The organism is Streptomyces sp. NPDC017890 (genome assembly GCF_044328675.1).
Taxonomy (GTDB): Bacteria; Actinomycetota; Actinomycetes; order Streptomycetales; family Streptomycetaceae; genus Streptomyces.
Genome location: NZ_JBIRHU010000004.1, coordinates 1 through 57,671 on the forward strand (window position 1 = coordinate 1; position 57,671 = coordinate 57,671).

At 70.3% G+C, this 57,671-nt stretch carries 36 protein-coding genes (1 of these 36 running past the window's edge); 13 read left to right on the plus strand and 23 right to left on the minus strand.

The genetic code is table 11. The annotated features are described in order from the left end of the window. Positions 1-132: 132 nt before the first annotated feature. From ACH4F2_RS06675 to ACH4F2_RS06685, 3 genes are all read left to right on the plus strand, one after another. Positions 133-1,419 carry an HRDC domain-containing protein gene (locus ACH4F2_RS06675; RefSeq protein WP_398131599.1) on the plus strand — a complete coding sequence of 429 codons (1,287 nt, stop codon included), beginning with the start codon at positions 133-135 and terminating at the stop codon, positions 1,417-1,419. 183 nt (positions 1,420-1,602) lie between these two features. Then, the gene (locus ACH4F2_RS06680; protein WP_398131600.1) at positions 1,603-2,820 is read left to right on the plus strand and encodes a thiolase family protein; all 1,218 of its coding nucleotides are present in this window, start codon (positions 1,603-1,605) and stop codon (positions 2,818-2,820) included. Next, positions 2,817-4,949, plus strand: coding sequence for a 3-hydroxyacyl-CoA dehydrogenase NAD-binding domain-containing protein (locus ACH4F2_RS06685; protein WP_398131601.1), 2,133 nt, complete (start codon positions 2,817-2,819; stop codon positions 4,947-4,949). The genes ACH4F2_RS06680 and ACH4F2_RS06685 overlap by 4 nt, the downstream gene beginning before the upstream one ends. A 99-nt stretch (positions 4,950-5,048) precedes the next feature. Here the strand turns inward: ACH4F2_RS06685 and ACH4F2_RS06690 are convergent, their stop codons facing one another. After that, the gene (locus tag ACH4F2_RS06690; protein WP_398131602.1) at positions 5,049-6,065 is read right to left on the minus strand and encodes a hypothetical protein; all 1,017 of its coding nucleotides are present in this window, start codon (positions 6,063-6,065) and stop codon (positions 5,049-5,051) included. 67 nt (positions 6,066-6,132) lie between these two features. Between ACH4F2_RS06690 and ACH4F2_RS06695 the strand changes: the two genes are divergently transcribed. Next, positions 6,133-6,510 (plus strand): NTP pyrophosphohydrolase, encoded by a 378-nt coding sequence (locus ACH4F2_RS06695; protein WP_398131603.1) that lies wholly within the window; start codon positions 6,133-6,135, stop codon positions 6,508-6,510. Positions 6,511-6,589: 79 nt separating this feature from the next. Here the strand turns inward: ACH4F2_RS06695 and ACH4F2_RS06700 are convergent, their stop codons facing one another. The 9 genes from ACH4F2_RS06700 to ngcE all read right to left on the minus strand — a co-directional run bounded on the left by ACH4F2_RS06700 (position 6,590) and on the right by ngcE (position 18,935). Further along, a complete protein-coding gene (locus ACH4F2_RS06700; RefSeq protein ID WP_398131604.1) occupies positions 6,590-8,113 on the minus strand; it encodes an amino acid permease in 1,524 nt (507 codons plus the stop codon). Between the two features lie 151 nt (positions 8,114-8,264). Beyond that, on the minus strand, positions 8,265-10,187 hold the full coding sequence (dxs, locus tag ACH4F2_RS06705) for a 1-deoxy-D-xylulose-5-phosphate synthase (protein ID WP_398131605.1): 1,923 nt from the start codon (positions 10,185-10,187) through the stop codon (positions 8,265-8,267). Positions 10,188-10,694: 507 nt separating this feature from the next. After that, on the minus strand, positions 10,695-11,987 hold the full coding sequence (locus ACH4F2_RS06710; RefSeq protein ID WP_398131606.1) for a sugar ABC transporter permease: 1,293 nt from the start codon (positions 11,985-11,987) through the stop codon (positions 10,695-10,697). Then, entirely contained in the window at positions 11,984-12,775 is a 792-nt protein-coding gene (locus tag ACH4F2_RS06715; protein WP_398131607.1) for an ATP-binding cassette domain-containing protein, read from the minus strand. The genes ACH4F2_RS06710 and ACH4F2_RS06715 overlap by 4 nt, the downstream gene beginning before the upstream one ends. A 161-nt stretch (positions 12,776-12,936) precedes the next feature. Further along, positions 12,937-14,040 carry a sugar ABC transporter substrate-binding protein gene (locus tag ACH4F2_RS06720; RefSeq protein ID WP_398131825.1) on the minus strand — a complete coding sequence of 368 codons (1,104 nt, stop codon included), beginning with the start codon at positions 14,038-14,040 and terminating at the stop codon, positions 12,937-12,939. Positions 14,041-14,173: 133 nt separating this feature from the next. Continuing rightward, positions 14,174-15,385: an ROK family protein gene (locus tag ACH4F2_RS06725; RefSeq protein WP_398131608.1), complete on the minus strand. Its 1,212-nt coding sequence runs from the start codon at positions 15,383-15,385 to the stop codon at positions 14,174-14,176. Positions 15,386-15,617: 232 nt separating this feature from the next. Further along, positions 15,618-16,526, minus strand: a complete 909-nt coding sequence (locus ACH4F2_RS06730) for a carbohydrate ABC transporter permease (RefSeq protein WP_398131609.1) — start codon at positions 16,524-16,526, stop codon at positions 15,618-15,620. Further along, positions 16,523-17,584 (minus strand): carbohydrate ABC transporter permease, encoded by a 1,062-nt coding sequence (locus ACH4F2_RS06735; protein WP_398131610.1) that lies wholly within the window; start codon positions 17,582-17,584, stop codon positions 16,523-16,525. Before ACH4F2_RS06735 ends, ACH4F2_RS06730 begins: the two co-directional genes overlap by 4 nt. Before the next feature lie 7 nt (positions 17,585-17,591). After that, complete coding sequence (gene ngcE / locus ACH4F2_RS06740; protein WP_398131826.1) at positions 17,592-18,935, minus strand: N-acetylglucosamine/diacetylchitobiose ABC transporter substrate-binding protein; 1,344 nt, start codon at positions 18,933-18,935, stop codon at positions 17,592-17,594. A 686-nt stretch (positions 18,936-19,621) separates the two neighbouring features. On the opposite strand from ngcE, the gene ACH4F2_RS06745 reads away from it, so the two are divergent. The 3 genes from ACH4F2_RS06745 (at position 19,622) to ACH4F2_RS06755 (ending at position 26,070) form a co-directional block, all read left to right on the plus strand. Then, positions 19,622-23,428: a GH92 family glycosyl hydrolase gene (locus ACH4F2_RS06745; RefSeq protein ID WP_398131611.1), complete on the plus strand. Its 3,807-nt coding sequence runs from the start codon at positions 19,622-19,624 to the stop codon at positions 23,426-23,428. 158 nt (positions 23,429-23,586) lie between these two features. Continuing rightward, positions 23,587-24,117: a hypothetical protein gene (locus tag ACH4F2_RS06750; RefSeq protein WP_398131612.1), complete on the plus strand. Its 531-nt coding sequence runs from the start codon at positions 23,587-23,589 to the stop codon at positions 24,115-24,117. 3 nt (positions 24,118-24,120) lie between these two features. Beyond that, positions 24,121-26,070 (plus strand): alpha-glucuronidase, encoded by a 1,950-nt coding sequence (locus tag ACH4F2_RS06755; protein WP_398131613.1) that lies wholly within the window; start codon positions 24,121-24,123, stop codon positions 26,068-26,070. On the opposite strand, the gene ACH4F2_RS06760 is transcribed toward ACH4F2_RS06755, so the two are convergent. The 6 genes from ACH4F2_RS06760 to ACH4F2_RS06785 are packed head-to-tail and all read right to left on the minus strand — an operon-like array spanning position 26,064 to position 33,822. Continuing rightward, positions 26,064-28,082 carry a beta-galactosidase gene (locus tag ACH4F2_RS06760; RefSeq protein ID WP_398131614.1) on the minus strand — a complete coding sequence of 673 codons (2,019 nt, stop codon included), beginning with the start codon at positions 28,080-28,082 and terminating at the stop codon, positions 26,064-26,066. The two genes, ACH4F2_RS06755 and ACH4F2_RS06760, sit on opposite strands and share 7 nt — an antisense overlap. Then, positions 28,079-28,771, minus strand: a complete 693-nt coding sequence (locus tag ACH4F2_RS06765; RefSeq protein ID WP_398131615.1) for a hypothetical protein — start codon at positions 28,769-28,771, stop codon at positions 28,079-28,081. The genes ACH4F2_RS06760 and ACH4F2_RS06765 overlap by 4 nt, the downstream gene beginning before the upstream one ends. After that, positions 28,768-30,282, minus strand: a complete 1,515-nt coding sequence (locus tag ACH4F2_RS06770; RefSeq protein ID WP_398131616.1) for a xylan 1,4-beta-xylosidase — start codon at positions 30,280-30,282, stop codon at positions 28,768-28,770. The genes ACH4F2_RS06765 and ACH4F2_RS06770 overlap by 4 nt, the downstream gene beginning before the upstream one ends. Continuing rightward, on the minus strand, positions 30,279-31,928 hold the full coding sequence (locus ACH4F2_RS06775; RefSeq protein ID WP_398131617.1) for an extracellular solute-binding protein: 1,650 nt from the start codon (positions 31,926-31,928) through the stop codon (positions 30,279-30,281). Before ACH4F2_RS06775 ends, ACH4F2_RS06770 begins: the two co-directional genes overlap by 4 nt. A 26-nt stretch (positions 31,929-31,954) precedes the next feature. Beyond that, on the minus strand, positions 31,955-32,836 hold the full coding sequence (locus ACH4F2_RS06780; RefSeq protein ID WP_398131618.1) for a carbohydrate ABC transporter permease: 882 nt from the start codon (positions 32,834-32,836) through the stop codon (positions 31,955-31,957). Continuing rightward, positions 32,830-33,822, minus strand: a complete 993-nt coding sequence (locus tag ACH4F2_RS06785) for an ABC transporter permease (RefSeq protein ID WP_398131619.1) — start codon at positions 33,820-33,822, stop codon at positions 32,830-32,832. The genes ACH4F2_RS06780 and ACH4F2_RS06785 overlap by 7 nt, the downstream gene beginning before the upstream one ends. Before the next feature lie 267 nt (positions 33,823-34,089). Between ACH4F2_RS06785 and ACH4F2_RS06790 the strand changes: the two genes are divergently transcribed. Then, the gene (locus tag ACH4F2_RS06790; RefSeq protein WP_398131620.1) at positions 34,090-35,085 is read left to right on the plus strand and encodes an acetylxylan esterase; all 996 of its coding nucleotides are present in this window, start codon (positions 34,090-34,092) and stop codon (positions 35,083-35,085) included. A 67-nt stretch (positions 35,086-35,152) separates the two neighbouring features. Here the strand turns inward: ACH4F2_RS06790 and acnA are convergent, their stop codons facing one another. Continuing rightward, the gene (gene acnA / locus ACH4F2_RS06795; protein WP_398131621.1) at positions 35,153-37,870 is read right to left on the minus strand and encodes an aconitate hydratase AcnA; all 2,718 of its coding nucleotides are present in this window, start codon (positions 37,868-37,870) and stop codon (positions 35,153-35,155) included. 310 nt (positions 37,871-38,180) lie between these two features. Here acnA and ACH4F2_RS06800 point away from each other — a divergent pair, with 310 nt between their 5' ends. The 4 genes from ACH4F2_RS06800 to ACH4F2_RS06815 all read left to right on the plus strand — a co-directional run bounded on the left by ACH4F2_RS06800 (position 38,181) and on the right by ACH4F2_RS06815 (position 41,239). Beyond that, positions 38,181-38,378 carry a DUF4236 domain-containing protein gene (locus tag ACH4F2_RS06800; protein WP_079160105.1) on the plus strand — a complete coding sequence of 66 codons (198 nt, stop codon included), beginning with the start codon at positions 38,181-38,183 and terminating at the stop codon, positions 38,376-38,378. Between the two features lie 75 nt (positions 38,379-38,453). Beyond that, positions 38,454-39,983, plus strand: coding sequence for a UDP-N-acetylglucosamine 1-carboxyvinyltransferase (locus tag ACH4F2_RS06805; protein ID WP_345596944.1), 1,530 nt, complete (start codon positions 38,454-38,456; stop codon positions 39,981-39,983). A 189-nt stretch (positions 39,984-40,172) separates the two neighbouring features. Continuing rightward, positions 40,173-40,565 (plus strand): hypothetical protein, encoded by a 393-nt coding sequence (locus tag ACH4F2_RS06810; protein ID WP_386005956.1) that lies wholly within the window; start codon positions 40,173-40,175, stop codon positions 40,563-40,565. Between the two features lie 5 nt (positions 40,566-40,570). After that, entirely contained in the window at positions 40,571-41,239 is a 669-nt protein-coding gene (locus ACH4F2_RS06815) for a nucleotidyl transferase AbiEii/AbiGii toxin family protein (protein ID WP_398131622.1), read from the plus strand. A 569-nt stretch (positions 41,240-41,808) separates the two neighbouring features. On the opposite strand, the gene ACH4F2_RS06820 is transcribed toward ACH4F2_RS06815, so the two are convergent. The 4 genes from ACH4F2_RS06820 to ACH4F2_RS06835 are packed head-to-tail and all read right to left on the minus strand — an operon-like array spanning position 41,809 to position 52,065. Further along, on the minus strand, positions 41,809-43,965 hold the full coding sequence (locus tag ACH4F2_RS06820) for a DEAD/DEAH box helicase (protein ID WP_398131623.1): 2,157 nt from the start codon (positions 43,963-43,965) through the stop codon (positions 41,809-41,811). Then, positions 43,962-45,296: a BREX system ATP-binding protein BrxD gene (brxD, locus tag ACH4F2_RS06825; RefSeq protein ID WP_398131624.1), complete on the minus strand. Its 1,335-nt coding sequence runs from the start codon at positions 45,294-45,296 to the stop codon at positions 43,962-43,964. The genes ACH4F2_RS06820 and brxD overlap by 4 nt, the downstream gene beginning before the upstream one ends. Continuing rightward, positions 45,293-48,094, minus strand: coding sequence for a BREX-2 system phosphatase PglZ (gene pglZ / locus ACH4F2_RS06830; protein WP_398131625.1), 2,802 nt, complete (start codon positions 48,092-48,094; stop codon positions 45,293-45,295). The genes brxD and pglZ overlap by 4 nt, the downstream gene beginning before the upstream one ends. Beyond that, positions 48,094-52,065: a PglY protein gene (locus tag ACH4F2_RS06835; RefSeq protein ID WP_398131626.1), complete on the minus strand. Its 3,972-nt coding sequence runs from the start codon at positions 52,063-52,065 to the stop codon at positions 48,094-48,096. Before ACH4F2_RS06835 ends, pglZ begins: the two co-directional genes overlap by 1 nt. Positions 52,066-52,304: 239 nt before the next feature. Here ACH4F2_RS06835 and ACH4F2_RS06840 point away from each other — a divergent pair, with 239 nt between their 5' ends. After that, positions 52,305-55,565 carry an AAA domain-containing protein gene (locus ACH4F2_RS06840; protein ID WP_398131627.1) on the plus strand — a complete coding sequence of 1,087 codons (3,261 nt, stop codon included), beginning with the start codon at positions 52,305-52,307 and terminating at the stop codon, positions 55,563-55,565. A gap of 65 nt (positions 55,566-55,630) precedes the next feature. On the opposite strand, the gene ACH4F2_RS06845 is transcribed toward ACH4F2_RS06840, so the two are convergent. Together ACH4F2_RS06845 and ACH4F2_RS06850 are read right to left on the minus strand one after the other, a co-directional pair. After that, a complete protein-coding gene (locus ACH4F2_RS06845; RefSeq protein WP_398131628.1) occupies positions 55,631-57,229 on the minus strand; it encodes a hypothetical protein in 1,599 nt (532 codons plus the stop codon). Positions 57,230-57,428: 199 nt separating this feature from the next. Further along, positions 57,429-57,671, minus strand: the 3' portion of a protein-coding gene (locus ACH4F2_RS06850; RefSeq protein ID WP_398131629.1) for an ATP-binding protein. 198 nt of this gene lie beyond the right edge of the window; only the last 243 of its 441 coding nucleotides appear in the window; the start codon falls outside the window, past its right edge; the stop codon is at positions 57,429-57,431.

The window sequence follows — 57,671 nt, forward strand, 5'->3', positions numbered from 1 at the left end:
CCCCTCTCCCCCCCCCCCCCCCCCCCCCCCGAACCACCACTAACCCCCACCGGCCGGTTTACCCCCCCCCGGCCGCCCCCCGAGGCAAGTGACGGGGGGGGGGCGCCGTCGATCCACCGATACCCTTGACAGGTGACCGACGCCCACGAAACCGCAGCAGACCGTTCACTGCGAACCACCGGAGGCGCCCCTCCGGACGACGCCGGATCTTCTGCGAGTCAGGCGCCGATCCCCTTGCTCGAACCACGCGAGGGCATTCCGCCGGTGATCACCGACGCGGCCGCCCTCGCCGAGGTGACCGCCGCCTTCGCCGCCGGACGCGGACCCGTCGCCGTCGATGCCGAGCGCGCCTCGGGTTACCGCTACGGCCAGCGCGCGTACCTGGTGCAGCTGCGCCGCGAGGGGGCCGGGAGCGCGCTGATCGACCCGGTGGCCTGTCCCGACATGTCCGGGCTGGGCGCCGCGCTCTCCGGAGCGGAGTGGGTGCTGCACGCGGCCACCCAGGACCTGCCGTGCCTGAGGGAAATAGGGATGGTGCCCACCCGCCTCTTCGACACCGAGCTGGCCGGGCGGCTCGCCGGGTTCCCGAGGGTCGGCCTCGGCGCGATGGTGGAGAACGTCCTGGGCTTCGTCCTGGAGAAGGGCCACTCGGCCGTCGACTGGTCGACCCGCCCGCTGCCCGAACCGTGGCTGCGCTACGCCGCGCTCGACGTCGAGCTCCTCGTCGACCTGCGAGACGCCCTGGAGAAGGAGCTGGACCGGCAGGGCAAGCTGGAATGGGCCCGGCAGGAGTTCGACGCGATCGCGTCGGCCCCGCCGCCCGAGCCCCGCAAGGATCCGTGGCGCCGTACGTCCGGCATGCACAAGGTGCGCCGGCGCCGTCAGCTCGCCGTCGTGCGGGAGCTGTGGCAGACCCGGGACCGCATCGCTCAGCGCCGGGACGTGTCCCCGGGCAAGGTGCTCGGGGACGCGGCCATCGTCGAGGCGGCGCTCGCGCTGCCGGTCAACGCGCACGCGCTGGCCGCGCTGAACGGGTTCGGGCGGGTCAACCGCCGGCAGGTGGAGCAGTGGCAGGTGGCGGTCGACCGCGCCAGGGCCCTGTCCGAGTCGCAGCTGCCGCAGCCCGGCCAGCCGGTGACCGGTCCCCCGCCGCCGCGGGCCTGGGCCGACAAGGACCCGGACGCCGCTGCCCGGCTGTCCGCCGCGCGGGCGGCGGTGACGGCGCTGGCCGAGCGGCTGAACATGCCGCAGGAGAACCTGATCACGCCGGACACGGTCCGCAGGGTCTGCTGGGAGCCGCCCGCAGCGGTCGACGCGGAGTCGGTGGGCGCGGCCCTCGCCGGGCACGGGGCCCGGCCGTGGCAGGTGGAACAGGTGACGCCGGCGCTGGTGACTGCGCTGACCGAGGGCGTGTCGTAGGAGGAGCGGCGGCGAGTTCCGGCCAAGATCCGGGTTCGGCGCGGCGACCCGGCGGTGTGACGTTCGCCGCTCCAGCCGGGGGGACTGGGCAGCTACGTTACCCACAAGTAGCATGGGGCTGAGCGCGCGCTCAGTGCATGCGCGCCGCAGCAGTGCCACCCCGCACCCTGGAGGAGAGCCATCGTGCCTCGTACCGTCAGGGACGTCGTCTTCGTAGACGGCGTCCGCACCCCGTTCGGCAAGGCGGGCCCGAAGGGCGTCTACCACGAGACCCGCGCCGACGACCTGGTCGTGAAGGCGATCCGGGAGCTGCTGCGCCGCAATCCCGGCCTCGACCCCAAGAAGATCGACGAGGTCGCCGTCGCCGCGACCACGCAGATCGGTGACCAGGGTCTGACCATCGGCCGCACCGCCGGCATCCTGGCGGGCCTGCCCACCTCGGTCCCGGGCTACTCGATCGACCGCATGTGCGCGGGCGCCCTGACCGCCGTCACCTCGGTGGCCGGCTCCGTCGCCTTCGGGGCGTACGACGTCGCCATCGCGGGCGGTGTCGAGCACATGGGCCGCCACCCGATGGGCGAGGGCGTCGACCCCAACCCGCGGTTCGTCAGCGAGAAGCTGGTCGACGAGTCCGCCCTGTTCATGGGCATGACGGCGGAGAACCTGCACGACCGCTACCCGAGCATCACCAAGCAGCGCGCCGACGAGTACGCCGTGCGCTCGCAGGAGAAGGCCGCCAAGGCGTACGCCGACGGCAAGATCCAGGCCGACCTGGTGCCGGTCTCGGTGCGCCGCACCAGCGAAGAGGCAGGTGAGACCGGCTGGGGCCTGGTCACCGCCGACGAGCCGATGCGTCCGGGCACCACGCTGGAGAACCTGGCGGGCCTGAAGACGCCGTTCCGTGTGCACGGCCGGGTCACCGCGGGCAACGCGGCCGGTCTGAACGACGGCGCGACCGCCTCCCTCATCGCGAGCGAGGACTTCGCCCGCGAGAACAACCTCCCGGTGAAGATGCGTCTCGTCTCGTACTCCTTCGCGGGTGTCGAGCCGGAGGTCATGGGTTACGGCCCGATCCCGGCGACGGAGAAGGCCCTGGCCCAGGCCGGCCTGTCCATCGACGACATCGGTCTGTTCGAGATCAACGAGGCCTTCGCCGTCCAGGTCCTCGCGTTCCTGGAGCACTACGGCATCGCCGACGACGACGCGCGCGTCAACCAGTACGGCGGCGCCATCGCCTTCGGCCACCCGCTCGCCTCCTCCGGCGTCCGCCTGATGACGCAGCTGGCCCGCCAGTTCGAGGAGCAGCCGCACGTCCGCTACGGCCTGACCACCATGTGCGTCGGCTTCGGCATGGGCGCGACGGTCGTCTGGGAGAACCCGCACTTCGAGGGGGACAAGTGAGCACCACCACCGCAGAGCTTCTGAAGGGTGCGGCCGAGCTGTTCCCGGGCGAGGTCGTCACCCAGGCGCACGTACGCCACTTCGACCTCCCCCTCGGTGCCGGGCGCTTCGCCCTGATCACCCTGGACAACGGCCACGACCACACCAAGCCGACCACGCTCGGCCCGCAGTCGCTGGCGAACATCGACGCCGCGATCGACCGGGTCGAGAAGGAGGCCGCGGACGGCGACATCGTCGGCGTCGGCGTCACCGGCAAGCCGTTCATCTTCGCGGTCGGCGCCGACCTCAAGGGTGTCGAGCTGCTGGAGCGGCACGAGGACGCGCTCGCCATCGGCAAGGGCGGCCACGACGTCTTCAAGCGGCTGTCGAAGCTGGCCGTGCCGACCTTCGCGTACTACAACGGTGCCGCGATGGGCGGCGGCGTGGAGATCGGCCTGCACTGCGCGTACCGCACGGTGTCGGCCGCGCTCCCGGCGTTCTCGCTCCCTGAGGTCTTCCTCGGCCTCGTCCCCGGCTGGGGCGGATGCACGCTGCTGCCGAACCTGATCGGCGCCGACAAGGCCGTCTCGGTGATCATCGAGAACAGTCTGAACCAGAACAAGCAGCTCAAGGGCGTACAGGTCTACGAGCTCGGCATCGCGGACGCGATCTTCGAGGGCGCGGACTTCCTGGAGCAGTCGCTGATCTGGACCGCGTCCGTCCTCAAGGGCGAGATCGCCGTCGAGCGTCCGGTGATCGACCGCGGCGAGGCCTGGGACCAGGCCGTCGCCAAGGGCCGCTTCATCGCCGACGGCAAGGTGCACGGCGCCGCCCCGGCCGCCTACCGCGCCCTGGACATCATCGCCGCCGCCAAGAACGGTGACCTCCAGCAGGGCTACGACGCCGAGGACCAGGCCCTCGCCGACCTGATCATGGGCGGCGAACTGCGGTCCGGCATCTACGCCTTCAACCTGGTGCAGAAGCGCGGCAAGCGTCCGGCCGGTGCGCCCGACAAGTCGCTGGCCCGCCCGGTCACCAAGGTGGGCGTCGTCGGCGCCGGCCTGATGGCGTCGCAGCTGGCCCTGCTCTTCCTGCGCCGCCTGGAGGTGCCGGTCGTCCTGACCGACATCGACCAGGAGCGCGTCGACAAGGGTGTGGGCTACGTCCACGCCGAGATCGACAAGCTGCTCGGCAAGGGCCGGATCAACCAGGACAAGGCGAACAGGCTGAAGGCCCTGGTCTCCGGCGTCCTGGACAAGGCCGAGGGCTTCGCGGACGCGGACTTCGTCATCGAGGCCGTGTTCGAGGAGATGGGCGTCAAGCAGAAGGTGTTCGCCGAGGTCGAGGCGGTGGCGCCCGCGCACGCGATCCTCGCCACCAACACCTCGTCCCTGTCCGTGTCGGAGATGGCGTCGAAGCTGAAGCACCCCGAGCGGGTCGTCGGCTTCCACTTCTTCAACCCGGTCGCGATCCTCCCGCTCCTGGAGATCGTCCGCGGCGAGCAGACCGACGAGGCCTCGCTGGCCACGGCGTTCGGCGTCGCCAAGAAGCTGAAGAAGACCGCGGTCCTCGTGAAGGACGCCCCGGCGTTCGTCGTGAACCGCATCCTGACCCGCTTCATGGGCGAGATCCAGAACGTCATCGACGAGGGCACCCCCGTCGAGGTCGCCGAGAAGGCCGTCGAGCCGCTCGGTCTGCCGATGTCGCCGCTGGTGCTGCTGGAGCTGGTCGGCCCGGCGATCGGCCTGCACGTCTCCGAGACGCTCAACCGGGCCTTCCCGGAGCGCTTCACGGTCTCCCCGAACCTCAAGGCGGTCGTCGAGGCGGGCAAGCGCGGCTTCTACGTCTACGACAGCGGCAAGCCGGAGCTGGACCCGGAGGTCGCCGCACTGCTGAAGCAGGGCGACACCGTCCTGACCGAGGAGCAGGTCCGCGACCGCGTCCTGGACGCGGTGGCCCAGGAGATCGGCCTGATGCTCGACGAGGGCGTCGTCGCCGAGGCCCAGGACATCGACCTCTGCCTCATCACCGGCGCCGGGTGGCCCTTCCACCTGGGCGGCATCACGCCGTACCTGGACCGTGAGGGCGTCGCCGAGCGGGTGAACGGGAAGCGGTTCCTGGAGCCCGGGGTGGCGAGCGTTCCGGCATAACCGGTCTGCCCGAAAAAAGGGGGCGGGCCGCACGGTGACGATCCGTGCGGCCCGCCCCCTTCTGCCTCGTGCGGTCCGGGGCAGCCCGGGTGCCTTCCCTCAGACCTCCTGCCACGCCGTGAGCGCCAGCCCCGGCTCGTCCTTGCGGCGGGCCAGCAGCAGCTGTCCCGTCGAGGGCGACAGGACCGCCGCGACCAGCCGGTCATCGGCGTCCAGGGCGAGGGAGACCTCGGCGTCCGCGGCCAGCGGCGGCCCGGACTCGGTCCACCAGGCGCCCGCCGACTCCCGCTCGCTGGGGTAGGCCGCGAAGGCGACGCGGCCGGAGGAGGAGCGCTGGGCCAGCACAGTGCAGTCGTGGCCGTCGAGTTCGCAGCGGACGGCCGCGACCGGCCCGGGCCCCGCCGCGGGGAGCAGGGCCACGGGGTCGGCACCGGGGCGCCAGGCGGACAGGTGGCCCGACGCGTCGGTGAAGAACAGGGTGGTGTCCTCGTCGGAGGTGGCCAGGGCGCGCAGGGTGCCCGGGCGGGCCTCGGCCTCCACCGACACCAGCTCCTGGAAGCGGGCGCCGGCCGCCTCCTGACGCCAGTGCAGGAGACGGCCGGGGGCGGTCGCGTACACCGCGACGCGGCCGGCCTTGTCCACCGCGGTCGCGAGGTCGTCCTGGAGGTCCGCGCCCTTCATGTCACGCCACGGGCCCCAGCCGCCCTTCTGCTTCTGGGGGCGCAGGCCGAGCCCCCCGTCGCCGTTGCGCACGAAGATGTGCGCGCGTCCCTGGTCGTCGACCGAGACGACGGGCGTTCCGGTCCGGTCGCCCTTGCCTCCCGGACGGCCGACGGAGTCCCAGTCCAGGGCGGCCAGCAGGGGCCGGAAGTGGACGGAGTGCACCACGTCCGACTCGCCGGTCGCCGTGGGCCGCCAGGAGACCAGGTGCACGTACTCATCGGTCCCCTGGCCGACCGCCAGGACGGAGTGCAGCCGCTGGTCCCCGCCCATCCTGCGCGGGGCGTCCCAAGGACCGCCCGGTACCCGCTCCGCGCGGCACAGGACCGCGTCGTGGGACACCTGATAGACGCTGAGTCGACCATCCCGGCCGCGTATGAGCCACTCGCCGTTCACTGGATCACCTTAAGCTGCCGGTCATGGCCTCACTCGGGGTGGGTCGGGAAAGTGCGACCCTTCCTCCATGGACGACAACGCACCGGTGCTCGTGATCGTCGACGCCGCGAACGTCGTCGGGTCCGTGCCCGACGGATGGTGGCGGGACCGGCGCGGGGCGGCGGAGCGGTTGCGGGACCGGCTGGCGGCGGACGGGGTGCCGGGGCGAGGCGGGCCGGTGGAGATCGTTCTCGTCGTCGAGGGCGCGGCCCGCGGGGTGGAGCCGGTCCCCGGCGTCCGCGTGGAGTCGGCGCCCGGCAGTGGGGACGATCACATGGTCGAGCTGGCCGCCCGGGCCTGCGGTGACCGTCCTGTCCTGGTCGTGACGGCCGACCGGGAACTGCGCCGCCGGGTGACGGAGCTGGGCGCCGAGGTGGCGGGGCCGCGGACGGTGCGGCCCGTGTGACGGCGTCCCCGCACCGGTGTACGGCGTCCGGCCCCGCGCTTCCCCCGGGAGGGGGACATACGGGGCCGGCGGACGGTGGTCAGGGAGTGTCTCCACCGGACGGCTTCGACGGACCTCCGGCCGGCGCCTCCTCGCCGTGGGCCAGGCGGCTGTTGTTGCGGCTGTAGAGGAAGTACACGAGGACGCCGATCGCCATCCAGACGCCGAACCGCACCCATGTCTCGGCGGGCAGGTTCAGCATCAGCCACAGCGAGGCGGCCACCGACACGGCCGGCAGCAGCGGCACCAGCGGGGTGCGGAACGCACGCGGCAGATCGGGGCGGGTCCGGCGCAGGATGATCACACTGATCGCGACGATGACGAACGCGAACAGCGTGCCGATGTTCACCAGCTCGGCGAGTTCGCTCAGGCTGGTGAAGCCGGCGACGATCGCGATGATCACGCCGAGCAGGATGGTCGGCCGGTACGGCGTCCGGAACTTCGGGTGGACATGGGAGAAGAAGCGCGGCAGCAGCCCGTCGCGGCTCATCGCGAAGAACACCCGGGTCTGGCCGAGCAGCAGGATCATGCACACCGTGGTCAGACCGACGGCGGCGCCGAAGCTGATCACACCGGCGAAGAAGGGGTGCCCGGTGGACTTGAAGGCGTCGGCGAGCGGGGCGTCCACGGACAACTCGCTGTAGTGCTGCATGCCGGTGACGACGATCGACACGGCGACGTACAGCGCGGTGCAGATGAACAGGGAGCCGAGGATGCCGCGCGGCATGTCGCGCTGCGGGTTCTTGGTCTCCTCTGCGGCCGTGGCGACGATGTCGAAGCCGATGAAGGCGAAGAAGACGACCGAGGCCGCGGTGAAGATGCCCATCACACCGAAGTTGGCCGGGGCCCAGCCGAACATCAGCTGGACCAGCGGTGAGTGGAGGCCCCCTCCCGCCTCCACCGGCTGCGCCTCGGGGATGAAGGGGTCGTAGTTGGAGCCCTTGACGAAGAAGGCACCCGCGATGATCACGATGAGGACGACGGCCACCTTGATGGCGACGACGACCGAGGTGACCCGTGCCGACAGCTTCATGCCGAGGACGAGGATGCCGGTGAGCACCAGCACCAGGACGGCGGCGAGGATGTCGAAGCCGAATCCCTCGGCGCCGTCCCGGCCGCCGAGCGCCGCGGGCATCTGCCAGCCCGCGTTGTCCAGCAGCGAACGGATGTAGCCGGACCAGCCGACGGCCACCACCGCCGTTCCGAGCGCGAACTCCAGGACCAGGTCCCAGCCGATGATCCAGGCGGGCAGTTCGCCGAGCGAGGCGTAGGAGAAGGTGTACGCGGAGCCGGCCACCGGGACCGTGGAGGCGAACTCCGCGTAGCAGAGCGCGGCGAGTCCGCAGACGACGCCGGCGACGACGAAGGCCAGGGCCACGGAGGGCCCGGCGTTGTTCTTGGCGACCGTGCCGGTCAGTACGAAGATGCCGGTGCCGATGATGACACCGACGCCGAAGACGGTCAGGTCCAGCGCGGACAGGGACTTCTTGAGCGCGTGCTCCGGTTCCTCGGTGTCCCGGATGGACTGCTCGATCTTCTTGGTCCTGAAGAGACTGCTGCTCACGGGTACCTCCGACGCTTGTCGTCCCCGACATGATCGAGAGGGGGGCGTACTGCGTATGCCCCGGTGTGAGTCGATTCACGCGGATGGGCCGGTTTCGCCACTGCAACGAGTGGAGAGACCGGCCCATCGGCGCAACAGCGGTCGCGCCGCGTCAGTCGCGCGCGGCCTCCACCGAGTCCGCCTCGGAGCGCTCGTACCGTCCGTCGAGCTTGGCGACCAGGCCGGTGACCTGGCGGGCGATGTCCGGCGCGGTGAGTCCGATCTCGGCCAGGACCTCGGCGCGGGAGGCGTGGTCGAGGAAGCGCGGCGGGATGCCGAAGTCGCGCAGCGGTACGTCTACGCCCGCGTCGCGCAGGGCCTGGGCGACGGCGGAGCCGACGCCGCCGACGCGCGAGTTGTCCTCGACGGTGACGACGACGCGGTGCCGCTCGGCGAGCGGGGCCATGGCCTCGTCGACGGGCTTGACCCAGCGCGGGTCGACCACGGTGGTGGAAATGCCCTGCTTGTCGAGCAGGTCCGCCACCTCCAGGCACATCGGCGCGAGGGCGCCGACGGAGACCAGCAGGACGTCCGGGTCGTCGGTGCCGGGGGCGCGCAGCACGTCCATGCCGCCGACGCGGCCGACGGCGGGCACCGCGGGGCCGACGGCGCCCTTGGAGAAGCGCACCACGGTCGGCGCGTCGTCCACCTCGACGGCCTCGCGCAGCTGGGCGCGGACCTGGTCGGCGTCGCGCGGGGCGGCGAGGCGCAGGCCGGGGACGACCTGGAGGATCGACATGTCCCACATGCCGTTGTGGGAGGCGCCGTCGGTGCCGGTGACACCGGCGCGGTCCAGCACGAAGGTGACGCCGCACTTGTGCAGGGCCACGTCCATCAGCACCTGGTCGAAGGCGCGGTTGAGGAAGGTGGCGTACACGGCGAAGACCGGGTGGACCCCGCCGTGGGCGAGGCCGGCGGCGGAGACCGCGCCGTGCTGCTCGGCGATGCCGACGTCGTAGACGCGGTCCGGGAAGGCCTTGGCGAACTTGTCGAGGCCGACCGGCTGGAGCATGGCGGCGGTGATGGCGACGATGTCCTCGCGCTCCCGGCCGAGCTCCAGCATCTCGTCACCGAAGACGGAGGTCCAGTCGGCGCCGGAGGTGGAGATGGGCAGGCCGGTGTCGGGGTGGATCTTGCCGACGGCGTGGAAGCGGTCGGCCTCGTCCGCCAGGGCCGGCTGGTAGCCGCGGCCCTTCTCGGTGAGGCAGTGCACGATGACCGGGCCGCCGAAGCGCTTGGCGCGGGTCAGGGCGGACTCCAGGGCCTCGAGGTCGTGGCCGTCGATCGGGCCGACGTACTTCAGGCCGAGGTCCTCGAACATGCCCTGCGGGGCGATGAAGTCCTTCAGGCCCTTCTTGGCTCCGTGCAGGGTGTCGTAGAGCGGGCGGCCGACGACCGGGGTGCGTTCCAGGAGGTCCTTGGTGCGGGCCAGGAAGCGCTCGTAGCCGTCGGTGGTGCGCAGGGTCGCCAGGTGGTTGGCGAGGCCGCCGATGGTGGGGGCGTAGGAGCGCTCGTTGTCGTTGACGACGATGACGAGGGGGCGGTCCTTGGCGGCGGCGATGTTGTTCAGCGCCTCCCAGGCCATGCCGCCGGTGAGCGCGCCGTCGCCGATCACGGCGACGACGTGGTCGTCGCGGTCGAGGACCTGGTTGGCCTTGGCGATGCCGTCGGCCCAGCCGAGGACGGTGGAGGCGTGGCTGTTCTCGATGACGTCGTGCTCGGACTCTCCTTGCGAGGGGTAGCCGGACAGGCCGCCCTTCATCTTCAGCTTCGAGAAGTCCTGGCGTCCGGTGAGCAGCTTGTGCACGTAGGACTGGTGGCCGGTGTCCCAGAGCACCTTGTCCTTCGGCGAGTCGAAGACGCGGTGCAGGGCGAGGGTGAGCTCCACCACGCCGAGGTTGGGGCCGAGGTGGCCGCCGGTCTTGGAGACGGCGTCGACGAGGAAGGTGCGGATCTCCTCTGCCAGGCCGCTCAGCTCTTCCAGGCTGAGCCGGTCCAGATCGCGCGGTCCCGTGATGCGGGTCAGCAGCGGCACCCGTGCCTCCTTGCAGTAGAGCTGTTGCCGGGCTTGACGAGTCTAATGTTCCGCCGTGGCGGAACGTGTCCGGGCGGTGCGTCGTACGTCACGCGTTCGGCCTTACCCATCGGCGGCCCGTTCTACGGCTTCCGTCCCGTCGGCGAGAACCGGTCCGGCCGGCCCTCGTCCTCGCCGATCCTGACGTACGGCGTCGTCCCGGCCCCCGGGAGCCCTCGTACGCGGCGCCGAGGAGCTCTCGTACGAACACGTTCGCCCAGGTGTTCAGCGTCCCCGCGGCCCCGGACCGGTACGTCTGCTCCTTCGGCGGCGGGCGGGCAGCACAGCGCCCGCCCGAGGGCTCAGCTCGGGCGGGCGGTGGTGCGGCCGCGACGTGCGCGGTGTCTGTCAGGGCCGGCCCCGGCGGGTCACGCCGCGGACGAGGGGTCCGGCACGTCCCCTCCCCACTTCCCGAAGGACGCGGGCGGTGTCGTCGCCTTCCCACGACCCCGGTCCGCCGGGCGGGCCCTACGCGCGGCCGGCCGTCTTCTGCGTCTTGCGGGTGATCGCGTCGATGACGACGGTCGCCAGCAGGACGCCACCGGTGATCATGTACTGGACCGGCGAGGCGATGCCCTGCAGGGCGAGGCCGTACTGGATCGAGACGATGACCATCACGCCGAGCAGCGCGTCCCAGGTGCGGCCGCGGCCGCCGAAGAGGGACGTGCCGCCGATCACGGCCGCGGCGATGACGTTCATCAGGAACTCACCGGTGCCCGCGCCCTGGTTGGCGGCGGCGATCTTCGAGGCGACGAAGAGGCCGCCCATCGCGGCGAAGGTGCCGGCGATCGCGAAGACCGAGATCCGGACCAGCTCGACGTTGATACCGGCGCGGCGGGACGCCTCGACGCTGCCGCCGAGGGCGAAGACCTTGCGGCCGTAGGACGTGCGGCGCAGCACGAAGTCCGTGAGCAGCAGGAACGCGAGGAAGATCACCACGGCCAGCGGCAGGCCCTTGTACTGGTTGAAGACGATCGCCACGGTGAAGGCCAGGGCGGCCAGCAGCACCGTGCGCACGATGATCTCGTTCAGCGGCCGGGACGGCACGCCCGCGGCCTCGCGGCGGCGGTTGTCGAAGAAGGCCGAGAGGAAGTACCCCGCGGTCACGACGATCGCCAGGCCGTAGGCGGCGGCCACGTCGCTGAAGTAGTAGCTGGTCAGCTTGACGACGATGCCGTCGGGGTTCAGGTTGATGGTGCCGTTGCTGCCGAGTATCTGCAGCATGAAGCCCTGCCAGAACAGGAGTCCGGCCAGCGTCACGGCGAAGGCCGGCACACCGATGCGGGCGAAGACGAAGCCGTGGACGGCTCCGGCCACGGTGCCGGTGAGGATGGCCAGCACCAGGGCCAGCACCTCGTTCATCCCGTGCGTGATGTTCAGCACCGCGAAGGTGGCGCCCGCGACACCGCTGACCGAGCCGACCGACAGGTCGATCTCGCCGAGCAGCAGGACGAAGACGATACCGACGGCGATCATGCCCGTGCCGACCATGGCGACGGACATGTCGGAGAAGTTGCCCGCGGTGAGGAAGTTGCTGTTCAGGCTGGTGAAGATGGCCCAGATGACCAGCAGACCGACGACGACCGGGAGGGACCCGAGGTCGCCCGCCTTCATCTTCCGCTTGAACTCGCCGACGTAGCCGGCGAAGCCCTGCTCGCGCACCAGCAGCCGCGGGTCGACGACGGGGGCCGCGGCGGGGGCGGCGTCGGGGTTCTCCACCGCGTGGTCGCCGGCGGTGGTGGAGGTCTTGTCGATGCTCACTTCTTGATCTCCCCATTGGTGCGCGCCGCACGACGGGTCACGGCGTTCTCCGTGGCGCCCGTGATGGCGGAGATGATCTCTTCCTGCGAGGTCGACTTGACCTCGAAGACGCCGTTGTTGCGCCCGAGGCGCAGGACGGCGACCTTGTCGGCGACCGCCTTGACATCGGCCATGTTGTGGCTGATGAGGATGACGGCGTGGCCGCGCTCGCGCAGCCGCTCGACGAGGTCGAGGACCTGGGCGGTCTGCTCGACGCCGAGGGCGGCGGTGGGCTCGTCGAGGATGACCAGCTTGGGCTCGCCGAGCATGGACCGGGCGATCGCCACGACCTGGCGCTGACCGCCGGAGAGCGAGGCGATCGGGATGCGGACGCTGGGGATGCGGATGGACAGGGTGTCCAGCAGCTCGCGGGAGCGGCGCTCCATCTCGACCTCGTCCAGGACACCGCGCTTCATGATCTCGCGGCCCAGGTAGAGGTTGCCTACGACGTCGATGTTGTCGCACAGCGCGAGGTCCTGGTAGACGGTCGCGATGCCCAGGTTCTGGGCGTCGTGCGGTTTGTTGATCGAGACGGCCTTGCCGTCCCACTCGATGGCGCCTTCATCGATGGGGTGCACGCCGGCGATCGTCTTGACCAGCGTGGACTTTCCGGCGCCGTTGTCGCCCACCAGGGCGACCACTTCACCGGCGTGGACCTCAAGCTCTACGTCGGTGAGCGCCTGGACGGCACCGAATCGCTTGGAGACCCCGCGCAACGCCAGCACGGGCGTAGCGGACACGTGAACCATCTCCTTCGCCGCCTGACCCGGCGGGAGGTTGTGCAGAAGTTTGGGGGGGTGTTCCGTCCGGCGCCCCGCGTAGCTTGCGGGGCTGTTGGGTGCGGGGCGCCGGAGGAAGCTGCGTGCAGCCGGTCCCGTACGCGCTCAGACGGTACGGGAGGCGGGGCTGCTTACTTGAGACCGATCTTGTCGCATGCGGCCTTGTAGGTGCCGGCGCAGATCTCGTCGAGGGTGTAGAAACCCTCCTTGACGACGGTCTCCTTGATGTTGTCCTTGGTCAGCGAGACGACCGGGATGAGGACCGTGGGGATGCCCTTGGTCGTGGCGCTGTCGGCCTTCTCCTTGGCGATGGAGTCGAGCGACTCCCCCTGGGCCAGGGCGACGGCCATCTCGGCCGCGACCGTGGCCTCCTGCGGGTAGGACTTGTAGACGCTCATGTGCTGCTCACCGGTGATGATGCGCTGCACACCCGCGAGTTCGGCGTCCTGGCCGGTGACCGGGACGTTCGCGATGCCCGCGCGCTTCAGTGCCGTGATGACGCCGCTCGCCATGCCGTCGTTGGCGGAGTAGACACCGATGATCTTGTCCTTGCCGAGGGCGGAGATGGCCGCCTGCATGTTGGAGTTGGCGTTCTCCGGCTTCCACTCCTTGGTGTCGTACTCGCGGCCGACGTTCACCTTGCCGTCGAGGACGGAGTGGGCGCCCTCCTTGAACTGTGCGGCGTTCGGGTCGGTGGAGGCCCCGTTCATCATGACGATCTGGCCGTCCTTGGCCTTGTCGCCCAGCGCCTTCAGCAGGGCCTCGCCCTGCGTCTTGCCGACGGTGACGTTGTCGAACGAGGTGTAGGCGTCGATCGGGCCCTCGGCCAGGCGGTCGAAGGCGACGACCGGGATGCCCTGGTCCTTGGCCTTCTTGATCGAGCCGGCGATGGCCTTGGAGTCCACGGCGCCCACGATGAGCACGTCGACCTTGTTGGTGATCATCGTGTCGACCTGCTGGGACTGCAGCGTGGGGTCCTGCTTGGCGTTGGCGTAGACGACCTCGCCCTTGTTGTTCGTGAGCTCCTTGACCTTCTTCTCGATCAAGGGCTTGTCGAACTTCTCGTAGCGCGCGTTCTGGTTCTCCGGCAGGAGCAGACCGACCTTGATGTCGTCGCCCTTCTTGGCCGACGAGTCGGACGAGTCCTTGTTCTCGTCGGACTCCGCGGCACTGCCGCAAGCGGCGAGCGAGAGCGCCATCGCGGTGGCGGCAACGGCAACGGCGGCACGACGCATACGCGTGTTCACTTCAGAAACCTCCCTGACGAGGCCGCGTCGTTGCGGCCGAGGTGGCTGGAAGTCAACTCGGCCGCACGTGCGACGTCAAGAAGTAAATCCTTAACGAGATGGCAACGGTGCCATCCGTTCTCTAAGTGAAGACGGGGGAGGCCGCCTTCAGGGCGCCGGTCGCAGTTCCGTCCAAAAGCGTCGAATCGCCCATCTCGCTGAGGGCGAGGGCGAGCGCCCCGAGCACCTCCGCACGCCCCCCAAGTGCCCCGGGAAGAATGGAGAGTTGACGCGCCGCGCTGGGGATCGCGTAACGGCCGACGGACTCCCGGATCGGGCCGAGCACCAGCTCACCCGCCTCGGCCAGATCGCCGCCGAGGACGACGCGGCTCGGGTTGAGCAGGTTGCAGAGGTTGGCGACTCCACTGCCGATGTGGCGGCCGACGTCGGCGATCACCCGGCGGCAGCCCGGGTCGCCGTCCCTCGCCAGCCGCACGACGCCCTCCATCGTCAGCTCGGTGCCGTGGCTCGGCTGGAGGAGCGGGAGCACGTAGCGCGCGGACGCGAAGGTCTCCAGGCAGCCCCGGTTTCCGCAGCGGCAGACGGGACCGGCTTCGTCGAGCGTGATGTGCCCGATCTCACCGGCCGTGCCGCCGGGTCCGCGGTAGATCTTGCCGTTGATCACCAGGCCCGCGCCGACGCCGCTGGCGACCTTGATGTACGCCAGGTCCCGCACCCCCCGGCCGCTGCCCCAGACCAGCTCGCCGAGGGCGCCGAGGTTGGCGTCGTTGTCCACGTGCACCGGCACGCCGAGCCGCCCCCGCAGCTCCTCGGCGGGCCGGGTGCCTCCCCAGCCGGGCAGGATGGCGGTCGAGCCCAGGGTCCCGGACTCCACGTCGATCGGGCCGGGCACGCCGAGGCCCACTCCGGCGATCTTGGAACGGTCGACGCCGGTCGCCGCGATGAGCCGGTTGACCAGCTGCTCCGCCCGGTCGAGGCCCTGCGCCGCGGACGCGTCGACGTCCAGCGGCTCGGACTCCTCGGCGAGCACCTGGTGGGCGAGGTTGCCGACCGCGACACGCAGGTGCGTGTGCCCGAAGTCCACGCCGATGACAATCCCGGCGTCCCCGCTCAGCGAGACGCTGCGGGCCCGCCGGCCGCCCGCCGACGTGGGCGTGACCTCGACCGTTCCGCCGTCCTTCAGTTCCCGGACGATGTTCGAGACCGTCGCCGCGGACAGGCCCGTCGTCCTCGCGATCTCCGCCTGCGTGAGCGACCCTGCGAGCCGTACCGCTCGTACGACCCGTTCCAGGTTGGCTCGGTGCAGCGACGACTGCGACCCGGGAGTCTCCATTGACTCTCACCCTCATCCCTGGGTCCGCGTCGCCCTGTGTGATGCGGACCTTGTACAAGTTATGAACCCCAAACTCCGCTGAATCGCCCAGTGGCGTCAAGCCCTTGAAAGAAATCGGTTCCAGGCCGTGTCCACGGCCGACTGTCAGCGGTACGCCGCAGGGGTCCGGCCCCGGAGAGCTGTCTCTCCGGGGCCGGACCCCTGCGTACGACGGGTGGAGCGGCGGTGGGCGTCAGCGGAAGGTGCCCTGCGACACCGAACCGGCGATCCGCCGCTGGAAGACGCAGTACACGATCAGTACGGGCACCACCGTGATCACGATCGCCGCGAACAGCGCGCCGTAGTCGATGTCGTAGACCTGCGAGGACGCGTAGGCGGCCATGCCCTGGGTGAGGACCCACATGTCCTGGTCGGTGTTGAGCGCCACCGGCAGCAGGAACTGGTTCCACAGGCCCAGGAAGTTGAAGATCGCCACCGCCGCCATGCCCGGACTGGCCATCGGCAGCATCACCTGGAAGAACGCCCGCCAGTCCCCGGCACCGTCGATCAGCGCGGCCTCGTACACGTCGTGCGGCAGCGACCGGAAGAACGAATAGAGGAAGAACATCGTGAACGGCAGCGCGAACGCGACATAGGTGAGGATCAGTCCGAGACGCGTGTTCAGCAGCCCGAAGTTCTGCAACTGGAAGAAGAGCGGAACGATCGCCAGGAAGACCGGGAAAGTCAGGCCGGCGAGCATCACGTAGTAGATCAGCCGGCGGCCGGGGAACTCGAACCGGGCGAGAATGTAGGCGCACATCGCGCCGAGCAGCATCACCAGGATCAGTGCCGAGACCACGACGATCACGGAATTCAGGAAGTACCTTCCGATGTTCGCGTCGGTCCACGCGTTCGCGTAGTTCTCGAACCGCCAGTGATCCGGCAGCGAGAACGGCGACGAAAGGATCTCACCGGTGGATTTGAACGACGACATCAGCACCCACAGCATGGGCACGATCACGATCACGGACCACAGGATCAGCAGGGCGTGCGAGATCGCCGCGAATCTGCGGTCGCTGCTCGCGGCGACGCGCGTCAGCTTCCGGTCTCTCGCCGGCTTCCGGTCACCGGCCGGCTTCCGGTCGGCGGCAATGACGCTCACCGGGCACCTCCCTTGGCTGCGGCACGCCGAGCTCTGGACCCAGGTGCTTTCCTCTTGCTCTCTCCCTCGCCGCCGCCCGTGAGGCGGTTGACGAGGAACACCAGCGCCGCGAACACCAGGGTGACGACGGCGAGGACGACGCCCATCGCGGTGGCGTAGCCGAACTGCTGCTTTGCGAAAGCGACGTTGAACAGACGCTGGCTGATCGTCAGGGTCGAGTTGTCCGGGCCGCCGTTCGGCACCATCGCCTGGACGTAGACGAACGCGTCGAGGGCGGCGATGCCCAGGTAGATGTACGCCGTCTGCACGCTGTCCCGGATCGCCGGCAGGGTGATCGAGATCGTGGTGCGGAACCGGCCGGCCCCGTCGATCCTCGCCGCCTCGTACAGCTCGGCGGGAACGCCCTTGATCGCGGCGATGAAGAGCACCGCGTAGAACCCGACGAGCCCCCAGATGATGACGAACATCACGGCCGGCATCGCGGTCGCCTTCTCGCCCAGCCACGCGAACGTGTCGAACTGGTCGAGGCCGAGGCCGGTGAGGACGCCGTTGAGCAGGCCGGCGTTCGGGTCGTACATCTGCGCCCAGATCAGACCGACGATGATCGCCGGCACGACGTAGGGGAAGAACGAGATGATCCGGTAGAACGACGCTCCCCGGATTCCTCGGACGGGGCCCTTGCTGGGCCCGCCCAGGGTGACGGCCACGGCGACCCCGAGGGCGAGCGTCAGCGTCACCAGCGGCACGAAGGCCGCGAGGAGTGCGACGTTGCGCAACGCCTTCACGAAGATGTCGTCCTGGAACATCTTCGTGAAGTTGTCGAAGCCGACGAAGTTGTAGTCCGGGCTGAAGCCACGCCAGTCGGTCATCCCCCAGAAGATCGCCTGGCCGAACGGGATCAGGACGAAGATCACGAAGATGGCCAGCGGGACACCGAGGAACGCGAGGAAGAACGTCACCCGGTCGAACGTGAGCTTGCGGCGCCGTGGCCGCCCGCTGCGAGCGGCCGGCTCGGGCCGGCGGCTCGCGGTTTCGGCAGTGGGGATCGTGTCTTTCATCGCGGGGCTAGCTGACCTTGACCTTGTCGACGGAGTCGTCTTCCCGGACCTTGTCGGAGATCTTCTGCATAGCCGAGGTCAGCCCCTTGCCGTCGAGGTCACCGGCGAGGAACGAGTTCCACGGCACCAGCTGGTCGGTGTTCATCCCGTAGGTCTCGACGAACATGTAGTTGAAGATGTCGGTGCCCGCGGCCTCCAGCATCTTCGTCTGCGAGACGAGGGCCGTCGACCCGTAACCGTCGGCGGGCACGGTGCCCTTGACGATCGTCGGGGCCAGCTTCGTCCTGGAGAAGTTGGCGGCCGCCTTCTCCGACAGCATCGCCCGCAGCACTTCCTTGCCGCCGGCCGGGTTCTTGCCCTGCTTGGGCACGATGAACGGCTCGCCCGCGGCCGCGCGGAGCGACTCGTAGGGCAGCTGCGGCTTGTCGGTGAGCGTCATCGACGGGAATCCGGTCATCTGGAAGTCCGCCTTGGTGGCCTTCTTCATCTCGTTCTCGATCCAGCCACCGGACGGGTAGAGCAGCGCCTTCTGGTCGTTGCTCCAGATCGCCTGCGCCTTCTGGAACTGGGTGCCGGAGCCACCGGGGACGAACATCTTCTGCTTGACCATGGTCTCCATGACCTTGATGACGCCCTGGACGGCCGGGTGCGACCAGCAGCCCTTCTCCAGGTTCTCCAGGGCGAGCCGGACCTCGTCGCCGCCCTCCTTGATCGCCGAGTCGATCAGGAGCGTGCGGTAATAGGTCGCCGCCTCCTTGCCGTGGACGAAGAGGTACTTGCCCTTCTTCTTCGCCTTCTGGCCGAGGTCGAGCGCCTCGTCCCAGGTCTTCGGCGGGGTCCAGTCGTTCTCCTCGAAGAGCGTCTTCGAGTACCAGACGCCGTACACGGTCATCACGTAGTTGAGCGCGACGAACTTGTCCTTGAACGTGCCGGGGGCCTTGACGCCGGGGTAGACGATGTCGGCGATCTTCTTGCCTTCGTAGGTGTTGGCCTCGAAGAGGTCGTCGAGCTCCTCCAGCTGGTCGAGGATGCCGAGGAAGCCGATCTGGTCCTCACCGGAGTTGTCGATGAGGTCCGGCGGGTTGCCGCCGACGAAGCGGGGCTGGAGCTGGGGGGCGATGTCGACAACCGGCTTGACCTGGACCTTGAGGCCCTTGACCTGGCTGCCGAGCACCTGGTTGGTGTAGTCGACGTAGTCGGTGCCGTAGCCGCCGTCGAAGATGGCCGCTTCGACCGTGGAGCTCGCGGCGACACCGAACGGGTTGTCGGCGCTCTTCTCGCCCTTCGGGCCGCCGTCGCTGTCCTTGTTCTCGCTGGAGGGAGAGCTGCACGCGACCGCGAACGAGCCCATCGCCGCGGTGGCGATGGCCCCGCGCAGGAGCGTCCGCCTGTCAAGAGAGCCGGCACGAATGGTCATCTCTGCATCCTCACTGATCGATTGGTTCTGTCCGGGTGTGCTGCGTGTGCGGCCGCCGTGACCGGACCGGTCCTGCGCCGGCCGCACGTGAGGCGTTGTCGCCGTCGTCTCGGAACCGCGGTGCGGCGCCGATGATCAGCTGAGCGATGCCGGCACAACAGTCGCCGAGGCCGGAGCGGCGGTCGCGCTCCGCCCGATCAGATCGCGATGGCCCACACCGGTGGTGGATCCCATGCTCAAGTCCTCGCCTTCTCCAGGACTCAGGCGGTGAACCGGATCCTCCCCGGCACCGCGTTCGGGTCAAGCTGGGTCATGCAGGAAGTGCGGCCGTACAAGGTCGGGTGCGGTGAAGATGCCCCGGAGTGCCGACAGGTATAGTCCACTTAACACTGACGGAGCAAGATCGAATGCAAGGTTCCTCATACGTCTTTTCCGAGTTGAGACCTCGCGGAAATATGAGCGGCCTGCGTGTCCCCTGAAGGAAATTTCCCGGGCACCGGACCCAGGCGCCACAGTCAACACCCTTGACACCATTGACCCCTTCAAGCGCTACTAGTCCTTGCGTATCGAAAGTGACAACGTTGTCCATTTCCCAGTGAGCGCAGGGAGGGTGCTGGCGCATGCAGTACAGAGTTCGGCACAGATGGGGTCCGGCGGTCGTGGTGACGACCGCCTTCGCTTTGGCGGTGGGCTCACAGGGGGCGGCGGTCGCGCTGCCCGCCGCACCGGCCACGGCGGACCGGGAGTTCGCGTCGTCCTTCGAGGCGGACGACCCGGTTCCGGACTGGGTCAGCACCGTGGACGCGACCCCCGACGGCAGCAAGCGGTCGGCCGGCGTGGACGGCGGGTACAGCACCGGCATACCGGGCAATGTCACCGAACACGTCACCGGCGTACGGGCGAGCGCCGAGAACACGGGCGGCGGCGAGGTGAAGGAGAACCTCGTCGACGGTGAGCCGGGCACCAAGTGGCTGACCTTCGAGAAGACCGGCTGGGTCGAGTTCGCCCTGGACGAGCCGGCGAAGATCGCCAAGTACGCGCTCACCTCCGCCAACGACCACGCCGAACGCGACCCGATGGACTGGACGCTCAAGGGCTCGGCGGACGGCGAGACCTGGCAGACCGTCGACACCCGCTCCGGGGAATCCTTCGGCGAGCGGTTCCGGACGAAGACGTACGACCTCGCCGAGGTCGCCGAGTTCCGGCACTTCCGGCTGGAGGTCACCAGGAACAACGGGGCGGGCGACGCGCTGCAGCTCGCCGACGTCCAACTGGCCACCGCCGCCACCGACACGCCCGTCCCCGAGGACATGCTCTCCGTCGTCGACCGCGGCCCGAGCGGCTCGCCGACGGCGAAGGCGGGAGCCGGCTTCACCGGCAAGCGGGCCCTCAAGTACGCCGGCCGGCACACCGCGGACGGCCGGGCGTTCTCGTACAACAAGGTCTTCGACGTCGATGTGAAGGTCGAACGCCGCACGGAGCTCTCCTACAAGATCTTCCCGTCGATGGCGGACGGCGACCTCGACTACGACGCCACCAACGTCTCCGTCGACCTCGCCTTCACCGACGGCAGCTACCTGAGCGACCTCGACGCGACGGACCAGCACGGCTTCCCGCTCACCCCGCGCGGCCAGGGCGACGCCAAGGTGCTGTACGTGAACCAGTGGAACAGCGTGAAGTCGGGGATCGGGTCGGTCGCGGCCGGCAAGACCGTCGACCGGATCCTGGTGGCGTACGACTCCCCCAAGGGCCCGGCGAAGTTCCGCGGCTGGCTGGACGACGTGGCGATCGAGCGCGCGGAGCCGGAGCGGCCGAAGGCCCACCTCTCCGACTACGCGCTGACCACCCGCGGCACCAACTCCAGCGGCAGCTTCTCCCGCGGCAACAACTTCCCCGCGACCGCCGTGCCCCACGGTTTCAACTTCTGGACGCCGGTGACCAACTCCGGTTCGCTGAGCTGGATCTACGACTACGCGCGCGGCAACAACGCGGACAACCTGCCGACGCTCCAGGCGTTCGGCGCGAGCCACGAGCCGAGCCCCTGGATGGGCGACCGGCAGACCTTCCAGGTGATGCCGTCCGCCGCCTCCGGCACCCCGGACACCGGCCGGGAAGCCCGCGAGCTGGCCTTCCGCCACGAGAACGAGACCGCCCGGCCGTACTACTACGGGGTGCGGTTCGAGAACGGCCTGAAGGCCGAGATGGCGCCGACCGACCACGCGGCGATGATGCGCTTCACCTACCCCGGTGACGACGCGAGCGTGATCTTCGACAACGTCGAGGACAAGGGCGGCCTGACCCTGGACAAGGAGAACGGCACCTTCTCCGGCTACTCGGACGTCAGATCCGGCGGGTCCGCGGGCGCCACCCGGCTCTTCGTCCACGGCGAGTTCGACAGCGAGGTCACCGGCGGCGGCTCCAGCGGCGTCAAGGGCCACCTGAGCTTCGACGCGGGCAAGGACCGCACCGTGACGCTGCGCATCGCCACCTCGCTGATCAGCGTCGACCAGGCGAAGGACAACCTGCGCCAGGAGATCCCGCAGCGCACCTCCTTCGACAGGGTCAAGCGCGACGCCCAGAGGCAGTGGGACCGCATCCTCGGCAAGGTGAAGGTCGAGGGCGCCACGCAGGACCAGCTGACCACGCTGTACTCCAGCCTCTACCGGCTGTACCTGTACCCGAACGCCGGCCACGAGAAGGTCGACGGGAAGTACAAGTACGCCTCCCCGTTCTCGAAGGCGGTCCAGGAGGACACCCCGACGCACACCGGCGCCAAGGTCGTCGACGGCAAGGTGTACGTCAACAACGGCTTCTGGGACACCTACCGGACCACGTGGCCCGCGTACTCCTTCCTGACCCCGTCCAAGGCCGGTGAGCTGGTCGACGGCTTCGTGCAGCACTACAAGGACGGCGGCTGGACCTCCCGCTGGTCCTCGCCCGGCTACGCGGACCTGATGACCGGCACCTCCTCGGACGTGGCGTTCGCCGACGCGTACGTCAAGGGCGTCGACTTCGACGCCAGGGCGGCGTACGACGCGGCCGTCAAGAACGCCACCGTGGTGCCGCCGTCCTCGGGCGTGGGCCGCAAGGGCATGGACACCTCACCGTTCCTCGGCTACACGAGCACGGCGACGCACGAGGGCATGTCGTGGGCGCTGGAGGGCTACCTCAACGACTACGGCATCGCGAAGATGGGCGAGAAGCTCTACAAGGAGACCGGCGAGAAGCGGTACCGGGAGGAGTCGGCGTACTTCCTGAACCGCGCCCAGGACTACGTCAACATGTTCGACGCGAAGGCCGGCTTCTTCCAGGGCAAGGACCTCGCGGGCGACTGGCGCGTCGACTCCGGGAAGTACGACCCGCGCGTGTGGGGCCACGACTACACGGAGACCAACGGCTGGGGCTACGCCTTCACCGCCCCGCAGGACAGCCGGGGCCTGGCCAACCTGTACGGCGGCCGGGACGGCCTCGGCGACAAGCTCGACGAGTACCTCACCACCCCGGAGACGGCCTCCCCGGAGTTCAAGGGCTCCTACGGCGGTGTCATCCACGAGATGACCGAGGCGCGGGACGTCCGCATGGGCATGTACGGGCACTCCAACCAGGTCGCCCACCACGCCCTGTACATGTACGACGCGGCCGGGCAGCCGTACAAGACGCAGAAGAACGTCCGCGAGGTGCTCTCCCGCCTCTACACCGGCAGCGACATCGGGCAGGGCTACCACGGCGACGAGGACAACGGCGAGCAGTCGGCCTGGTTCCTCTTCTCCTCGCTCGGCTTCTACCCGCTGGTGATGGGCAGCGGCGAGTACGCCATCGGCTCCCCGCTGTTCACCAAGGCGACCGTCGAGCTGGAGAACGGCCGCGAGCTGGTCGTCAAGGCGCCGAAGAACAGCACGGAGAACGTCTACGTGCAGGGACTGAAGGTCAACGGAAAGCGCTGGAACTCGACTTCGCTCCCCCACTCGCTGATCGCGAAGGGCGGCGTCCTGGAGTTCGACATGGGCCCGCGGCCGTCCTCGTGGGGCACCGGCGACAACGCGGCACCGGTGTCGATCACCAAGGACGACGAGGTGCCGTCCCCGCGCGCCGACGCGATCGAGGCCGAGGGCGCCCTGTTCGACGACACGTCGGCGACGGACGCGAGCGTGACGTCGGTGGACCTGCCGGTGTCCGAGAAGGGCGCCGAGGCGGTCCAGTACACCCTGACGTCGCCGGCGGACCGGGCGAAGGCCCCGACCGGCTGGAAGCTCCAGGGATCGGCCGACGGCACGACCTGGCGGACGCTGGACCAGCGCTCGGGCGAGTCCTTCGCCTGGGACCGGCAGACCCGGGCGTTCTCGGTGAAGTCGCCGGGCACGTACGCGAAGTACCGGCTGGTCCTGGACGGCGAGCACACGCTGGCGGAGGTGGAGCTGCTGGCGTGAGCGGATGAGGCACGGGGGTGGCGGGTTGGGGCTTGTGGCCCGAACCCGCCACTCCCGTGTGACGACCCATTCCCCACGCGTGACGGATGCTCCAGAATGAGCGGGCGCCACCGGCGGACGCCGGCCGGCGCCTCACGCGTCGTCGGAGGGGGAACACCGTGCGGACGGGTATCGGAAAACGGATCACGGGACTGGTCACGGGCGCGCTGCTGGCGGCCGGGGCCCTGTTCGCGACGGCCACGCCGGCCCAGGCGTACGACCCCGATCCCAGCGTCTCCACGTACTACCGCCAGACCGGTGACTGCCCGTGCAGCGGCGGCAGCCTCACCGACCCGTTCGACGGCACGTACTTCGCGCACGACGCGGGCGGCACCGCCGTCAAGATGGAGCTGAACGACGCGGGCTGGTTCGTCGGCAAGGTGGAGTTCCACCCGAGCGGCGAGAAGCTGTGGGTCTACGACACCAGGAACGACGGCGACACGTTCTACGTGGCCGTCGGCTACTCGTCCGGCGGCTCCTACCACGACCTGGGCACCTTCTCGGCGCCGGGCACCTCTCAGACCGTTGACCTGACGGTGAAGGACCTCTCCATCCCCGACGGCGCGTCCGTCGACATCACCGTGTACGACGGAGCCGGCCGCACCGACCAGATCGCGGCGGCACGCGGCACCGGCGGAGCGGTCGCCTGACCGATGGACATCGACCCGGCCTGGCTGCCGCCCGCCGCCTTCCGCGCGGTCGGCAGCCGGCGCACCCTCGTCCGCGCGACGGGGCCGCTCGCGGACACGGTGCGCGGCGAGGTCGCGGCGGCGTGCGAGCGGTTCGGCGGCCGGATCGTGCCCGAGGGCGCCCCGGCCGACCTCGTCCTGGACATCCCGGAGCCGACCGACGGGGCCGACGACGAGGGCTTCGCGTACGTGCGCGAGGACGGTACGGCCACCGTCACGGCGTCCGGCGGGCGCGGGCTGCTGTACGGCCTGTTCCACGTCGTGCGGCTCGGCGAGGAGGCCTTCCGGGGCGGGCGGACCCGCGAGGAGCACCGTCCGGCGGTGGCGCTGCGGATGCTGGACCACTGGGACAACGTGGCCGTGCACCCGGTCATGGGCCAGGTCGAACGGGGCTACGCGGGCGGCTCGCTGTTCTGGTCCGACGGCCGGGCGCGCGGCGACCTGGCCCGGGTGCGGGCGTACGGCAGGCTGCTCGCTGCCTGCGGGATCAACGCGGTCGCCGTGAACAACGTCAACGTCCACGACACCGAGGCGCACCTGCTCACCGACCGGATCGGCGAGGTCGCGGCCATCGCCGGCGCGCTGCGGCCCTACGGCGTCCGCACCCATCTGTCGGTCACCTTCGCGGCGCCGGTGGTCCTCGGCGGCCTGCCCACCGCCGACCCGCTGGACGAGCGGGTGCGGGCCTGGTGGGCCGGGGCGACGGCGCGGGTGTACGAGGCGATCCCCGACTTCGGCGGATACGTGGTGAAAGCCGACTCGGAGGGTCAGCCGGGCCCGTTCGCGTACGGCCGCACCCACGCCGACGGCGCCAACCTGCTGGCCGCCGCGCTCGCGCCGCACGGCGGCACCGTGCACTGGCGGGCGTTCGTCTACGACCACCGCCAGGACTGGCGGGACCGGACGACGGACCGGGCCCGGGCCGCCCACGACCACTTCGTGCCGCTGGACGGCGACTTCGCCCCGAACGCGGTGCTCCAGGTCAAGCACGGGCCGATGGATTTCCAGGTGCGCGAGCCGGTCTCTGCGCTGATCGGAGCGATGCCGCGCACCCGGCTCGCGGTGGAGGTGCAGGCCACCCAGGAGTACACCGGGCAGCAGCGGCACGTGTGCTGGCTGGGCCCGATGTGGAGCGAGGTACTGCGGTTCCGGCCGGACGGCGAGGTGAGTACCGGACGGCTCGCGGACGGTCTGGTGGCCGTGTCCAACGTGGGTGACGACCCGTTCTGGACCGGTCACCCGCTCGCCCAGGCCAACCTCTACACCTTCGGACGCCTGGCCTGGGATCCGGCGGCGGACCCGCACGCGGTCCTCGGCGAGTGGATCGCGCTGACCCATCCCGGGGCCGGGGCCCGGCTGGTGGCCGGGTTGCGCGCCGTGCTGGACGGCTCCTGGCGGACGTACGAGAAGTACACGGCACCGCTCGGGGTGGGTTTCATGGTGCAGCCGGGGCACCACTACGGGCCGAGCGTGGACGGCTACGAGTACAGCCCCTGGGGCACCTACCACTTCGCCGACCGGGACGGCGTCGGCGTGGACCGCAGCGCGGCGACCGGCACCGGCTACGCGGCGCAGTACGCCGAGCCCTGGTCGAAGCTGTACGAGTCGCCGGACACCTGCCCCGACGAACTGCTGCTGTTCTTCCACCACCTGCCCTACGGGCACGTGCTGCACAGCGGGAAGACCGTGATCCAGCACATCTACGACACCCACTTCGAGGGCGTGGAGGAGGTGGAGGAGGCCCGCCGGGTGTGGGCGGGCCTCGCGGACCTGGTCGACCCGGCCCGGCACGCGCGCGTGGCGGAGCGGTACGAGGAGCAGCTGCGCGGTGCCCGCGAGTGGCGCGACCAGGTCAACAGCTACTTCCTGCGCAAGTCCGGGGTGCCGGACGAGCGGGGGCGCGTGATTCACTGAAGGCGGAGGACCGCGACGCCGTACGGGTCGAGGGGAAGCGGCTCGCCCCGGTCCGTGCGCCTGCCGGTGAGCAGGTCGGTGGCGGTGGCGTGCGCGGTCAGGAGTGCCGGTTCGGCGGCGTGGTTCAGGAGGAACAGCAGGCGGGTGCCGGCGGGCGTGACGCGGGTCGCGGTCTCGACGGCCCGGTGGCCGGCGTAGGGGCCGACGAGTCCGTGCCGGGCGAGGACGCGGCGGACGACGTGGTCGACGCCGGGCTGGTCGAGGGCGGTGGCGACGTACCAGGCCTCGCCCGTGCCGACGCGGTGGCGGGTGACGGCGGGGGTGCCGGCGTAGAAGTCGGCGCCGTACGTGCCGACGGGCTCGGCGCCGCGCGGCAGCACGATCTCGAAGACGAGACGGGCCGTAGCCTGCTCCTCTCCCAGGTCGACCGGCTGTACGACGTCCGCCGGGCGGGCGTCCCACTCGTCGACGCGGATGCCCATCAGCGGGGCGAGCGGGCCGGGCACGTCGGTGGGGAAGGCGCGGTCGTGCTCGTCGCAGCGGGCGCTGAGGAAGGTGGCGAGCACGGTGCCGCCGCGCCGGACCAGGGTCTCCAGGCGTGCGGCGAGGTCGCCCTTGACCAGGTGCAGCACGGGGGCGAGGACTACGTCGTACGGCGTCAGGTCGGCGGTGGGCGGGACGACGTCCACGTCGGCGCCGGCCTCGCGGGCGGCCCGGTAGTAGGCGTGGACGACGTCCGGGTAGCGGACCAGCCGGGAGGGGCCGTCGGAGATCTCCAGGGCCCACCAGCTGTCCCAGTCGAAGAGCAGGGCGGTGCGGGCGGGGGTGCGGGCGCCCAGGGTGGCGTCGCCGAGGTCCGCCAGTTCCCGGCCCAGCTCGGCGGCTTCGCCAAAGACGCGGGTGTCGTCGCGGCCGGCGTGGCAGATGACCGCCCCGTGGTACTTCTCGCAGGCGCCGCGCGAGGCCCGCAGCTGGAAGTAGAGGGCGGCGTCCGCGCCGTGCGCGATGGCCTGCCAGGTGGCCAGGCGCAGTTCCCCCGGGCGCCGGAGGGGGTTCACGTCACGGCAGGCGGTGGTGGACGGGGTCTGCTCCATCAGCCAGAAGGGGGCGCCGTCCTTGAGGCCGCGCGTCAGGTCGTGGCCGAGCGCGGCCCGGGTGGGCGGGGCGTCCAGGGGCGGGTAGCTGTCCCAGGAGGCGAAGTCGAGGTGGGGCGCCCAGCGGTGGTAGTCGAGGGGGCGGTACAGGCCCATGAGGTTGGTCGTCACGGGGGTGTCGGGGTCGTGCGCGCGGATCGCCTCCTTCTCGGCCAGGAAGCAGCCGAGCAGGGCGTCGGTGGTGAAGCGGTGGTAGTCGAGGGTGATGCCCTGGAACGCGGTGTGGTCGGGGCCCCGCCAGTGCTCGGTGAGCGCGCTGGGCACCTCGATCTGGTCCCAGTCGGTGTAGCGGTGCGACCAGAAGGTGGTCCACCAGGCGTCGTTGAGCGCGTCGAGGGTGCCGTGCCGTTCGCGCAGCCAGCCGCGGAAGGCCTCGGCGCACAGGTCGCAGTAGCAGGCGCCGCCGTACTCGTTGTTGATGTGCCAGGCGAGCAGGGCCGGGTGGCCGGCGTGGCGTTCGGCGAGGCGGGCGGCCAGCGCGGTGGCCGCGTTCCGGTACGCCGGTGAGCTGGGGCAGAAGTTGTGGCGCTGCCCGTAGCGGTGGCGGCGGCCCTCGAAGTCGGTGCGGTTGACCTCGGGATGCCGCTTGGCGAGCCAGGGCGGGAGGGCCGCGGTGCCGGTGGCCAGGCAGACCCGGCGGTCTTCGGCGGCCGCGCGGTCGAGGACGCGGTCGATGACCGTGAAGTCGTAGGTGTCGGGGCCGGGTTGGGTGAGGGACCAGGAGAAGACGCCGACGGTGAGGGTGTCGATGCCCGCCCGGGTGAACAGGCGGTGGTCCTCGTCCCAGACGTCCCCCGGCCACTGCTCGGGGTTGTAGTCGCCGCCGTACGGGATCTTCGGGGTGCGGGGCGCCGTCATGCGGTGAAGTCCTCCTGGGTCTCGGCGATCACGGGGCGCCCGCTGTGCAGCAGGGAGAGCAGCAGCGGGGCGGCCAGCAGGGCGGGCAGGGCCTCGGTCAGCAGGGCGGTCAGCGCGGCGGCCAGGATCAGCAGCGAGGCGGCGCCGAGGGTGGCGCGGCCGTGCCGGAGCAGGAAGTACGCGGCGAGGCGGGCGGTGTCGCGAGTGCGGAAGGTGAACAGGGAGGTGAGCAGGAGGGCGTGCGCGCCCCAGAGCAGGGATGCGGCGCCGACGGCCGCGAGCAGCACCGCCCACCAGCCGGGCAGGCCGGTGGCGGTGAAGTGGGTGAGGGTGAAGGCGATGGCGGTGAGCCAGGCCAGCAGGGGCGCCCACAGCCGCAGCGCCGGCAGCGCGTTGAGCCGCCAGCCGCGCCGGTAGGTGCGGGCCGGGTGGAGTTCGGTGAGGTCGGCGCTGCGGTGGTGCAGGGCGTACACGGCGGCGGACAGGGCCGGTCCGAGGGGCAGCAGGCACAGGGCGGCGAGGGGGAGGTTCGCGGGGTCGGGGGCGAGCAGGAACAGGCCGGCCAGGCCCGGTGCGGTGGTCAGGAGCAGCAGGGCCTGGACGGTGAGCAGGGTGTGGATCAGGGCGGCGGTGCGGGAGAGGACGCCGGTGCCGAAGCCGGCGGGGCGTGCGGTGCGTGCGTCGCTCATCCCGGCTCCCGGCCCAGCAGGCGGCGCTCGTCCCACCAGGGCGGGGTCTCGTCCTCGACGGGGCTCAGCTCGACGAAGGCGACCTCGTGGCGGGCGAGGGTGAGGGGCAGGTCCACGCGGCCGTCCCCGATGGGCAGGCGCCGGTGGCCGCGGGCGGGTTCGGCGGCCTCGTGGAGGACGTCCAGTTGGCGGGGGCGCGGTGAGCGGGGGCTGCCCATGCGGCGCCAGGCGGTGTACGCGTTGCCGTGCTCCTCGTCCACGCTCAGGCGCCGGACGAACGCCTCGCCCCGCCCGCCGACCGGGAGGGAGAGCCGCAGGGTGTGCCCGTCCGGGCCGGGTGTCGCGCCGGACGGGTCGACGGGGGCCCAGGCCAGGACGGTGACCCGGCCGTCCGGGTGCCGGGTGACGAGGTGGTCGTCGCCCCGGGCCAGCAGGTCGGGGCCCATCCGGGCGAGGAAGGCGTAGAGGTGGTACGTCGGTTTCCGCACCTGCCGGTGGGTGAGCAGCCCGAAGCCGCCGTGGAACAGGGCGGTGGGGACGCCGGCCTCCTCGAAGACGTCGCTGAACGTCCAGTAGGAGAAGGAGTCGGCGTGGTCGCCGCCGGCCGCCAGCACCGGGGCCAGGTAGGCGGCGTGGAAGGCGGTGTCGTGGACGTGGTTGTCGGGCCGGTACGAGGAGTTGAACTCGGTGATGTGCACGGGAGCATCCGCGAGCCGGGTGCCCTTCAGGGTCCGGCGCGGCTCGGCGAACTGGTCGAGCAGCTTCCCGGCCGGGGCGAGTGTCTGGTGGACGCCGAAGGGGACGTGCTGGGCGGGCCCGGAGCTGTAGGCGTGGCGGGAGACGAAGTCGACGGGCACGTCCCGGCGTTCGGCGAACTCGGCGAACCGTTCCAGCCAGCCCGGTCCCGCACCCGGTGACACCGCCGGGCCGCCCACCTGGATCCCGGCGTCCACCTCCTTCACGGCGTGCGCGGTCGCCTCGTACAGCCGGTGGTACGCGCCTTCGTCGGCGTCCTGCCAGAAGTCGGGCAGGTCGGGCTCGTTCCAGACCTCGACGGGCCAGGTGCGGACCTCGTCGAGGCCGTAGCGGTCGACGAGGTGGGTCAGGGTCGCCCGGACCAGCGCGGTCCACTCGGCGAGGTCGCGGGGCGGGGTGATGTTGCCGCGCCACCAGAACACCGTGCGGTCCCCGCTCGCGAGGCCGCCCGGCATGAAGCCGAGTTCGAGGAAGGGGTGGATGCCCGCGTCCAGGTAGGCGTCGACGACCTGGTCGACGTGGGTGAAGGAGTGGTGGACGTGCCGGGTGCCCTGGTGGGTGTAGGGGCGGTGGACGGCCATGCCGTCGCTGAACAGGCCGTGGCCGCGGATGTACCGGAAGCCGATCTCGCGCCGGAGCAGGGCGAGGGAGTCCTGGTAGTCGCGGCGCAGGGCGAGGTCGAGGCGGCCGGTGCCGACGCACGTCCGCCAGGCGTCGGGGAAGGGGCCGGCCGGCTCGGCGGGGACGCGGATCATCCCTGCTCCTTCCGGAACCGTTCGTAGGCCTTGTTGTGCACGTCGACCAGCCGGTCCATGTTCTTGGCCTTCAGCTCGCTCAGGTAGGCGTCCCATTCGGTCAGGGGGCGTTTGCCGAGGACGAACTGGAGCGTGTTCTGCCGGACGTGGTCCTTGAGCGGGGTGTCCCAGAGGGTGGCCTGCTCCTGCTCCATGGACTGGAGGGGGTGGGCGGGGTCGACGGGAAGCTCCTTGCGCCGGGACATGGCCTCCTGGAACTTCCGCTCGTCGGCGCTGAAGGCGGAGGAGACCAGTTCCCAGCTGCCGCCGTAGGAGAAGACGCCGTTGTAGAAGCCGTAGTCCTTCTGGAGGTCCTTGGGCGCGTCGGGGGCGGAGCCCATGAGGCTGATGCCGTCGGCGACCTGGTACTTGCCGCCGGACTCGGTGTAGGTGACGCCTTCGACGCCCCATTTGGTGAACTTCTGGCCCTCGTCGGAGTACCAGAGCCAGTCCACGAACTGCATGAGGGCGACGAAGTCGTCGCGCTCGAGTGCGTCGCCGGAGATCATCATGCCGTTCTCCAGGCGGGAGCCGCCGAGCACCACCGGTCCCGCGGGTCCGAGCGGCACCGGGATCATCTCGATCGTTGAGCCCTTGACCTGCCGCTGGAGGTTGTAGCGGTAGTTCTGGACCAGCTCCTGCGGGTTGGCGCTGATCGCGAAGGACTTCTCGGAGAGCAGCTTCTTGACCGCTTCGTCGTCGCTCTGGGTGAAGCCCTCCGGGTCCACCAGTTTCTCGTCGACCAGTTTCCGCAGGTATTCGATCATCTGGCGGTATCCGTCGGTCGCGCCGGTGAAGACGAACTTCTCGGCGCGCGCGTCCCAGCTGGTGTTCAGGTACGACCAGCCGGCCCGGACGCCGTGCGCCTGGCCGATGTAGCCGAGCAGGGCGCCGGCCGGTTCCGGCTGGTTCCAGCGGTCGGAGAAGGGGTAGCTGCCGGGGTACTCCGATTTGAGCGCCCGGAAGACGTCGGCCGTCTCGTCCAGGGTGGTCGGCAGGCTCAGGCCCAGCCTGGCGAGGACGTCGGTGCGCAGTGCGAGGGAGTAGCCGGACTTGACCTTCTCGTGCAGGCCGGGCATCAGGTAGTACCGGCCGTCGGACTGGCGCAGCGAGTCCACCTCGGGTTCCAGCTTCCATCTGCGCACCTTGTCCCGAAAGTTGGGCATCAGCTCCACGTAGTCGCTGACGGCCAGGACGGATCCCGACGACACGAACGGGGTCTCCTGCCCCGGGTAGGTCTTGGGCAGGAGCAGGGGAGCGTCGCCCGCGCCGATGAGCAGGCTGCGCTTCTTCTCGTAGTCGCTGAGGGGGACGTCGGTGGTCTTGAGGGTGACGCCGGTGCGCTTGGTGATCTCCTTCCAGAGCAGCCAGTCGTCCTTCGGCGGGTAGTTGGGGTTGCTGAGGTGCAGAGTCGAGAAGGTAAGCGGTTCGGCCGCCTTGAACTGCTGGCCGGCCCGGTACTCCTTCATCGCGCCGTTCTGCTTCTTCGACAGGTCCTTGGAGCCCCCGCCGTCGTCGCCGCTCCCGCAGCCGGTGAGGGCGGCGAGGCCGGCGAAGCCCGCGGCTGCCAGGATCTGTCGTCGTGAAAGCTGACCTGCGTTCTTCACGGTTACTCCCTCGGTGTGGCTGGGGCTCAGCCCTTGACCGCGCCGAGCATCACGCCCGACACGAAGTAGCGCTGGACGAACGGGTACACGCAGAGGATCGGCAGCGCGGTGAGCACGATGGTGACGGCCTGGATGTTGGCCGCGACCTGGGTGAGCTGCTCGGTGCCCGCGCCGGCACCGGTGCCACCGGTGGCGCCCGCGATGAGGTTGCGCAGATAGACGGTGACGGGCATGAGTTCGGCCCGGTCCATGTAGAGGAAGGCGCCGAACCAGGAGTTCCAGAAGGACACCGAGTAGAACAGCACCATCGTCGCGACGACCGCCTTCGACAGCGGCAGCACGATCCGCAGGAGGATGCCGTAGGTGTTCAGGCCGTCGATCTGCGCGGCCTCCTCCAGTTCGTCCGGCAGGCTCTCGAAGAACGCCTTCATCACCAGCAGGTTGAAGACGCTGATCGCGTTGGGGAGGGCCAGCGCCCACACGGTGTTCTTCAGGTCGAGGCTGGTGATCAACACGTAGGTGGGGATCAGGCCGCCGGAGAAGAACATGGTGAACACGGCGATGCCGACGAGGAGTCCGCGCCCCTTGAGGTGCCTCTTCGACAGGACGTAGGCGTAACAGGTCGTCAGGAGCATTGCGACGGCGGTGGACACGACCGTGTAGAAGACGGTGTTGCCGTAGTTGCGCCAGAAGGTGCCGTCCCGGAAGACGATTTCGTACGTGGTGAGGTTGAAGCCCTTGGGCCACAGCGTCACCTCGCCCGCGCGGATCTGGCGTTCGCCGCTGAAGGAGCGGGCGATGATGTTGAGGAACGGGTAGAGCGTCACCACCACGACGCCGGTGAGGATCAGGCCGTTGACGCCCTGGAAGACGCGGTAGCCGCGGGTGGGCCGGTCGACGGTCACCACAGGCTCGTCCCCACCGTGCGGCGCGAGAGCATGTTGGCCGAGGTGATCAGGACCAGTCCGATGACCGCCTCGAAGAGGCCGATGGCGGCGGCGTAGCTGAAGCTGTTGGACTCGACACCGGTGCGGTAGAGGTACGTGGAGATCACGTCACCGGTCTGGTAGGTCAGCGGGTTGTAGAGCAGCAGGATCTTCTCGAAGCCGACCGCCAGGAAGGTGCCGATGTTGAGGATCAGCAGCGTGATCATGGTGGGGCGGATGCCGGGCAAGGTGACGTGCCAAATCTGCCGCCAGCGGTTCGCGCCGTCGATGCGAGCGGCCTCGTACAGGTCGTCGTCGATCGTGGTGAGCGCGGTCAGGTAGAGGATGGTGCCCCAGCCGGCGGTCTGCCAGATCTCGGAGCCGACGTAGATGGTGCGGAACCACTCGGGTTCCTGGATGAACCGGATCGGGTCCTGTCCGAACCAGCCCAGGACGTGGTTGACCGGGCCGTCCGTGGCGAGCATCTGCAGGGTGATACCGGCGACGATCACGATCGACAGGAAGTGCGGCAGGTACGACACAGACTGGACGAACCGTTTCAGGGCCCGCGTGCGCACCTCGTTGAGGAGCAGCGCGAGCACGATGGGGATGGGGAAGCAGAAGACGAGGGTGAGACCGCCGATCCACAGGGTGTTGCGGAACACCTGCCAGAAGGTGGGGTCGGTGAGGAACATCTCGACGTAGCGGAGACCGACCCACTGCTCCCCCAGGATCGAACCGCCGGGTTCGAAGCGGCGGAACGCGATCACGTTGCCGATCATCGGCAGGTAGCGGAAGACCAGGAAGAACAGCAGCGGCAGCACGGCCAGCGAGTACAGCTGCCAGTCGCGGCGCAGCGCCCGTCGCCAGCCGGTGGGCGCGGGCCGCCGGGCGGGGCGGGGCGCGGCCCGTGCCGGGGGCGGGTCCTGGGTGCCGGGTGGTGGGGCCGGCGTGGTGGAGGTGCTCATGCTCGGGCCTCCCGTGGCCTGGGACGCGGGATATGGTGCCGAAACTTTCGAGCTCTTGCCGGTAACTTCGCGGCAACCTAGAGGCAGCGGGAAAGCGCTGTCAATGGCCGGTGCAGAGCGGGAGGTTGAAGCGTGCGCGCCGTCGGGAATGATTGACCTGCACCTTGGTAAGAGAGAGGTGAGCTGTTACGGTCGGTCGCACCTTTCTGGGTTTCGACCGCAACAATCGGCCGTCTGATCTCCCCGAACCTGCTGCGAGGTGCCCCCGTGCCCGCGTTCGACCTGCCCCCCACGGAGTTGCGGCACCACCGTCCCGCCCCGGACGAGCCCGACGACTTCGACGACTTCTGGCGCCACACCCTCGCGGAGCCGGCGGCCGGCGACCCGCTGGTGTCGGCGCACCCGGTGGAGACCGGACTGCGGCTGACCGATACCTGGGACGTGACCTTCCGGGGCTTCGGCGGCGACCCGGTGCGCGCCTGGTTCAGCAGGCCCGCCGGGGCGGACCGGCCGCTGCCGGCGGTCGTCGAGTACGCGGGGTACGGGCGCGGACGCGGCCTCCCCCACGACCGGCTGACCTGGCCGGCCGCCGGGTACGCGCATCTGCTGATGGACAACCGGGGTCAGGGCGACCAGTACGGCTGCGGCGGCGACACCCCGGACCCGCACGCCGGCGCACCCGGCGGTCCGGGCCCTGCGGTACGGGGCCTGCTCGACCCGTACGCCTACCACTACCGCCGGCTGATCACGGACGCGGTCCGCGCGGTCGCGGCGGTGCGGGCGCTGCCCGGCGTGGACGCGGGGCGTGTCGCGGCCGTCGGCAACAGCCAGGGCGGCGGGGTGGCGCTGGCCGTCGCGGGCCTGGTGCCGGACCTGGCGGCGGTGCTGGTCTCCGCCCCGCTGCTGTGCGGCGTCCGGCGCGCGCTGGACCTCACCGACGTGGGGCCCTACGGCGAGATCGCGGCGTACCTGTCGGTGCGCCGGGGCGCCGAGGCCGCCGCGTACCGCACGCTGTCGTACGTTGAGGGCGTGAGCTTCGCCCGCCGCGCGCACGCCCCGGCCCACTTCGGCGTCGGCCTGCGCGACACGGTGTGCCCGCCGAGCGGGGCGTACGCCGCCTTCAACCGGTACGCGGAACTCAGCGGCGCCGAGCCGCCGCCCACGGAGATCCACGCGTACCCGTTCAACGGGCACGAGGGCGGCGACGCGGTGCATGTGCGCCGCCAGTTGGACTGGCTGGCCGGTGTGGTGCCCGTCGGGTGACGGTGACACGGCGAGGGCCGCACCCCCGTCACCGGGGATGCGGCCCTCAACCGTTGTGCGGTGCCGCCTACTTGCGGATCAGGCTGCGCAGCACGTACTGCAGGATGCCGCCGTTGCGGTAGTAGTCCGCCTCGCCGGGGGTGTCGATGCGCACGACCGCGTCGAACTCGACACCGGTGTCGGTGGTGACCTTCACCGTGCGCGGGGTCGTGCCGTCGTTCAGCTCGGTGACGCCGGAGACGGAGAAGGACTCCTCGCCGGTCAGGCCGAGGGACTCGGCGGTGTGGCCCTCCGGGAACTGGAGCGGCAGGACGCCCATGCCGATGAGGTTCGAGCGGTGGATGCGCTCGTACGACTCGGCGATGACGGCCTTGACGCCGAGGAGCGCGGTGCCCTTGGCCGCCCAGTCGCGGGACGAGCCGGAGCCGTACTCCTTGCCGGCCAGGACGACGAGCGGGATGCCCTGCTCGATGTAGTTGCGGGAGGCGTCGTAGATGAACGACACGGGGCCGTCGGCCTGCGTGAAGTCGCGGGTGTAGCCGCCCTCGGTGCCCGGCGCGATCTGGTTGCGCAGGCGGATGTTGGCGAACGTACCGCGGATCATGATCTCGTGGTTGCCGCGGCGCGAGCCGTAGCTGTTGAAGTCGCGGCGCTCGACGCCGTGCTCCGTCAGGTACTTGCCGGCCGGGGTGTCGGCCTTGATCGCGCCGGCCGGGGAGATGTGGTCGGTGGTGACCGAGTCGCCCAGCTTGGCGAGCACCCGGGCGCCGGAGATGTCCTCGACCGGGGCCGGCTCCATGCCCATGCCCTCGAAGTACGGGGGCTTGCGCACGTAGGTGGACTCGGTGTCCCACTCGAAGGTGTCGCCGGTCGGGATCGACAGCGCCTGCCACTGGGCGTCGCCCGCGAAGACGTCGCTGTAGGACTTGGAGAACATGTCCTCGCCGATGGCGCTGGCGACGACCTCGTTGACCTCGGCCTCGGTGGGCCAGATGTCCTTCAGGTAGACCGGGTTGCCGTCCTGGTCGGCGCCCAGGGCCTCCTTGGTGATGTCCACCTTCATGGAGCCCGCGAGGGCGTAGGCGACCACCAGCGGCGGGGACGCCAGGTAGTTCATCTTGACGTCGGGGTTGATCCGGCCCTCGAAGTTGCGGTTGCCGGAGAGCACCGAGGTGACGGCGAGGTCGTGGTCGTTGACGGCCTTGGAGACCTCGTCCGGCAGCGGGCCGGAGTTGCCGATGCAGGTGGTGCAGCCGTAGCCGACGAGGTTGAAGCCGACCTTGTCGAGGTACGGGGTCAGGCCCGCCTTCTCGAAGTAGTCGGTGACGACCTTGGAGCCCGGGGCGAGGGTGGTCTTGACCCACGGCTTGCGGGTCAGGCCCTTCTCCACCGCCTTCTTGGCCACCAGGGCGGCGGCGACCATGACGTACGGGTTGGAGGTGTTGGTGCAGGAGGTGATGGCCGCGACCGTCACCGCACCGTGGTCCAGCTCGTAGGTCGTGCCGTCGGGGGCGGTGACCGGGACCGGGTTGGACGGGGCGCCGTTCGGGGTGACGGCCGGGGAGTCGGAGGCCGGGAAGGACTCCTTGCCCGCCTCGTCCACCACGTCCACGTAGTTGAGGACGTCCTGCTTGAACTGCTGGGCGGCGTTCGCGAGGACGATGCGGTCCTGCGGGCGCTTCGGACCGGCGATGGACGGCACGACCGTGGAGAGGTCGAGCTCCAGCTTCTCGGAGAAGTCCGGCTCGGCCTTCGGGTCCAGCCAGAGGCCCTGCTGCTTGGCGTACGCCTCGACGAGCGCGACCTGCTGGTCGCTGCGGCCGGTCAGGCGCATGTAGTTCAGCGTCTCGTCGTCGATCGGGAAGATCGCGGCGGTGGAGCCGAACTCCGGCGACATGTTGCCGATGGTGGCGCGGTTGGCGAGGCTCGTGGCCGCCACACCCTCGCCGTAGAACTCGACGAACTTGCCGACGACACCGTGCTTGCGCAGCATCTCGGTGATGGTCAGCACCAGGTCGGTGGCGGTGGTGCCGGGGGTCAGCTCACCGGTCAGCTTGAAGCCGACGACGCGCGGGATGAGCATGGAGACCGGCTGGCCGAGCATCGCGGCCTCGGCCTCGATGCCGCCGACGCCCCAGCCGAGGACGCCGAGGCCGTTGACCATGGTGGTGTGCGAGTCGGTGCCGACCAGGGTGTCGGGGTAGGCCTTGCCGTCGCGGGTCATGACGACGCGGGCCAGGTGCTCGATGTTCACCTGGTGGACGATGCCGGTGCCCGGGGGGACGACCTTGAAGTCGTCGAAGGCGGTCTGGCCCCAGCGCAGGAACTGGTAGCGCTCCTTGTTGCGGCCGTACTCCAGGTCGACGTTCTGCTGGAAGGCGTCGTTGGTGCCGAACTTGTCCGCGATGACGGAGTGGTCGATGACCATCTCGGCCGGGGAGAGCGGGTTGATCTTGTTCGGGTCGCCGCCCAGCTCCTTGACGGCCTCACGCATGGTGGCGAGGTCGACGACACAGGGCACGCCGGTGAAGTCCTGCATGATCACGCGGGCCGGCGTGAACTGGATCTCCTGCGACGGCTGGGCCTGCGAGTCCCAGCCCCCGAGGGCGCGGATGTGGTCGGCGGTGATGTTCGCGCCGTCCTCGGTGCGGAGCAGGTTCTCCAGCAGCACCTTCAGGCTGTAGGGAAGGCGCGCGGAGCCCTCGACCTTGTCCAGCCGGAAGATCTCGTACGACTCGTCGCCCACCTGCAGCGTGCTGCGGGCGTCGAAGCTGTTCGCCGACACGACAGTCTCCTTCATTTATGTGCGCGTACCACCGCATCCTGCCGCCACGCCACCCTGGCCGATCCGCTAAGGTAGGGCTAAGTTAGGCAAGCCTTACCACCAGACCCGATAGCGGCGTGCGACTGCGGTGCGCCTCGGCAGATATCTCGATGTCGAGATAACTCTAGTACATGGGGGCGAGCTGGTCATGCCCGGGCGCGGTGTGGCGTGCGCCCCATCCCGGGTGACCCCTGAGGCCATCAATACGCCGAACGCGGGTATCCGACGTGCGCCGGGAACACTCACCCGGCACGACTCGGAAGGAGGCACGATGCCCCTCACGTTCCGCAAGAGCTTCCGGATCCTTCCCGGAGTACGACTGAACATCAACAAACGTTCCTGGTCCATCACGACCGGCGGCCGAAACGGCCCGCGCCACACCCGCAGCAGCACGGGACGTCGTACGACATCGATGGATTTGCCCGGACCTTTCGGATGGCGGCGCACCCGCTCGACGAGGCATCATTGAGGCGGGGTTGATGGCGCGTCACCCAGGCGGACCCCCCGAGAGGCGCCATCTCATATCTGAGATAGCCTCGACCTCATGGCAGATGACTACCTCGTACGCATCGGCAAGCTCATCCGTGACGCCAGGCAGCACCGCGGCTGGACACAGTCACAGCTTGCGGAGGCGCTCGGCACCAGTCAGAGCGCCGTCAACCGCATCGAGCGCGGCAACCAGAACATCAGCCTTGAGATGATCGCCCGCATCGGCGAAGCGCTGGACAGCGAAATCGTCTCTCTCGGCTACTCGGGTCCGATGCACCTGCGTGTGGTCGGCGGCCGGCGCCTGTCCGGCGCCATCGACGTCAAGACCAGCAAGAACGCCTGCGTGGCCCTGCTGTGCGCCTCGCTGCTCAACAAGGGGCGCACGGTACTGCGCCGGGTCGCCCGCATCGAGGAGGTCTACCGCCTCCTGGAGGTACTGAACTCCATCGGCGTACGCACCCGCTGGATCAACGACGGCACCGACCTGGAGATCGTGCCGCCGGCCGAGCTGGACATGGAGGCCATCGACGCCGAGGCCGCCGTCCGCACCCGCTCCATCATCATGTTCCTCGGCCCGCTGCTGCACCGCATGGACCGCTTCCGGCTGCCCTACGCCGGCGGCTGCGACCTCGGCACCCGCACCATCGAGCCGCACATGATCGCGCTGCGCCGCTTCGGCCTGGACGTCGCCGCGACCGAGGGCCACTACCACGCGGTGGTCGACCGTCAGGTGCGCCCGGACCGCCCGATCGTGCTGACCGAACGCGGCGACACGGTCACCGAGAACGCGCTCCTCGCCGCCGCCCGCCACGACGGCGTCACCGTCATCCGCAACGCCTCCTCCAACTACATGGTCCAGGACCTCTGCTTCTTCCTGGAGGCCCTCGGCGTCCGCGTCGAAGGCATCGGCACCACCACCCTCACCGTGCACGGCATGCCGGTCATCGACGCCGACGTGGACTACTCCCCCTCCGAGGACCCGGTCGAGGCGATGAGCCTGCTCGCCGCCGCCGTGGTGACGGAGTCGGAGCTGACGGTCCGCCGCGTCCCCATCGAGTTCCTGGAGATCGAGCTGGCGGTCCTGGAGGAGATGGGCCTCGACCACGACCGCACACCCGAGTACTTCGCCGACAACGGCCGCACCCGCCTCGTGGACCTCACCGTCCGGCCGTCGAAGCTGGAGGCGCCCATCGACAAGATCCACCCGATGCCCTTCCCGGGCCTGAACATCGACAACGTCCCCTTCTTCGCGGCGATCGCGGCCTCCGCCCAGGGCCAGACCCTCATCCACGACTGGGTCTACGACAACCGCGCCATCTACCTGACCGACCTCAACCGCCTCGGCGGCCGCCTCCAGCTCCTGGACCCCCACCGCGTCCTGGTCGAAGGCCCCACCCGCTGGCGCGCCGCCGAGATGATGTGCCCGCCCGCCCTGCGCCCCGCCGTGGTGGTCCTGCTGGCGATGATGGCGGCCGAGGGCACGTCCGTGCTGCGCAACGTCTACGTCATCAACCGGGGGTACGAGGACCTGGCGGAGCGGCTGAACTCGATCGGGGCGCAGATCGAGATCTTCCGGGACATCTGAAAGCTCTAAGAAAAGGTAACGCGAATCCCCTCCTGACCTGCACGTATGCGAGCCAGGAGGGGACTCGGCTTCGCCTGTGGGACTTCTCAGGGACATTTGGGCCGGGCCGGGATACTGCCGATGTCAGGGGCTGGCGGGCGAATTGCCCGGCACTGCCCCTTACCGCTCCCGGGCCGTCATAATGGAGGCATGTCCTCCAGCCCACAGCACCCGGCACCCGCGCCGAGCGGCCTCTCGGACGCAGTCGCCGAGGATCTCGCGCTGTACCGGGAGAAGTTCCGCCGCCGTCTGCCGAAGTCGCTGGACGAGCTGCGCGGGCCGACGCACGGTGTCGTGGATCTGCCGCTGCACGTGGCCTGGTCGGGGATGACCTCGTACGACCTGGGCAAACCGCGCCAGCGCATGGGCCTGTACCGCACCGTCCTACACGAGGGCCTGGACGACGACCTGCCCCGCTACCTCAACCAGGACCTGCTCCTCGAGCTGTGGCCGGTACTGCGAACCCTCGTCGGCCGCAGCGTGCGCGCCGTATGGGAAGACGCCTTCCCTCAGCTTGCCTCCCGCACCCGGGCAGCCGCGTGACGGACATGCCCGAGCTGCACACGCGGCTTCTGGCGGATGTGATCGCCCTCGGCTCCCGGTACCCGCTGGTTCTCACCGGCGGGTACGCCGTGCGGGCGCACCACCTTGTCAACCGCCCCAGCCAGGACCTCGACGTCGCCACTGAGAACCCGGCGCCGATGGCCGACATCGCCACCACGCTCCGCGCCGGCCTGGAAGCCCGCGGCTGGGAAGTGCACGCGTTGGAAATTGCCCCGCTGTCCGCCCGCTTCACCGTGTCCGACCCGGCCACCGGGCAGGACTGCGAGGTCGACATCCTCAAGGAGAACTTCTGGCGGCCCGTCGCCCAGAGCCCGTACGGGCCCGTCCTCGCGGAGGAGGACGTGGTCGGAACCAAGGTCCGTGCCCTCGCCGACCGCGGAGCGCCCCGCGATCTGATCGACGTGTTCGCCGCCTCCCGCCGCTGGACCAATGCCGAGCTCGAGGAGTTCGGCCGCCGCCACGCCCGCGGCCGCTTCGAGCGCGAGGACCTGCAAGCGAACCTCACGGGCGCCGAGTGGACCGACGACGAAGCCTTCTCCGCCTACGGCCTCGATGACGCCGCCATCACCGCCCTCCGCGCCTGGGCCTTGAAGTGGGCCGATGACCTCGCGGCCCGCCTCCGCGAAGGGGCCGACGATGTGGACATCGAATAGTCGGGTCCGAGTCCGTCCGCATCTGCAAGCACTCGGAGCAAGGCCGAGAAGTGCTGTCCCGGTACAAGGACGACCTGCCTAAGTGGATGGGGACGGACCCGGTTCCAGTCGCTGGAGTTCAGCGACCCTCCGGGTGCACGCCATATCTGGTCATGTCAGGACGACACCGGCACCGTGAGCCACATGAACAGCCCCCAATCGCCTCCGGGTGCAGCCGCCGGCACCGAGGCCGAAACCGTCCGCCCCTGCCACGAGTTCGCGATGATCTTCACCCCACCCGGCGCGGCGCACACTTCGGACCGGTCAGCGCCAGCAGGCCCTTGACGCGCTCACCGAGGCGGCTGTCCCACTCCCCCGAGACCCGCACGCGCACTCCCAGGCCGCGCAGGCACGTCCTGCTGTTCCGCGGTCCTCTCCGGCCCGGTGACCGGTCCCAACTCGCAGTAGACGGCTAGCGCTTCGGCAAGAGCGGCGGTCTGGGCAGCCTTACTGAAAGGAGCGTCGATCCATCCGCCGAGCCCGTCCGGCGGCCTTCCCCTCACCCAACCGGCACACACCGGGTGGCGTCATCATTCGTGCCGGACGAAGCGCACCGGTTCCGTGAGCACGGCGGTGGCGGACTCCGTGTCGGCCAGCCGGGCCGACAGGGTGGCCTCGGCCAGGCGTGGTGGAAGGGCCTCGCCGAACTTCAGGCCGCGTACCGCGCGTTCGTCTACGTCCGGCAGGCACAACCGGTCGGTCGCATCCTTCTTCACCTCATTCCAGGTATGCGCGGTGACGTCCTCGCGCAGCCGGATCCAGCGGTCGTTGACGTGTTGTCGCGGCACGGCGACCGAGTCGAGGGTCGCGGCGAGTGTGGCGTTCGCACGGTGGCCCGCCCAGGTCCACCAACGCATCTGTCCCCCCGCATCCTGAATGATCAGGGTGCCTCCGGGATGCACCCGCTCCAGGTACTCCTCACGGGCTCGCCGCAGGGCACTGGCCGCCCGCCCCGTCACCTTCACAGGCGGGTCCTCACCCAGCAGCACACGGCGTTCCGCGCGGGTGAGTTCGTAGGAGCCCGCCGAACCGAACCCGGGGCTGCTCCACTTGGCCTTGCCTCCCCCGTCGACGGGTTCGACGAAGCAGCGTTTGCGCCGCCAGTCGATATAGGTGACCTGCCAGCTCCGGCCGGCCAGCAGAAGCCGACGCGGGCCGTCGACCCGTTCGGTGAGGAGGCTGGGATCGGTCCGGCCGATCTCCGTACGCCCCTGCAGGACGGTGAATTGCGGGGGCGCGGTGAACACGGCGGTGAGGTTCATGAAGTGGCGGTGTCCGAAGCGCCGTTCCGCCTCCGGGCCGATGAACAGCATGCCGCCGTCCCGGTCCAGGTACCCCTGGTCGATGAGGTGGCGCACGATCGGCTCGGCCGACGCGCCGAAGGGGCCGAGTCCGTTCCACCATTCCTGCCACAGGTGCTCGCCGACACGGTTCTCTTGCAAGCACAGGGCCAGGAGTTGCTGGGCGGCGATGTGCCGGGGTTCCGGTGGTGCCACGACGGGCTCCACCCATCCTTGCGACCACTTGAGCAGCAGTCCGGCCGCTCCCAGCAAGCCTTCCTCGTCCAGGGTGAGGAACAGGCAGTTGCGTGCGGTGCCCTCGCGGCGCCCGGAACGGCCGAGCCGTTGGAGGAAGGAGGCCACCGAGGCGGGGGCATCGATCTGGATGACCCGGTCCAGGTCACCGACGTCGATGCCGAGTTCCAGCGTGCTGGTGGAGACGATCACGCAGTCCCGGGCTTCGGCGAAGGCCGCCTCGGCACGCCGGCGCTCGTCGAGGGAGAGGGAGGCGTGCGAGAGGAAGGTGGTGACGCCCTTCGCCAGGAGCTTCTCCCCTAGTTCCTCCACGTATCTCCGTGACTCGCAGAAAACGAGGCGCTTCTCGCCGCGGTGCAGTGCGGCGATGACGGTGGCCGCGTTGTCGAGCGAGCCGACGTAGTCGAGTTGGACGTCTCCTGGCGGGACGGCAGCCGATCCGCCGGTTACTGCGGGGGGAGACGTGACCGCGGGTGCCGTGGGCGGGGACCCGTCGAAGTGGGGAGCTATCACCTGTCCCGGCCGCTTGCCCGCCCCTGAGCCCTGCAGCCAGGTGAGCAGTGCTTCGGGATTGCCGACCGTCGCCGAGAGGCCGACGCGTTGTACCTGTCGGCCCGCAACCCGTTGCAGCCGCTCCAGCACTGCGAGGAGGTGCCATCCCCGGTCGTCACCGGCGAAGGCGTGCACCTCGTCCACCACGACGGCCCGCATCCCCGAGAAGAACGAGGTGTGGTCGACGTTGGCGCTCACCAGCATCGCTTCGAGTGATTCCGGCGTGGTGAGCAGGACGTCGGGGCGGGCGGCGAGGATCCGTTTGCGGGCACCGGCCGGGATGTCGCCGTGCCACAGGGCCGCGGTGCGGCCCAGCCAGGAGGCGTAGGTCTCCCACCTCGGCAGCAGGTTGTTGAGCAGGGCCTTCAGCGGACAGACGTAGAGGACGGACGTACCGCTCCACCGCTCCCCCGTCATCCGGGTCAGCAGGGGGAAGGCAGCCGCCTCGGTCTTGCCACCCGCGGTGGGAGCGAGCAGGACGGCGTCGTCTCCACAGACCAGGGGGGTGACGGCTGCTTCCTGGAGTGGACGCAGGCTCCGCCATGCCAGAGTGTTGACGATGTGGTGGAGGAGCGCCGGATTCAGGTCCCCGGCGCTCACGGCAGCTCCAGCTCGATGGCACCAGCGTCGCCGGACGCGGCCGCGTTGCGTTCGGTCTCGGTGAGTTCGGACGAGGTGATGGTGAGCGCGTAGTGCGTGCGGGGGGCGAAGTCCTCGAACTCGTCGACACGATCGAGAACGTCGGCCACCAGCTTGCGCAGGTACACGCGGGGCGCGACGCCGACCTTACCGCCGAGTCCGCCGGTGACGGCTCTGGCCAGCTCCGTCAGGTACACGTCGTCGACCCGCTCGGTCACCCGCTCGGGATGGCGTGCGGTCCGGGCGTACACGTCGCGCACGGCACGGCCGAGTTCGCCGAGCTGGGGCAGGTCGAATCCCGGGAGCCGGAGCTGGACGGCACGCGGGGAGTCGAAGCGCGGATCGGTCGTGAAGTCGGTGGCCAGCCGTTGTGCCAGCGGGGGCAGCCGCTGCGCACCCTGTTGCCCGTCGTAGAACGCCGGGGTTCCCGTAATGACGAGGAAGAGCCCCGGGAACCGGCCCGCGTCGATCTCGTCCAGCAGCTGCCTCAGCGCGTTGAGGCCCTTCTCCCGGACGTCGCCCCGTACGCGTTGCAGGGTCTCGATCTCGTCGAGGACGAGGAGGAGGCCCGGGTGTCCGCAGTCACGCAGCACGGTGAGCAGCCCTTGGAGGAAGCCGAGGGCCGCGAAGTGGTCGAGGTCTCCTCGGACGCCGGCGCTGCGGCGGGCGGAGGCCGCGACCGACTTCTGTCCTCCGAGCCAAGCGATGAGTGCTTCGGCCGTGGCCCCGTCACCGGTGGCCACGGCCCGCCGGTAGCCGCGCAGTGCGGCGGCGAAGGCGGGGGTGGTCCTGGCGACGTCGGCGAGTCTGCGTTCCGTGAGCGCGTCGACGGCCGCGGTGAGTGCCGCCTCGTCCTCCTCGTCTGTCTCCCCAGCGTCGAGGACCTCTTCCTCCAGGGTGTAGAACCACGAGTCGACGACCGCGCGCAGCGCGCTGGGCTGGTGAGTGGCGGTCGTCAGGCGCTCGGTGAGCCTGCGGTAGACCGTCTCCAGCCGGTGCAGCGGGGTCTCGGTCTCGGAGATCTGGACTTCCGCCGTGGCGAGTCCGGCACGTTTGGCGCGCTCGGCGAGCCACCGCGCGAAGAACGTCTTCCCGGAGCCGTACTCGCCGCGGACGGCGTGGAACGCCGCTCCGCCTCGTGCCGTCGCCGCCAGGTCGTCGTCGAGCGCGGTCTCGAACCGGTCCAGGCCGACGGCGAGCAGGTCCAGCCCGGCCTGCGGTACGGTGCCGCGCCGCAGCGCGTCCACGACCTCCCGCATGCGTACGGGGCTGGCCGGGGTCACCGCGCTCATGACGTCTCCTTCCTCGCCGACCCGGTCCTCGCTCCGTCCGCCAGGAACTGGCCCCGGAGCAGGGCGACGTCGAGCTTTACCGCGTGACCGGCGTCGACGAAGCCGAGCACCGGATATCCCTCGACGTTGAGCAGACGCTGCACGGTGGCGACGAACCCCTCGATGTTGCGCCGCACCCGGCCGGTCGCCGAGATGGCGGCGGCCAGGGCGGCTGGTGACATGGTGCCCCCGGCGGCAACGAGTGCGTCGATGACGGCGGCGACGACCTTGCCTTCCGGGGCCTTGCGCACGTACTCCTTCTGCGCCTCGTACACCTCGCTCGCCACCACACGCGCCCCCAGGGTCGCGAGAGCGGGCGTGGTCTCCGGTGCCGCTTCGGGCATCACCACGTCGTCGGTGCCGAACAGTTCCTCGTCCTGCCGGCGTGCGGGCTTCGCCGGTCTGCGCACCGGCTGTGCGGCGCTCTCCGCCTGGGCTTCCGGCGTCTCGGCGGGTGTCGTGGCGGTGGCCTTCCACCAGGAGGGGGCGGCCTGTTCACGGGGCAGCGGTTCCCAGTCGCGCGGAGCGAGTTCCTTCGAGGAGAGGAGGACGAGGACCGGGACGGTGATCTCGGCGAGGGAGGCTCCGCCGTGGTAGCCGGCCCGGCGTGCGACATACCGGATGTCCTCGTGCCAGGGGACGGTGATGGTGCCGCCGCCTTCGAGGACGCGCGGTCCGCTCAGCACGATCTCGCCGTCACCGGCGGCGGCGTCCGGCCGCCAGCGTGCCGAGCCGCCCCCGTCCGCGGCCGGGGTGATTTGACCCCGGCCGCGGTCGATGACGTGTCCGTGGTCGGCGACGAGGACGACGGGACGTGCGTAGCTGCGGGCGGCGGCCAGCAGCTCCCGCAGGTAGGTGATGTCACCGAGGGACCACACGGTGCGCTGCCCCTGCTGACCGGAGTCGAGCGCGTCGTCGATAGTGTTGAGGACCACTCCGACGACCGCGTCGGAGGCGAGCGCGGAAGCCAGTTCCTGGGCGAGGAAGTGGCCCGCGTCTCCCCCTATCGACGCCTTGTGGAAGAGGACTGCGTTCTTGCGCCGCTTCTTCCAGAAGGCCGCGAAGCTGGAGGCCTCGGCGGACTGTCCTCCTTGCGTGGCCGTACCGCTGAGCAGGGACGCCCTGCTTGTGCGGGTGACCGAGGGCAGCATGGAGACGGCTGCGAGGCGGGTGCGCCGTGCGCCTTCGCTCGGCCGGGGCACGATCTCCTGCCACCCTTCCCGTTCGGCTTCCTCGCCCAGTTGCGCGGCAACGGCGCTGCTCATTCCGTCGAGGACGATCAACAGAGGCGATCCGCCGGTCGTCAGGGGCCGGACGACGGTGTCGAGGACGTTCTCGACGACCAGGCAGCCGCCCGGCTGCTGGGCGGTGGCGTTCGGGGTCCAGCCGGCCAGATGCCGGGCGAACTGCTCGTCAAGCCGTTCACGCCGGGCCCGCCCGTCCTCGTAGAGGTCGCGCAGGCCCCACGCGACGGCCGGGTCGCCGCCGGGGTCGCCGGCCCAGAGAACGGACAGCGCCCGGTCGGCCCATCCCCACTCGGCAACATGGTCGCGCACGCCCGTGGCCACGGAGGTCACCGCGGGCGGTTCCTGGCGCAGCCACCGCGCGAGGCGCACGGCCATCTCGGCGACGCGCACCCGGTCGGGGAAGAGTCCGGCCAGGGCGTGTCCCGTCAGCTCGGCCAGTGCGCTCTCGCCTTGCGCGGGGGATCTTTGGGCGCCCTCGACGACGGCCGCGAGCTGGGCGGCGAAGCTGGACAGGAGGAAACGGCTGCCGTTGAGCCCTGCGGTGAGACCGGCGTCCCGGGCCAGGTCGTCGGCGCGCTGCAGTACGGCGAACACCCTGTGGCGTGCGTCGACCGAACCCGCGGCCTCCCCTATCCAGCGCAGCAGGGTGCCCTCCACCGCGTCGGTGAAAGCGTCGATCTCGCCCCTGCGCGGTCCGGCCTTGCCGAACAGGCCGCCGACGGCGAGAGCCACGTCGGGGTCAGCGGCGGGGTCGCGCAGCGCGGCGCCGAGCAGGCCGAGCGCCATCGCGTCGTGTCCCCGTCCGATCTCGGCGAGGGCGAGCAGGACGGGTACGGCGGGTCCGGCGACCTCGCCGAGCCACTTCTTCAGCTCCGTGCGTTCGGTGTCGCCGAGTTCGGCGAAACGGCGCGGCCCGGCGGGAGTGCGCGACCAGGCGAGCAGCACGTCCGCGTCCACGGCGGCCTCCGCCGGGGCGTGGGGCGAGATGTCCGGGTGGTCGAGCCCGAGGCGTTCGACGACCAGGGCGCGCAGGGCGGCGTCCCGGGTGAGCGTGCCCGCGGTTCGCGGCCATCCCCGTCCGGTGGGTTCGGCGTCGACGAGGGCCTGGAGCAGCCAGTCCTCGCGGTACATGCGCACGTCGAGTCCGGTGGCCCCGAACCGCTGCGTCACGATCTCGGCCTTCTCGACGTTGAGGGTGCGCCTGTGCACCGCGTGCCCGCGCACGTCCCAGCCGAGCTGGTCGTCGTCGACTCCGGTGGTGACCACCAGCAGGTCGCCGGGGGCGGCCTCGTCGCGATGGCTGTGCCAGGCGGCCAGGATGCCCAGGACGGAGGACTCGTCGCGCACCGTGACACGGCGGGTCCGCTCGCCGACCTCGGCGGTGAAGGTGGTGGCCGAGCCGGCCGCGTACTGTCCGTGGACCAGCACGAGGCTGTACTCGGCCAGCTTCTTGGCATGCCGGTCCAGGAGCGCCTCGACAGTGCGCCGTCCCACCTGTGGCAGGAGCGCCATCAACGATCGGTCTCCTTCTCGTCCTGGCCGGCCGCTTCGCTCTCACTGCGGTCGTCCTCGATCACCTGCCAGGTGACCTGGACGTGGGCGCCGGGATGGTCGGCGAGGAAGCGGCGGATGTCGGCGCTGAGTCCGTCGACGGTGGCCGCGAGCGTGGTCTCCAGCCGGGTGGGTTCGACGATGTACGCGCCGGGGCGGCGAGCGGATTGGGCCGCGTAGCTTACGCGCGGGTCCCGTGGCGCCGGTCCGGAACCCGGGCGGTCCCGGTCCGGCGCGGCGGGGACGGCGCCGGGAGTCACGGGCACCGGGGGCGTACCGTGCTCGGTGAGGCGTACGTCCTCCGCGGTCGGCTCGGCGTGTGGAACAGGCTCCACCGGCCGGGCCGCCTGGGCGAGCCGGGTTGCTTCCCTCATGAGGGCCACGGCCGACTCCTGCAGCGAGTCCAGCACCGGGACGAGCGACTCGTCCTCCTCGTGGGCGTTGGCCGCCCGGCGGACGGTGTCCAGCAGCCGCTGCGCCCGGTCGCCGACGCCGTCGTCCCGGCCCGCGAGTTCGCGGACCATGTCCAGGTCGGACCAGCGGCCGTCGCGCTGGGCCCGCAGCACCTGCAGCACCTCGGGGGCCTGCTTGAGGGCGGCACTGACCTGCCGATCCGTCACCTCGTAGGCGGCTTCGGCGAGTTCCCGCATGAGGCTGGTAGCGTCGTTGGTGCGCAGCAGGCGGGCGATCAGGTCGGCGGCGGCCTTCGTGGACTTCAGCCGCGGCGCGTCCACACCGCCGGGTCCTTCCAGGCCGAGTCGTACGGCGTTGTCCTGGAGCAGTGTCCGGGCCTCCCCCACGGCGGTGCGGTGTTCCTCGGCGACGGTGCGCACCTGCGCGGCGAGCCGCGAGACGTTCCTGGCGAAGAGCACCGGCGACACACTCTGCCCGAACACCGCTCCGGCGCGCCGCAGTGCGGTGGCGAAGGTGTCCTCGTCGGGGAGCGAGACGGCCCGCAGACCGTACCCGGGGACTATGCGGTCGAGTTCGGGGGCCTGCGATACGACCTGGGTCTGGTAGATCCAGGTGCGGTCGTCGAGCAGCGCGTAGGTCGCGATGATCAGGTTGCCCACGTTGCGGTCGAGGCCCTCGTAGCCGAGCTCGGTGATCCAGTCGCGGATCGTCTCGACGGCGAGGTCGTCGCCGGTTTCGGGGTGCTCGGCGGCTTTCTTGTTGATGCGCAGCCGCCAGTCGTTGCTGACATTGAGAGGTCCGTCGTGGACCTCTCCGAGGCCGAGCGCATGCACGATCTTCCTGACGACGGGCAGCGGGTGGCTGTCCACGACGACCCGCCGGGAGCCGTCCTCCATCGCCCGGGCGATCCACTCCATGGTGGTCTTGAGTTCGCGCACGGTGATGGCTTTGCGGGTCAGCCGCGGGTCGAAGTCGGGGTGCTTGGGGTAGCGGGCGGCGAACATTCCGTCGGCGAGCAGCAGGAGGTTCTGCTCGAAGCCGACCGACGGCTCGGGGCGGGTACGGGTGAAGCCCGGCAACAGGGACACCAGGTGCTCCCCGTCGGGCAGGGTCGCTCCGACGGTCTCCGGCTCGGCGCGGTTGACCCCGTAGAGCTGGAGCAGGACTTCGGTGAGGTGGCCGCTGATGTTGTCGCGGGACGCCTTGAGCTGGTTGCGGATCTGTGTCCGCTCGTCGGCGGGGCGCGTGGCGGTGTGCTCTTCGAGTCGGTCGCGCTCCAGCAGGTAGTTGATCTTCAGTAGGCGACCGAGCTGCCGGGAGGTCTGGTCGGAGAGGAAGTCGGCCAGCCAGACGAGCGTGGGCTCGGTGCGGCCCGCGCCCCGGAGCCGTTTGACGCGCTGGAGGTCGTCGATGGGGCCGTGGTCGCCGTCGTCGAAGGGGTAGTCGAAGACGATGCGGAGGTTTCCGGGCTGCTGGGGTGCAAACTCGTCGTCGGGCAGGCGGGTGTCGCGCACGTTGCCGAAGACGAACTCGACGGTGCGTTTGGTACCGCGCCAGACGACGTCCCGTTCGCAGACGAAGGGCTGGGTGTCCTGGATGCCCAGCTCGCGCCAGAGCTGGTCCTTGATCCACTGCCGCCGGTAGCCGAGCTGATCGGCGACGCCCTGCACTTCTTCGAGGAGCGGTTCGACGTCGATGTCGGAGAGGTGCAGGTGGAAGACGGGGTCGGTCTTGTCCCCCTCACTGCGCAGCTCGCCGTCGAAGGGGATCTGCAGTTCCCGCAGCCGCTTGGCGGCGACGGAACCGGCGTCTCCGACCCGGGTCCGGATCGAGCCGTGGTTGAGTGCGGCGAGCCGGGTGCCGGTGAGCCGGGTCAGGGCAGGCACGTTGGGCGCGAGCGCGGACAGCAGCAGGGTCTTGACGAGCCGCTCGTCGGCCTGGAACCGCTTGTCGTCGGGGGTCTTGTACTTGCGCAGCAGTTCCTCGCGCACCCGCCCGTGGAAGTCGTCGGCGGTCTCCGCGTCCTTGCGCAGCCGGGGGGTGAACGCGGCGCCGGAGCGGTGGGCGATGACGTCCCACAGGTCGCCGAGCGGGATGAGTTCGCCGAGCTTCAGGTCGTCACGGCGGCGGCGCAGCAGTTCCTGGACGAGTTTGAGGCCGGTGCGCTCGCGTTGGAGGGCGCCCGAGAGGTCGACGAGGACGTTGAGGAGCGCCGGGGAGAGAGGGTAAAGCTCCCGGAAGTCGTCCCAGGACGCCTCGGTGCGGCCCTGCGCGTCCAGGAGGATCTGGCGGACCTCGTCGCCCGACGACTCGACGAGCTTGAAGGCGTCGTCACGCACCGCCTCCATACCGGCCTTCGGGGCGAGCACGCGGTGCTTGATGATCTCGACGAGGTTGCTGTCCTCGAGGTCGACGACGTTGAACCGCTCGGCCAGGTACTCGATCTGCTGCTCGAGGTTGGTCACGTCGGCGCCGACGACGTCCGAGCCGATCAGCTGCGACAGGTCGCGCTGGCGGGAGATGAACGACACGATCGGCACCGGCCGGCCGCTGTCCCCCGACTCGATGAGCTTGACCAGCCGCTGCACCTGGTCGCGCACGAAGTCCTGGTTGCCCATCTTCGCCTGGAGCCACAGGACCAATTCGTCGAGGAAGAGGACGACTCCGGTGTAGCCGAGGGACTGGGCGTGCCGGGAGATGACCTTGAGGCCGTTCTCCAGCGGCAGGAAGGCGCTGGCCTCGCCGCGCATGCCCTGCGCGTAGGCGGCCATGGGGCCGCTGAGCAGGGCGGAGACCAGCCGCTCGCGGTACGGGTCGTCGGGCGCGCCCGCGAACGCCCGGTCGAAGTCGGCACCGGTCCACGTCCCGGCGGGCAGCGCCGCGGCCTCGCCGTCGATCGGCGGCATGTCGTCCGGATCGGCCTCCGCGGGCGCGGCCGCGCTCGGTGTGAGGGCTGCGGCGCCCTTGCCGAGCCACTGCAGAAACTTGGCGTCGTCGGCGAGGAACTCCCGCTGGGTACGGGCGTCGGAGAGCAGCGCGTCGGCCCGGTAGACGGGGGGAAGCGGCTTGTCGGGGTGAAGCTCCCGCACCGTGTGCACGTAACCGCCGAGCAGGGCGGAGTCGAGGTCGGCGGATCCGACGAGGTGGTACGGCACCATCAGGAACTTGCTCCGCCGCAGCCACTCGTCGTGCGGCGCCACGACCTCCACCAGCCGGGACTTGGTACGCACGGCCGCATGGTTGTTGAGCACGGCGTGCAGCACGGTCAGGAAGTGGCTCTTGCCGGAACCGAAGGAGCCGTGCAGGTAGGCGGCCTCCGAATTGCCGGACCTCACGCAGCCCGCCACCAGGTCCAGCGCCTGCCGGAACGCCCTCTGAAGCTGCTCGGTGACCACGTACTCGGCCACCCGGGCGTCGGTCTCACTGAACCCCTGGGAAAGCTCGATCTTGAAGTCGCCGGCATGGACGTCTTCCTTGATCTCGATGACGTCCTTCAGCAGGAGCTCGCTCGTGGGCATCAGGCGGTCATTCCCTCTCTCGGCTCGCGGCCCGGCCGCACGGCTCGCGCCCTTCTCAGTGCCTCCCCATCCTGCCAGGTGGCGCTGACACGTATGTCCGTCGGTGCGGAATCTTCCGTACCGCACGGTGCCCACGGGATCACAGACAGCTCCGCTGGGTAGGGTCGGCGCGGGTTCTGTCGGCGGTACGGGGAGCGGGGGCGACGAGGGTGGGGTGGCGCGAGGAGATCGCCGCGGCCTTGGGCGAACTGGTGGCGATCGTGGGCGGCACCGGGAGGCAACCGCGCTGGCACCGGGTGGGGCGGGCGGTCCGCACCAAGGAGGCCGGCTGGTACGCGGTGGACCTGCGCGGCTCAGACATCGGGCCGGACCAGCTGGACGCGCTGCGCCTCGGGGGGCCGGAGTCCGACGGCGTCGAGACGGAGGGCTTCACCGTCTCGGAGACGGTGCAGAACGGCTCCCTGCTCACGCTGAAGGTCGCCGAGTTCGCCGACTTCACGGACGCGCATCTGTGGCTGCTCAAGCAGCCGCCGACCTTCCTCGTCACCGCTCTGCGCGACGGCATCGCCGGACTGGGCGAGGCCCCGCTGGCGGCTGCCCTGGCCGCGGGCTCGATCGGCGGCACGTCGGCTCCCCTCCCGGACCCCCCGGGGTTCCACCCGGCGCAGGGGGACGCCTACCGTGCGTGCCTGGGCCAGGGCACGCATCTGGTGTGGGGCCCGCCGGGCACCGGCAAGACGACGGTACTGAAGCGTGCCATCGGCGACCTGATCGCACGCGGCGACCGGGTGCTGCTGGTGTCCGCCACCAACATTGCCGTGGACAATGCCCTGTCGGGAGTGGTGAAGGAGAACAGGCACAGTCCGGGTGACATCGTCCGGGTCGGCCCGCCCCAGTTGCGGGAGGTCGCCGACGATCCCGGGGTGTCACTGCCGCTCATGGTGCGCGAACGCCTGGCCGAGACGGCGGAGCGCAGGCGCGGGATCGAGGCCGCGTTGGTCGGCGTCCGGGCCCGCACGGCGGAGCTGGCCGCACTGGACGCCTCCCTCATCCGCTTCGATCCGGCCGCGTACTTCGACGCGCTGAAGCTGCTGCGCACGCCCGGCCAGGATCCGGTGTCCGTGCGGACGCGGGCTGAGGCGGAGGCGGCCCTGCTGGAAGAGGCCGTGGCGGCCCGGGAGGCGGTGCAGCAGACCGCCGTGGCCGCCCAGCGGCGCCGGGACGCGGCAGAGGAGTCGCTCCGGAAGTGGGCCGAAGTCGAACGCATGCGCCAGGAGCAGTCCCGCGTCCTCAAGGCCGCGGAGCGCAAGCAGGCCGACGCCCTGATGGCCGAGGACCACCTTCGCGACCAGCGCGAAGAACTGGAGGAGCTGGACGCCCAACGGTCGGTGGCCCGGTGGCGCGCCCGGGAGAAACGGCAGGAGCTGCGTGAGCGGCTGGCCGACACCGAGGAGAACGTCGCCCGTACCCGCCGGACGGCGCAGGCCGCACGCGCCACGGCCAAGGCGCACGTCGTCGCGCTGGAGCGGGAACTGGCGGACCTCGTCGCCGGCATCACCCACACACCCGAGCAGATCGCGGCCCTGCAACAGGCACTGGCCTCGGCACAGTCCGCGTACAGATCGGCCCTGGACCTCGTGGCCGCCCGTCGCGAGGAGGCCACTCGGCTGGAACGGGCCGTCGTCCGCGCCCTGGACGCCGCGGAACTCACCGCCCACGCCGAACAGCAGGACTGGCCCGCCCACCATGCCCGCGCCGAGCGCCTACGGCCCCGGGTGACGGCCGACACCGCCCGCCGTGCCGCGCTGGAGGAGGAGTTCCAGCAGGTCCAGGAGGAGTACGAACGCCTCGCCCGCAACGCCGAGGGCGAGATCATCAAGAGCGCGACACTGGTCGCCACCACCCTCGCCCGGTTCCGCACCAACAAGGCGGTCTTCGAGGGCCCCTATGACGTGGTCCTGGTCGACGAGGCGGGTGCGGCGACGCTGCCCGAAGTGATCCTCGCGACGGCGAAGGCGACCCGGACGGCCGTCCTGCTCGGCGACTTCATGCAGCTCGGCCCGGTCGTCGAGGAGCGGCTCAAGGATCTCGACCGCCCGGACGTCAGTCGCTGGCTCCTCCCGGACGTCTTCCGGCACTGCGGCATCCAAGATCCCGAGGACGCCCAGCGGCACCCGGCCTGCGTCACCCTGACCGAGCAGCACCGCTTCGGCCCGGCGGTGATGGGCCTGGCGAACTCGCTGGCGTACGGGGGAATGCTGCGGGGCGGCAAGCAGATCGCGGCACCGCGGCCCCCCGACGACCCGGAGATCGTCCTCGTCGACACCGACGGACTGCACGAACTGGCCAGGCCCCACCTGACCGGAAGTCGCAGCGGCTGGTGGCCGGCCGGGTCCCTGATCGCCAGGGCACTGGTGGACTACCACCGAGCGAGGGGCGAGGACACCGGCATCGTCACCCCTTACGGCGTCCAGGCGGAGGCGACCCTGGAGGCACTGCGGGACGTGGAGAGCGGCGGCGGCCCGCTCGCGGAGGTGGGCACGGCACACCGCTTCCAGGGCCGGGAGTTCCCCGTGGTCGTCTTCGACACGGTCGAGGGCGCCGACGGCAAGGAACTGTGGATGTCGCTGGCGCACCGGGAGCCGGGCGCGTCGGACTGGGCGCGCAGCGGCGTGCGCCTGTTCAACGTGGCGGCCACCCGCGTCCAGACCCGCCTGTACGTCATCGGCAGCTGGGAGCGCATCAGCTCCGCGAAGCAGGGCACGGCCTTCTCCCACCTGGCCGCGCTGGTCGGCACGCCGGGTGTACGGCGTCTGCGGGCCGGCCACCTGATCACACCGCCGCACGAGGACGCACCGAGCCGCGGCCAGTTCGGCGCCGCCCTCGCCGACGTACTCGCCCGCCACGTCGAGATCACCGGTATCGACGACGAGACGACGTTCTTCAGCACCTTCGAGGACGAGATCCGCACGGCCCGCACCTCGGTCTGGCTGTGGGCGCCGTGGGTCACGAACCGGGTGCGCGGCATCCTGCCGCTGCTGCGCGAGGCGGCCGGTCGCGGCGTGCGCGTGAGCGTGTTCATCCGCGACGACACGGACCAGCTCCAGGCCCGCCCGGCCAGCCAGAGCCTCATCGCCGACCTCCGGGCCGTCGTCCACAGGGTCGTTCCCGTCAACGTCATGCACCAGAAGATCGCGGTGATCGACGAGCGGACGGTGATGCTCGGCAGCCTCAACACCCTGTCCCAGGCGTGGACCCGCGAGGTCATGCTGACGATCCGCGGCGGCCACTTCGCCCGCAAGCTCCTTGAGCACGAACACGCCGAGCTGTTCACCCGCCCGCCGAAGTGCGGCCGCTGCGGCGGCACCAGCATCGAGCTGCGCCGCCGCAGGAACGGCGTCTGGTTCTGGCGCTGCTACGACATGGTCTGCAAGACGGGGCGGAACGGCCGGAACGACGCCTGGAACCAGGACATCAGGGTGGGTGGGGGGAGAGGCTGAGGCTTGCGCGTTTCGGCGGCACTGCGCGGACGCGCAGTCCGCGGGCGGGTGGTCAGCACAGCCGGCTACAGGTGAAGTCCGACGTGGTTCACGATGAACCGCTTCCCGTCGGGATCGAGGGCGAAGTAGATCCGTCCGACCTCGTTGGGCGACACGTTGTCCCGGACCTTGATGTGCCCCAGTCCATCCCAGCGCGGGTTGCCATCGAACGCGAAGTAGCGCTTATCTTTGTCCTTGCCGAGCTTCTCGTCGTTGGGCGCGTACTTCAGCCCGTGGTTATCGCAGAACCATTGGGTCAGCCTCGGCATCCTGCCGGGCTTGGTGTAGAGAGCCATCGCGGCCTGCGCGAGAGCGGTCAACTGGTCGGTCATCTCCTGGCGGTACGGGTAACGGGACTCCTTCCACGCGCGCGCCGCTCTCGGCGTGAACGCGATGTGTTGCTCCGACGCCTCGGTGAGGGCCTCGAACGTGGGCAGCGCGTCCGTGGCCCCCAGGACCGGGATTGCGCTCCAGACGTCGAGCGCCGCCTTCTGTCCGCTCCCGCCCTTCGACAGGTCCAGGTACTGGCCCTTCCAGTAGTCGCGGTCCTGGCGCAGTGTCTTGGCGTCAGCGGCCTCGGACTGGGCCTTGTCGCGATCCTCCACGTAGCTCTGCGCGAGGTCCTGCCAGGTCTTGACCTGCTTCAGAAGATCCTGCACCCGGTCGTTCAGCACGCTGAGCTGACCGGCCTTGTCGTCGGCGGCCTGCGCGCGGGACAGCTGCTCCGCCGCCCGGCGTGCAGCCGCCCGGTACGAGGCCTGCCGGGCCCGCTCCCACGCGCTGTCGGTGCCCCGGGCGATCACGGAGAGGTGACCGAGCGAGGGCATCAGCCGACCTTCCACGAAGGACGCTTCGCACACCTCCTCACGCGAGTACGCGGGATGCTCGAGACCGAGGTCGGGCCAGACCAGCAGGGCGCCGCCGCTGGGGACGGCCAGCTGGCCGTGCACCCGGCGGACCGCTTGCACGGTCAGGTAGTTCAGGGTCACCACCTGGGCGAGTCCGGCGAGTTGGCCCGATGCGTCGGCCGCCGTGTTCCATGTCGCCTGGTCCCGGGGCTGTACCAGGAAGATGGGCAGGCGCGTGCTCAGCGCGAGGGAGTCGAGGAGCACGGCCGCACTCTGTTCGTCCCTGATTCGCTCGTACCGCCCGGTGGCGACCTGGCCCAGCACCCGTACCACAAGTTCGGGATCCCTGAGCACCTCCCTCAGCAGGTTGGGGCGCTTGAGCCGCGGGTCCCGCACCGGAGCGATCCAGCCGTCGGGTATCTCCCGGCCCATGACGACCCTGAGTCCGCCACCGCCCTCCTCCGCCCGGGAGATCGTGATGCGCGTGACGAACTCGGCCGGGCTGCCGTCGGACAGCGGCTGGCGGATGGTCATGCGCAGGGCGTGTGTGCGCTCATCCCCCAGGACCTCCCAGCTCGCCGTGCGATCACCGTGGCCGGGGATCTTTCCGGGGAGCACCGCCCGGCCGTCCCGGTCGAGATCGGCCGGGGACGGTGCCGGGGCGCGTCCGCGGTCACAGAGCCAGTCGGCGAGATGACGACGCAGATGCTGATAGACGTGGTCCGGTTGCTCCTGGGCGGATTGGACGTCGAAACTGACGGCATACAGCGGCTGCACGGTGGCTCCCCTCACCCCGGATGCCCTGTGCAGCGGACCGGGTCCCCCACCGAACACGGTCAGGGCATCGCTCGGACAGCCACCGTAATACCGCCCCGCCGAAGTTCCCAAGGTCCTGGGTGCGCTCCGATCCGGGCGTTCGGGCAGCTGAACGCTGCCGGTTTGGGTTCAGACGACTCCGGCGGCCGATCTGGTGCCGTCAGGTCCGGGGAGCTGTCGCGCACTCGGCCCAGACCGTCTTGCCGGGGCCGAGGCGGTCGCGTACGCCCCAGTCGGCGGCGAGCGCGTCGACAAGGAGCAGACCACGGCCGCCGTCCTCGTCCGTACCGGGGATCCGCCGCGCCGGCTGGGCAGGGTGGGTGTCGGTCACCTCGATCCGGACGACGCCCCGACTCTCGTCATGGGACAGGGACAGGGCGAAGTCCCGTCCGGGGACGCGGCC

Bases quoted from the DNA above. Each gene is read 5' to 3' on its own strand.
- ACH4F2_RS06695 (WP_398131603.1), top strand. From the start codon at position 6,133: ATGGACGACAACGCACCGGTGCTCGTGATCGTCGACGCCGCGAACGTC.
- ACH4F2_RS06715 (WP_398131607.1), bottom strand. From the start codon at position 12,775: ATGGTTCACGTGTCCGCTACGCCCGTGCTGGCGTTGCGCGGGGTCTCC.
- ACH4F2_RS06720 (WP_398131825.1), bottom strand. From the start codon at position 14,040: ATGCGTCGTGCCGCCGTTGCCGTTGCCGCCACCGCGATGGCGCTCTCG.
- ACH4F2_RS06725 (WP_398131608.1), bottom strand. From the start codon at position 15,385: ATGGAGACTCCCGGGTCGCAGTCGTCGCTGCACCGAGCCAACCTGGAA.
- ACH4F2_RS06735 (WP_398131610.1), bottom strand. From the start codon at position 17,584: ATGAAAGACACGATCCCCACTGCCGAAACCGCGAGCCGCCGGCCCGAG.
- ngcE (WP_398131826.1), bottom strand. From the start codon at position 18,935: ATGGGCTCGTTCGCGGTCGCGTGCAGCTCTCCCTCCAGCGAGAACAAG.
- ACH4F2_RS06745 (WP_398131611.1), top strand. From the start codon at position 19,622: ATGCAGTACAGAGTTCGGCACAGATGGGGTCCGGCGGTCGTGGTGACG.
- ACH4F2_RS06755 (WP_398131613.1), top strand. From the start codon at position 24,121: ATGGACATCGACCCGGCCTGGCTGCCGCCCGCCGCCTTCCGCGCGGTC.
- ACH4F2_RS06760 (WP_398131614.1), bottom strand. From the start codon at position 28,082: ATGACGGCGCCCCGCACCCCGAAGATCCCGTACGGCGGCGACTACAAC.
- ACH4F2_RS06765 (WP_398131615.1), bottom strand. From the start codon at position 28,771: ATGAGCGACGCACGCACCGCACGCCCCGCCGGCTTCGGCACCGGCGTC.
- ACH4F2_RS06770 (WP_398131616.1), bottom strand. From the start codon at position 30,282: ATGATCCGCGTCCCCGCCGAGCCGGCCGGCCCCTTCCCCGACGCCTGG.
- ACH4F2_RS06785 (WP_398131619.1), bottom strand. From the start codon at position 33,822: ATGAGCACCTCCACCACGCCGGCCCCACCACCCGGCACCCAGGACCCG.
- ACH4F2_RS06800 (WP_079160105.1), top strand. From the start codon at position 38,181: ATGCCCCTCACGTTCCGCAAGAGCTTCCGGATCCTTCCCGGAGTACGA.
- ACH4F2_RS06805 (WP_345596944.1), top strand. From the start codon at position 38,454: ATGGCAGATGACTACCTCGTACGCATCGGCAAGCTCATCCGTGACGCC.
- ACH4F2_RS06810 (WP_386005956.1), top strand. From the start codon at position 40,173: ATGTCCTCCAGCCCACAGCACCCGGCACCCGCGCCGAGCGGCCTCTCG.
- ACH4F2_RS06815 (WP_398131622.1), top strand. From the start codon at position 40,571: ATGCCCGAGCTGCACACGCGGCTTCTGGCGGATGTGATCGCCCTCGGC.
- brxD (WP_398131624.1), bottom strand. From the start codon at position 45,296: ATGAGCGCGGTGACCCCGGCCAGCCCCGTACGCATGCGGGAGGTCGTG.
- pglZ (WP_398131625.1), bottom strand. From the start codon at position 48,094: ATGGCGCTCCTGCCACAGGTGGGACGGCGCACTGTCGAGGCGCTCCTG.
- ACH4F2_RS06835 (WP_398131626.1), bottom strand. From the start codon at position 52,065: ATGCCCACGAGCGAGCTCCTGCTGAAGGACGTCATCGAGATCAAGGAA.